This window comes from Sulfuritalea sp. (assembly GCF_031426875.1).
Classification (GTDB): domain Bacteria; phylum Pseudomonadota; class Gammaproteobacteria; order Burkholderiales; family Rhodocyclaceae; genus Sulfuritalea.
This window is the reverse complement of the sequence record NZ_JASJPC010000028.1, coordinates 167,429-209,877: the sequence shown is the minus strand read 5'-3', so window position 1 is coordinate 209,877 and position 42,449 is coordinate 167,429. Positions and strand designations below refer to the sequence as shown.

The 42,449-nt window shown below is 64.5% G+C and carries 37 protein-coding genes (1 of these 37 cut by a window edge); 20 read left to right on the top strand and 17 right to left on the bottom strand.

The features are described 5' to 3' along the window. Positions 1-56: 56 nt before the first annotated feature. From RMO95_RS13835 to RMO95_RS13815, 5 genes are read right to left on the bottom strand one after another with little or no spacing between them, the layout of a single operon-like run. Positions 57-806: a UDP-2,3-diacylglucosamine diphosphatase gene (locus RMO95_RS13835; RefSeq protein WP_310451218.1), complete on the bottom strand. Its 750-nt coding sequence runs from the start codon at positions 804-806 to the stop codon at positions 57-59. 17 nt (positions 807-823) lie between these two features. Continuing rightward, a complete protein-coding gene (locus RMO95_RS13830) occupies positions 824-1,312 on the bottom strand; it encodes a peptidylprolyl isomerase (protein ID WP_310451217.1) in 489 nt (162 codons plus the stop codon). A gap of 19 nt (positions 1,313-1,331) precedes the next feature. Beyond that, a complete protein-coding gene (locus RMO95_RS13825; RefSeq protein WP_310451216.1) occupies positions 1,332-1,895 on the bottom strand; it encodes a peptidylprolyl isomerase in 564 nt (187 codons plus the stop codon). A 53-nt stretch (positions 1,896-1,948) separates the two neighbouring features. After that, the gene (locus tag RMO95_RS13820; protein WP_310451215.1) at positions 1,949-3,193 is read right to left on the bottom strand and encodes a murein L,D-transpeptidase family protein; all 1,245 of its coding nucleotides are present in this window, start codon (positions 3,191-3,193) and stop codon (positions 1,949-1,951) included. After that, entirely contained in the window at positions 3,193-4,248 is a 1,056-nt protein-coding gene (locus RMO95_RS13815) for a tetratricopeptide repeat protein (RefSeq protein WP_310451214.1), read from the bottom strand. The genes RMO95_RS13820 and RMO95_RS13815 overlap by 1 nt, the downstream gene beginning before the upstream one ends. 254 nt (positions 4,249-4,502) lie before the next feature. Here RMO95_RS13815 and cysS point away from each other — a divergent pair, with 254 nt between their 5' ends. The 7 genes from cysS to RMO95_RS13780 all read left to right on the top strand — a co-directional run bounded on the left by cysS (position 4,503) and on the right by RMO95_RS13780 (position 15,950). Continuing rightward, entirely contained in the window at positions 4,503-5,885 is a 1,383-nt protein-coding gene (gene cysS, locus RMO95_RS13810; protein ID WP_310451213.1) for a cysteine--tRNA ligase, read from the top strand. Between the two features lie 295 nt (positions 5,886-6,180). Beyond that, a complete protein-coding gene (locus tag RMO95_RS13805; RefSeq protein WP_310451212.1) occupies positions 6,181-7,662 on the top strand; it encodes a sensor histidine kinase in 1,482 nt (493 codons plus the stop codon). A gap of 60 nt (positions 7,663-7,722) precedes the next feature. Next, entirely contained in the window at positions 7,723-10,725 is a 3,003-nt protein-coding gene (locus tag RMO95_RS13800) for an EAL domain-containing protein (protein ID WP_310451224.1), read from the top strand. Positions 10,726-10,877: 152 nt separating this feature from the next. After that, entirely contained in the window at positions 10,878-11,141 is a 264-nt protein-coding gene (locus RMO95_RS13795; protein ID WP_310451211.1) for a hypothetical protein, read from the top strand. Then, positions 11,138-12,883: a circadian clock protein KaiC gene (gene kaiC / locus RMO95_RS13790; protein ID WP_310451210.1), complete on the top strand. Its 1,746-nt coding sequence runs from the start codon at positions 11,138-11,140 to the stop codon at positions 12,881-12,883. The genes RMO95_RS13795 and kaiC overlap by 4 nt, the downstream gene beginning before the upstream one ends. After that, complete coding sequence (locus tag RMO95_RS13785; RefSeq protein ID WP_310451209.1) at positions 12,880-13,170, top strand: circadian clock KaiB family protein; 291 nt, start codon at positions 12,880-12,882, stop codon at positions 13,168-13,170. The genes kaiC and RMO95_RS13785 overlap by 4 nt, the downstream gene beginning before the upstream one ends. Then, the gene (locus RMO95_RS13780; RefSeq protein WP_310451208.1) at positions 13,167-15,950 is read left to right on the top strand and encodes an EAL domain-containing protein; all 2,784 of its coding nucleotides are present in this window, start codon (positions 13,167-13,169) and stop codon (positions 15,948-15,950) included. The genes RMO95_RS13785 and RMO95_RS13780 overlap by 4 nt, the downstream gene beginning before the upstream one ends. Before the next feature lie 51 nt (positions 15,951-16,001). Here RMO95_RS13780 and dnaJ read toward each other — a convergent pair whose 3' ends face one another. The 7 genes from dnaJ to hrcA form a co-directional block, all read right to left on the bottom strand. Beyond that, a complete protein-coding gene (gene dnaJ / locus RMO95_RS13775; protein WP_310451207.1) occupies positions 16,002-17,120 on the bottom strand; it encodes a molecular chaperone DnaJ in 1,119 nt (372 codons plus the stop codon). A gap of 109 nt (positions 17,121-17,229) precedes the next feature. Continuing rightward, positions 17,230-19,173 (bottom strand): molecular chaperone DnaK, encoded by a 1,944-nt coding sequence (gene dnaK / locus RMO95_RS13770; RefSeq protein ID WP_310451206.1) that lies wholly within the window; start codon positions 19,171-19,173, stop codon positions 17,230-17,232. Between the two features lie 82 nt (positions 19,174-19,255). After that, positions 19,256-19,843: a nucleotide exchange factor GrpE gene (gene grpE / locus RMO95_RS13765; protein ID WP_310451205.1), complete on the bottom strand. Its 588-nt coding sequence runs from the start codon at positions 19,841-19,843 to the stop codon at positions 19,256-19,258. A 94-nt stretch (positions 19,844-19,937) separates the two neighbouring features. After that, positions 19,938-21,560, bottom strand: a complete 1,623-nt coding sequence (locus tag RMO95_RS13760; RefSeq protein ID WP_310451204.1) for a methyl-accepting chemotaxis protein — start codon at positions 21,558-21,560, stop codon at positions 19,938-19,940. A gap of 198 nt (positions 21,561-21,758) precedes the next feature. After that, positions 21,759-22,205 (bottom strand): thioredoxin TrxC, encoded by a 447-nt coding sequence (gene trxC / locus RMO95_RS13755; RefSeq protein WP_310451203.1) that lies wholly within the window; start codon positions 22,203-22,205, stop codon positions 21,759-21,761. Between the two features lie 124 nt (positions 22,206-22,329). After that, complete coding sequence (hemH, locus tag RMO95_RS13750; RefSeq protein WP_310451202.1) at positions 22,330-23,415, bottom strand: ferrochelatase; 1,086 nt, start codon at positions 23,413-23,415, stop codon at positions 22,330-22,332. Next, a complete protein-coding gene (hrcA, locus tag RMO95_RS13745) occupies positions 23,415-24,434 on the bottom strand; it encodes a heat-inducible transcriptional repressor HrcA (RefSeq protein ID WP_310451201.1) in 1,020 nt (339 codons plus the stop codon). The genes hemH and hrcA overlap by 1 nt, the downstream gene beginning before the upstream one ends. A gap of 96 nt (positions 24,435-24,530) precedes the next feature. Here hrcA and RMO95_RS13740 point away from each other — a divergent pair, with 96 nt between their 5' ends. Further along, a complete protein-coding gene (locus RMO95_RS13740) occupies positions 24,531-25,409 on the top strand; it encodes an NAD kinase (RefSeq protein WP_310451200.1) in 879 nt (292 codons plus the stop codon). A 197-nt stretch (positions 25,410-25,606) separates the two neighbouring features. Beyond that, positions 25,607-27,259 (top strand): DNA repair protein RecN, encoded by a 1,653-nt coding sequence (gene recN / locus RMO95_RS13735; protein WP_310451199.1) that lies wholly within the window; start codon positions 25,607-25,609, stop codon positions 27,257-27,259. On the opposite strand, the gene RMO95_RS13730 is transcribed toward recN, so the two are convergent. Together RMO95_RS13730 and fur are read right to left on the bottom strand one after the other, a co-directional pair. After that, a complete protein-coding gene (locus RMO95_RS13730) occupies positions 27,256-27,828 on the bottom strand; it encodes a TMEM165/GDT1 family protein (RefSeq protein ID WP_310451198.1) in 573 nt (190 codons plus the stop codon). The genes recN and RMO95_RS13730 overlap by 4 nt on opposite strands. 6 nt (positions 27,829-27,834) lie before the next feature. Then, the gene (fur, locus tag RMO95_RS13725) at positions 27,835-28,281 is read right to left on the bottom strand and encodes a ferric iron uptake transcriptional regulator (protein ID WP_310451197.1); all 447 of its coding nucleotides are present in this window, start codon (positions 28,279-28,281) and stop codon (positions 27,835-27,837) included. Between the two features lie 216 nt (positions 28,282-28,497). Here fur and RMO95_RS13720 point away from each other — a divergent pair, with 216 nt between their 5' ends. The 7 genes from RMO95_RS13720 (at position 28,498) to RMO95_RS13690 (ending at position 35,887) form a co-directional block, all read left to right on the top strand. Then, positions 28,498-28,920, top strand: a complete 423-nt coding sequence (locus tag RMO95_RS13720) for an outer membrane protein assembly factor BamE (RefSeq protein ID WP_310451196.1) — start codon at positions 28,498-28,500, stop codon at positions 28,918-28,920. Positions 28,921-28,923: 3 nt separating this feature from the next. Beyond that, entirely contained in the window at positions 28,924-29,730 is an 807-nt protein-coding gene (gene dapB / locus RMO95_RS13715) for a 4-hydroxy-tetrahydrodipicolinate reductase (RefSeq protein ID WP_310451195.1), read from the top strand. Between the two features lie 150 nt (positions 29,731-29,880). Beyond that, entirely contained in the window at positions 29,881-31,023 is a 1,143-nt protein-coding gene (gene carA / locus RMO95_RS13710; protein ID WP_310451194.1) for a glutamine-hydrolyzing carbamoyl-phosphate synthase small subunit, read from the top strand. Positions 31,024-31,026: 3 nt separating this feature from the next. Further along, a complete protein-coding gene (gene leuE, locus RMO95_RS13705) occupies positions 31,027-31,674 on the top strand; it encodes a leucine efflux protein LeuE (protein ID WP_310451193.1) in 648 nt (215 codons plus the stop codon). A gap of 20 nt (positions 31,675-31,694) precedes the next feature. Further along, complete coding sequence (carB, locus tag RMO95_RS13700) at positions 31,695-34,940, top strand: carbamoyl-phosphate synthase large subunit (RefSeq protein WP_310451192.1); 3,246 nt, start codon at positions 31,695-31,697, stop codon at positions 34,938-34,940. Further along, positions 34,937-35,416: a transcription elongation factor GreA gene (greA, locus tag RMO95_RS13695; RefSeq protein ID WP_310451191.1), complete on the top strand. Its 480-nt coding sequence runs from the start codon at positions 34,937-34,939 to the stop codon at positions 35,414-35,416. The genes carB and greA overlap by 4 nt, the downstream gene beginning before the upstream one ends. A gap of 6 nt (positions 35,417-35,422) precedes the next feature. Next, complete coding sequence (locus RMO95_RS13690; protein ID WP_310451190.1) at positions 35,423-35,887, top strand: DUF4149 domain-containing protein; 465 nt, start codon at positions 35,423-35,425, stop codon at positions 35,885-35,887. Here the strand turns inward: RMO95_RS13690 and RMO95_RS13685 are convergent. Next, positions 35,884-36,279, bottom strand: a complete 396-nt coding sequence (locus RMO95_RS13685; protein WP_310451189.1) for a YhbY family RNA-binding protein — start codon at positions 36,277-36,279, stop codon at positions 35,884-35,886. The genes RMO95_RS13690 and RMO95_RS13685 overlap by 4 nt on opposite strands. Before the next feature lie 14 nt (positions 36,280-36,293). Here RMO95_RS13685 and RMO95_RS13680 point away from each other — a divergent pair, with 14 nt between their 5' ends. The 4 genes from RMO95_RS13680 to glmM all read left to right on the top strand — a co-directional run bounded on the left by RMO95_RS13680 (position 36,294) and on the right by glmM (position 41,153). After that, positions 36,294-36,938: an RlmE family RNA methyltransferase gene (locus RMO95_RS13680; RefSeq protein WP_310451188.1), complete on the top strand. Its 645-nt coding sequence runs from the start codon at positions 36,294-36,296 to the stop codon at positions 36,936-36,938. A gap of 89 nt (positions 36,939-37,027) precedes the next feature. After that, entirely contained in the window at positions 37,028-38,908 is a 1,881-nt protein-coding gene (ftsH, locus tag RMO95_RS13675; protein ID WP_310451187.1) for an ATP-dependent zinc metalloprotease FtsH, read from the top strand. A 61-nt stretch (positions 38,909-38,969) separates the two neighbouring features. After that, positions 38,970-39,800 carry a dihydropteroate synthase gene (gene folP, locus RMO95_RS13670; RefSeq protein WP_310451186.1) on the top strand — a complete coding sequence of 277 codons (831 nt, stop codon included), beginning with the start codon at positions 38,970-38,972 and terminating at the stop codon, positions 39,798-39,800. Beyond that, the gene (glmM, locus tag RMO95_RS13665) at positions 39,801-41,153 is read left to right on the top strand and encodes a phosphoglucosamine mutase (protein ID WP_310451185.1); all 1,353 of its coding nucleotides are present in this window, start codon (positions 39,801-39,803) and stop codon (positions 41,151-41,153) included. It abuts the gene before it with no gap. A 4-nt stretch (positions 41,154-41,157) separates the two neighbouring features. Here glmM and RMO95_RS13660 read toward each other — a convergent pair whose 3' ends face one another. Both RMO95_RS13660 and RMO95_RS13655 read right to left on the bottom strand, forming a co-directional pair. Further along, positions 41,158-41,610 carry a SixA phosphatase family protein gene (locus RMO95_RS13660; protein ID WP_310451184.1) on the bottom strand — a complete coding sequence of 151 codons (453 nt, stop codon included), beginning with the start codon at positions 41,608-41,610 and terminating at the stop codon, positions 41,158-41,160. An 86-nt stretch (positions 41,611-41,696) separates the two neighbouring features. Continuing rightward, positions 41,697-42,449, bottom strand: the 3' portion of a protein-coding gene (locus RMO95_RS13655) for a GGDEF domain-containing protein (protein ID WP_310451183.1). Its footprint extends 1,128 nt past the window's final position; only the last 753 of its 1,881 coding nucleotides appear in the window; its start codon lies beyond the right edge, outside the window; the stop codon is at positions 41,697-41,699.

Here is a 42,449-nt window from a genome sequence, read left to right as displayed (position 1 = left end):
TATCGCGAGCAAGCTCGCTCCTACAGGGGATGCGCCTTTTCCTTGTTGACTGACTACTAGGCCGAGAGGTCGATGCGGCGGATCTCGCCGCCGGGGCCGATTTCCAGCGCGTCGCCGCGCCCCGTGCCCCAGTCGGACAAGACCCAGCGTTCGGCGCTTCCCGACGCCAACTGAATTTGTTCGTGGCCGGGTCGATGCGTGTGGCCGTGGACCAGGCGCATGCACGCACTGGCGGTCAGCGCCTGCCGGATCGCGTCGGGATTGGCGTCCATGATGGCTGCGGTCTTGCCCTGCATGGCCTCCGCGCTGCGCCGGCGCAGGCTTTCGACTTCGGCACGCCGCTCGGCCAGCGGGCGGGCGAGGAAACGCTGCTGCCATTCCTCGCCGCGCACCATGCGGCGGAACTCCTGGTAGGGCAGATCGTCGGTGCACACGGTGTCGCCGTGCATCAGCAGTGTCGCCGTGCCGCCGGCGCCGACTCTTGCGGTGTCGTCGAGCAGGAACATGCGGGCGGCGGCGGAAAAGCGGGGGCCGATCAGGAAATCGCGATTGCCGGCAATGAAATACAGGCTGGTGCCCATGTCGGCGGTGCTGCGCAGCAGGTTGCAGACATCGGCGTTGAAGGGATCGGCCAGGTCGTCGTCGCCGATCCAGTACTCGAACAGGTCACCGAGTATGTAAAGCGAATCGACGTTGGAGGCGGCCGTGTCGGCCAGGAAGGCAGCGAAGCGCTGCACCAAGTCTGGCCGTTCCGCGCGCAGGTGCAGATCGGAGACGAAGCGGACGGTTCCGGCGATGGCTTGCATGGAGCCGCCGGGATGGCTTAGACGACTTCCGCGCGCTCGATGACGACGTCTTCCTTCGGGACGTTCTGGTGGAAGCCCTTGTTGCCCGTCTTCACCGACGTGATCTGGTCCACCACGTCCTGGCCTTCGACGACGTGACCGAAGACGCAATAGCCCCAGCCATCCTGGCATTTGTCGTTGTCGAGGAAATCGTTGTCGCCGACATTGATGAAGAACTGCGCGGTGGCCGAGTGCGGGTCCGAGGTGCGCGCCATGGCGACCGTGTAGCGCTCGTTCTTGAGGCCGTTCTTGGCTTCGTTCTCGATCGGCTCGCGGACGGGCTTCTGGTCCATGCTCGGTTCGAAACCGCCGCCCTGGATCATGAAGCCGTCGATCACGCGATGGAAAATCGTGTTGTCGTAATGGCCGGCTTCGACATAGGCGATGAAGTTGGCGGCGCTCTTGGGCGCCTTCTCGGCATCGAGTTCGAGGGTGATGACGCCGTGGTTGGTGGTGAGCTTGATCATGGGATTTGTCCTTGGTGAATTATTTCTTTGCCGGCAGCAGCCTGGCGGATTCGATCAGCACCGGCGTGGTCGGCACGTTCTGGTGCGGGCCGGCATTCGCCGTCGGTACCGTGGCAACCTTTTGCACGATGTCGAAGCCTTGCACGACCTTGCCGAACACGGCGTAGCCCCAGCCGTCGCGGCCGGGATAGTCGAGAAAGCTGTTGTCCTTGAGGTTGATGAAGAACTGCGCGCTGGCGGAATGCGGATCGGAGGTGCGCGCCATGGCCAGCGTCCCGGTTTCGTTCTTCAGGCCGTTCTTGGCCTCGTTCTGGATCTGGGCGCGGGTTTCCTTCTGTTTCATGTCCGGCGTGAAGCCGCCGCCCTGGATCATGAAACCCGGAATGACGCGGTGGAACACGGTGCCGTTGAAAAAACCGTCCTTGGCGTACTGCAGGAAGTTCTCCACCGTCTTGGGTGCCTTGTCCTGGTATAGCTCGATGGTCAGGGTGCCTTGCGAGGTCTTCAGTTCGACCTGGGGATTGGCGGCGTGGGCGGCAATGCCGAACAGAAATGCGAAAGCGAACAGAAACAGGCGGTGCATGATATCTCCGGGGAACGGGTGGGGGGAAAGGCGATTCGGTCAGGCGGCGGGTGCTAGGCGGCGCCTTCGAAGACGATCTTCCAGCGGCCGCTTTCCTTGATCCAGTACTGACGTTTCTTCATCTGGCCGGAAAGGTTGCTGGAGCGGTAGTCCTGTTCGAAGGTTACAACAACGTGCTCTTCCTTGCCGGGATTGCGGAACATGCTGATATTGCCGGTGCCGACCTTGATCCAGCTCTTGCCGGCATTGACCTTGCGCTTCTGTTCGATCCAGTCCTTGTAGCCGTGGCCGTCGGCTTTGAACTTGTGCGAATAGTGCCGCGCGTACTGGTCGACATTGCGGCTTTCCCAGTCCGATCGCCATTCTTCGACATTCTTCAGCAGCGAACTGCGTTCGCTCTGCCAGTCGTCGAGCGACAGCCATTCGATGCTGTTGCTGATGATCACCGGCGTCAGGCCGATCTGCAGGCTTTTCGACAGCGAGTCGAGATCCTGGTTGGCCAGCACCACGCAGCCGTCGGACGCCCTGGGCGGCCGTGAAAAGGTGTCGGAGGGCGTGCCGTGGAGCCAGATGCCGTGGCCGTTGCGTCCCTGGCGCTTGTCCCACTCGTTGGGATAGTTGATGGGGAAGGCGCCGCTGCCGTAAAAGTCGGTGAGTTTCTTTCGCGGCAGGCTGGAGGTGACGTGATAGACGCCGATCGGCGTCTTCTTGTCGCCCTCGCGCGCCTTGTCGGCGCCGAGCTTGCCCTGCGTGATGTAGTAGTCGGCAACGAAGCGCGGCGTGCCCTGGTCGTTCTGGTACAGGTAGAGCCTGGATTTCTGGGTGTCCACCACCACGGCATGCTTCTGTTCCGGATGCATCTGCAGCAGATAGCGCGGCACATAGTCGGCCGGCGGTTTGGTACGGTAGCCCTTGAGGCGGACAATGGCTTCGTCGCGCAAATCGGCGATTTTTTCCCCGGACGCCGATCCGCCGCCTTCGCCAAAGCTCATCAGGGGGCGCGAGCGCGCCAGCAGCAGGTCGCCCATGACCAGATGCGCCAGGCGGAAGTTCGGATAGGCCTTGATCAGCATTTCCGTTTGCTGCATGGCGAGGTCGAGCTGGTTGCCTTCGATGGCATCGAATACTTTTGCCAGCAACGGTTCCGGGCCGGAATCCGAGTACCGCACTTCGGCGCCCGTAGCGCGGGCGCCTTTCTTCAGATGTCCCGGGGTTTTGCCGGCAGCTTCCGCCAGGCCTGCAGCAATCAGCAATCCGCAGGCTGCGACGGCCGCCAGGGAACGCGACAGGTGGCGCATCAACTACCGACCCGCTCCTGCACGATCTGCCACTTGCCATCGCGCTTGCCCAGGAGCAGCACTTTGTTGCTGGAGGTCTTGAGCGTGGCCGACTTGTAGTGCTGGCGGAACTTTGCCGTGGCGGTGTCGCCATCGACGCTCACGCGCAGGTTCTCGACGCTGACCTGGATCGCGCCGGGCTTGGCAATGCGCTTTTGCCGCTCCGACTCCCATGCCGCACGCGATTCGCCAGCCGGGGTCTTGAAGTCGCGGGCATAGGTCGCCAGGTAGGCCTTGGTGTCCTTGCGCGACCAGGCGGCAGCCCAGAGGTCGATGGCCCGCGCGATGTCGGCGTTGGCATCGGCAGCGGGCTTCTCTGCGGCGGGCTTGGCCGGCGCGGCGGCCGGTGCTGCGGCTGGAGGCGTCGCGACAGGGGCGGCAGCGACGGGGGCGGCGGCGACCGGAGCCGGCGGCTTGGGCGCTTCAACCAGCTTGACGGGCTCCGCCGGGCGCGCGTCGCCGATCGGCTTGGTCGTCTTGCCGGGACGGCCGGCGGTGCCCATCAGGTCGCGGATCAGGGCCAGCTTTTTCTGTGCGCTGGGGTTCGACGAATCGATCTGCAAGGCCTTGTCATAGGCCTGGCTGGCCAGCCGGGCGTAGATGTCGCCGAGGTTCTCGTGGGCGGTGGCGTAGGACGGATGGGTGCGGATGGCCATCTCCAGCGCCTGCTTGGCCTTGTCGTATTGCTTCTGCTGGGCGTAGATGACCGCGAGATTGTTGTAGGGCTCGGGCAGTTCGGGATAGTCCTCGGTCAGCTTGGTGAACACCACGATCGCTTCGTTGGGCTTGTTCATTTCGGCCAGCACGATGCCCTTGAGGAAACGGCCCTGCGCATCCTTGGGCTTGCCCGCGAGGTATTTGTCCACCTGTTCCAGCGCCTGGGCGTGCTGCCCCTGCTTGATCTGCTTGCTGATGTCCTGCAGGGCGTCGGCATGGACCGCCGGCGCAACGGCGAGGAGAACGACAGAAGCGGCGGAAGCCATGAGGCGTGCGGCATTGAGGCGGAATTGGGTCATGGTATATACTTCTCGTTGGCGGTTGCCAGAAAATGAATTTAGTTACGGCCGTTGCGCTTGGTGCTGCTGAAACAGGCGTCAACCTGCGCTGGAACTGCGTTTTCGCCGGGATAGACCATGCGGGATTCAGCTTCGGATTCTAACAAGAAGCCCGCCTTCCCCACAACCTGACCGCGTTTGATCAATGAGCTGATAATGCCGGCCTTTCGTGGCCTTTTTCCCGCTTACCCCGCCGTCCGGACAGATTTTTCCTCATGCTGAAGATATACAACACCCTGGCCCGCGAAAAGCAGGTCTTCGTCCCGATTCAGCCCGGCCAGGTCAATATGTACGTCTGCGGCATGACGGTATATGACTTTTGCCACCTGGGCCATGCCCGCGTAATGGTGGTGTTCGACCTGGTCGCGCGCTGGCTGCGGGCCAGCGGCTACGCCCTGAACTACGTGCGCAACATCACCGACATCGACGACAAGATCATCCGTCGCGCGCAGGAAAACGGCGAGACCATACGCCAGCTGACCGACCGCTTCATCGCCGCGATGAACCAGGATGCGACGGCACTGGGCGTGCTGCGGCCCGACGCCGAGCCGCGCGCCACCGACTATGTGGCGCAGATGCTGGACATGATCGGCACGCTGGAAACCAATGGCTATGCCTATGTTGCCGAGAGCCATGACGTCTGCTACTCGGTGCGCAAGTTCGACGGCTACGGCAAGCTGTCCGGCAAGTCGCTGGAGGATCTGCGCGCCGGTGAACGCGTCGATGTCATGGCCGGCAAGCACGACCCGCTCGACTTCGTGCTGTGGAAACATGCCAGGGATGACGAGCCCGCCGAGGTCAAGTGGCCCTCGCCCTGGGGCCCGGGACGTCCCGGCTGGCATATCGAGTGCTCGGCGATGGGTTCGGAATTGCTCGGCCGGCACTTCGACATCCACGGCGGCGGCCAGGACCTGCAGTTCCCCCATCACGAAAACGAGATCGCCCAGTCGGAAGGCGCCATGGACGCCAATGAGCAGTGCCAGTTCGTGAATTACTGGATGCACAACGGCTTCGTCCGCGTCGATGACGAAAAGATGTCGAAGTCGCTGGGCAACTTCTTCACCATCCGCGAGGTCCTCAAAAAGTTCGATCCTGAAGTGGTGCGCTTCTTCATCCTGCGCGCCCACTACCGCAGTCCGCTGAATTATTCCGACGTCCATCTCGACGACGCGCGACACGCGCTGACGCGGCTTTATACCGCGCTCAAGGGCGTCGCCGGCGAGGTCGAGGTCGACTGGAGCGAGCCGCATGCCCAGCGTTTCAAGGCGGCGCTGGACGACGATTTCGGCACACCGGAGGCCATGGCCGTGCTGTTCGACCTGGCCACCTTGGTGAATCGCGGCGACGCCGCACTGGCCGGCCAGCTCAAGGCCCTGGGTGGCGTGCTGGGGTTGTTGCAGCGCGATGCGCAAGGCTTCCTGCAGGCCGCGCCCGAAGGCGGCCTGAGCAACGCGGAAATCGAGGCAAGAGTTGACGCTCGCGGTACGGCGAAGAAGGCCAGGAATTTTGCCGAGTCCGACCGCATCCGCGACGAACTCAAGGCTGCCGGCATCGTCCTCGAAGATGGACCGCAGGGGACCACCTGGCGCAGGGCCTGAGCGGGTTCCGGCATAGTCGCGTCGTGGGAAAGGTTTTGCGCGAGCGGTTTGCGGCCGGGCGGCCCGCAACGGCCGGTGCCGGCACGACGGCGGCCATGTGACATAACACACGTCCGATGGCATAAAACAAGCGCATACTTTCCGATTTCGGCAGGAGTTGGCTGGAGGCGTGTATGTCTGCAATCAATTCGGATCATGCGGTTGTCGACCACGGGCCGAATGCGGAGTGCATAGGGTGCCCGGTGCGATCGGATCGAGGTTGGCGCCTGCGGCGCCTTGACCTGCAGGTCGGCGAATGAAGGTCCGCGCCCGGGAAAGGATCGCAACAGCGATTTTGCTGACCGTGATCGGCATCATCGCGCTGGCAATCTGGTGGACCTATGCTGCAGTCGAGGACGCCGGCCGCCAGCGGCGCGAGGCTTCGGAAATCGCGCGCACGCTCAGCGGCCTGAGGCTGGCGACTCTCGAATACGCGCTCAACCACCGGGAACAGGAACGCGCGAAGTGGTATGAAGTTTCGCAGCGCGCCGATCGGGTGATTGCAACTGCCCGCTTTTCCGATGCGACGGACCGCGAAATCTTGGCCGGTGTGGGTGCCAGAAGGATCCAGGTGCGGCAAATCTTCGGCGAACTGATTTCGCTCACCGCCGCTGTCCCCGCAGCAGCGGACTTCCGGTTGAACCGAAGTTCCGAGGCTCAGCTCCTCAGCAGGATTTTCGCTCTCCAGCAGGAGAATTTTACCGCCGCCTTTCGCCTGATCGACCTCGCAACCCGGCGCGCCAACGACGCACAGCGCAGGCTGTTGGTCGTCATTCTCTCGGGGCTGGGCCTGATCGCGCTGATCCAGATCGGCGGCTCGTGGTCGATCCAGCGCCATGTGCTCGAACCGGTCGCCAGGCTGCAGCATGCGGCCCAGCAGGTCGCGGCCGGGAACTGGAGTTTCGAGTTCGGGAAAGGCGGCACGGACGAGATAGGCCAATTGACGCGCGACCTCGGCAGCATGAAGCAATCGCTGCAAAATTCGCTGATGCAGGTCGAGCGCAGCAACCAGGAGTTGGCCGCCTTGAACCGGGAACTGGAAGCCTTCGGTTATTCGGTATCGCACGACCTGCGCGGCCCGCTGCGCGCCATGGACGGATTTTCGCTGGTGCTGCTTGAGGATTATGACGACAAGCTGGACGACGAGGGCAAGGATGCGCTGCGACGCATTCGGGCTGCAAGCCAGCACATGGGGCTGCTGATCGACGATTTGCTGCGCCTGTCGCAGGTGGCGCGGGCCGAGCTGAAACTGCAGCCGGTCGATCTCAGCGGGATCGCGCGGGGCATCACCGCATCCGTGCAGGGCGATCGCTCCGGGCGGAGCGTGGAATGGGCGATCGAGGACGGCATGACGATCACGGCCGATCCAGGCCTGATGCAGATCGCCATGCAAAACCTGATTGCGAACGCCTGGAAGTTTACGGCCAGGACCGAAAATGCGACGATCTGTGTCGGCACGCTGGAGCGCGACGGCAGAAGCCTGTATTTCGTCGCCGACAATGGCGTCGGATTCGACATGGCACACGCGCAGCGGCTTTTCGGTGCCTTCCAGCGACTGCACCGCGCCGCCGATTTTCCGGGGACCGGAATCGGCCTCGCAATCACCCAACGCATCATCCGTCGGCACGACGGAGGAATCTGGGCGGAAGCCAGGGAGGGCAAAGGGGCGACTTTCTTTTTTACCTTGGGAGACATGGGCCATGACCATGGTCGGCATGCAGACCTGCCCGCTGCTTGAGTGCCGTTCGGACCATGCGCCGCTGCCGGGACGGGCGGACCAATGAGGACGTCCTTGAGAGTGTTGCTGGTCGAAGATTCGGACGACGACGCCACGCTGGTGATCCGGACGCTGAGACGCGGCGGTTTCGATGTGCAGCACGAGCGCGTCGACAGTGCCGCGGCGGTGACGGCTGCGCTGACGCGACAGCAGTGGGATGCGGTGATTTCGGATTTCAGCATGCCGGGCTTCACCGGACTGGACGCTCTCGGGATTTTCCGTGCCGCCGACCTCGACATTCCATTCATCCTGATTTCCGGCACCATCGGCGAGGAAACAGCGGTGGACGCGATGAATGCCGGCGCCAGCGACTACGTGATGAAGAAAAGCCTGGAGCGGCTCGCGCCGGCTCTGGAACGCGAGCTGAAAGAGACGCAAATGCGCGCAGCCCATCGCCGCGCCCAGGAAGCGCTGGCCGACAGCGAAACGCGATTCCGGCAAATGGCGGAGAATATCCGCGACGTGTTTTTCCTCGTCAGTGCGGACCGCAGGCAGATGTTGTACATCAGCCCGGCCTACCAGGAAATCTGGGGTCGCAGCTGTGCAAGCCTTTACGCCGATCCCGAATCGTGGACCGCGGCGATTCATCCGGACGACAGCCGCGCGGTCTATGACAATTACAAGAAACATCAGGCTGCGCCAACCGGCAGTTTCGAGGATCACTACCGGATCGTGCGTCCGGACGGCTCGATTCGCTGGATCCAGGCGCGGATCTTCCCGGTGCGCGACGAGGCCGGAGCAATCGTACGTTTCGCCGGTGTCGCCAAGGATGTCACCGAACGCGCCAAGGCCATGCAGGAATTGCGCGAAAGCGAGCGTCGCTTCAGCGACCTGCTGCGCAATGTGCAGCTGGTTTCCCAGATGCTCGACCGCGAATCGCGCATCACCTTCTGCAACGCCTACTTGCTGCGCCTGACCGGTTGGCAGCACGAGGAAGTCATCGGCAAAAGCTGGCCGGAGATTTTTCTGCCCCGCGAAATAGTCGAGGAGTGGACTACCGCCTATGCCGCGCTGCTCGCCGACCTGCCCGAATCCTGGCATCGCGAAGACGAGATCCTGACGCGCGCGGGCGAGCGCCGGCTGATTCGCTGGAACAATTCCGTGCTGCGTTCGGGGGCCGGCGACGTGATCGGCACGGCAAGCATCGGCGAGGACATCACCGAGCAAAGGCGGGCGGAAATCAAGATCAAGCGCCTGAACCGGGTGTACGCCGTGCTGAGCGGCATCAACACGCTGATCGTGCGCGTTGGCGAGCGCGACGAGCTGTTCCGCGATGCGTGCCGGATCGCGGTCGAACAGGGCGGATTCCGCATGGCCTGGATCGGCCTTGTCGATCGGGATGCCATGGAGCTGGTGCCGGTCGCCGCGGCGGGCACGACACAGAATCCCGCGGCCTTGGTTAATCAACGTTTCTCCTTGCGGGAAGAATCCCCGGCGGGAAATGCCCTGAGCGCGAGGGCGCTTCGCGAGCAGAGGGCCGTTTTTACCAACGACGTGCCGAACGATCCCGCAGTCGCGTTCAAGGATGAGCATGCGCGGCGCGGATCGCGTTCGATGGCGATTCTTCCGCTGCTGGTTTCCGGCGAGGCGGTGGGCCTGCTCGCACTTTATGCCGCGGAGGCCGGCTACTTCGATGACGAGGAATTGAAACTGCTGACGGAACTTGCCGGCGATATCGGTTTTGCGATTGATCACATCGCCAAGCAGGAGCAGATCGACTATCTCGCCTACTACGATCCGCTCACCGGGCTGGCGAACCGCCGCCTGTTCCTCGAGCGGATGGCGCAATACATGCGCAGTGCCGTCAGCGGCGGGCACAAGTTGGCCGTGTTCCTGCTCGACCTGGAGCGTTTCAAGAATATCAACGACAGCCTCGGCCAGGTGGCCGGCGACGCGCTGTTGAAACTGGTGGCGGAGTGGCTGGTGCGCGATCTCGGCGATCCGGGCATGCTGGCGCGCCTGGGTGCCGATCATTTCGCCGCCGTGTTGCCGGAAGTTCGGCAGGAAGGCGACCTGGTCCAGCTCCTGGAAAACAAGATGGGCGCTTTTCTGGACCATCCGTTCCGTCTGCATGACTCGGTGTTGCGGATACCCTTCAAGATCGGTGCCGCAATATTTCCCGATGACGGCGCCGACGCCGACACCCTGTTCAGGAATGCCGAGGCCGCGCTCAAGGCGGCCAAGGCCGGCGGCGAGCGCTACCTGTTCTATACGCAGAAGATGACCGACGCCGTGGCCGGCAAGCTGACGCTGGAAAACCAGTTGCGCCAGGCTCTGCACAATCGCGAATTCGTGCTGCATTACCAGCCCAAGGTGAACCTCGCCAGCGGCAGGATGACCAGCGCCGAGGCGCTGATCCGCTGGAACGATCCGCGCACCGGCCTGGTGCCGCCGGGCCATTTCATTCCGATGCTGGAGGAAACCGGACTGATCCACGAGGTCGGACGCTGGGTGCTGCGCCAGGCCATCGCCGACTACCTGCGCTGGCGCGCCGCAGGCCTGCCGGCCGTGCGCATCGCGGTAAACGTGTCGCCGCTGCAACTGCGCCAGCGCGGCTTCGTCGCCGAGATCGAACAGGCCATCGGTATCGATCGGCACGCGGCGGCCGGGCTGGAACTGGAGATCACCGAAAGCGTGATCATGGAGGACGTCAAGCACAACATTGCCAGCCTGCAGGCGATCCGCGACCTGGGTGTCAGCATCGCCATCGACGACTTCGGCACCGGCTTCTCCTCGCTCAGCTACCTCGCCCGGCTGCCGGTGGATACGCTGAAAATCGACCGCTCCTTCGTCATCGAGATGACGGCCGGACCGCAAGGCCTGGCACTGGTATCGACCATCATCAACCTGGCCCAATCGCTCAAACTCAAGGTGGTGGCCGAAGGTGTCGAAACCGTGGAGCAGCAACGCCTGCTGCGCCTGCTGAACTGCGACGAAATGCAGGGCTATTTGTTCAGCAAGCCGCTGCCGGCGGATGTCTTCGAGGCTCGATACCTGGCTGCGTCGTCCGACCCGGCCGCCTGAGGCGGAGCCGCCGGGTCGCCAGCGCCAACTCTTGCGGTAACGGATACAAGCGCAGTCGAGTACGCCCGCGTGCGTCGCGGCTTGTGTGTGCTGGCGTACAGACCATGACAGTGGTATGGGCGATCCTGTCAGTTCACCGCAGGAGGCGAATCATGCCCACAATCAATCCAGACGCCGAGATTCTGGATCGCGAGACCGGATGCAGTCCGCATTGGTCGCGGTCGGATTCCGGGTGTGAGCCCAAGTCATTCGTCTATCCCTTGCAAACCATCCCTGACAGACGACAGGGCTCGCCGCGCCCGGCCGGGAATCGGTCGCCGATGGCCGAGCAAACTGCCGGCAAGGTGGACGAGATTCTTTGCGTGACGCCACGGCAGTGGCTGAGTCAGTGGTGCTGCCTGGACGCACAATCATGACGTCCGCCCGGGCGTCCGCCGCCAAATTGGCCGTCAAGGCGTCGACCGGCATCGCCGGTTTCGATGAAATTACCGGCGGCGGCCTGCCGCGCGGTCGCACCACGCTGCTGGTGGGCGGACCCGGTTCGGGCAAGACGATTTTCGGGCTGCAGGTTCTGGTGCACGGTGCGCAGGAGTGCAGGGAGCCGGGTATCTTCGTCGCGTTCGAGGAGTCTTCGCCGCGCGTCGTGGCCAATGCCGAGAGCTTCGGCTGGAACCTCGCGGCCCTGCAGAAGAAGAAGCTGTATTTCATGGACGCCCAGCCGCTGGCCGACCTGGTCCAGTCGGGGGATTTCGATCTCTGCGGTTTGCTCGCGGCACTGGACGCCAAGTCCAAGGAATTGGGCGCGCGGCGCATCGTGTTCGATGCCCTCGATGTCGTCCTGGCCCTGTTGCCCGATCCGGCGCTGAAACGACGCGAGATCTATCGTCTGCATGAGTGGCTGTTGGCACGCGAACTGACCGGCATCATCACCCTCAAGGCGGGCGGCGACGAGACGATTTCAATCAGCCCGCAGCCCTTCGGCTTCATGCAATTCATGGTGGATTGCGCGGTGATGCTGAACCACAGCGTGGTGCTGGGCGTGTCGCAACGCAGTCTGCGGGTGCAGAAGTATCGCGGCTCGGGCTTCGACGAGAACGAATCGGCCTTCCTGATCGGCAACAGCGGCTTCGAGGTTGCTGTTGCGCATACGCTGAGCCGGGTGGATGCCAAGGTCAGCAACGAGCGCGTTTCCAGCGGCGTGGAGCGGCTCGACACGATGCTGGGCGGCGGCTACTACCGCGGCGCCAGCGTGCTGATCACAGGATTTTCCGGCACCGCCAAGACCACCTTGAGCGGTGCGTTTGCCGAGGCGGCTTGCCGGCGCGGCGAACGCACCATGTTTGTCTGTTTCGACACCAACAGCACCGAGGTGATCCGCAACCTGCGCTCGGTCGGCATCCGGCTCGATCGTTACGTCAAGAACGGCAGCTTGCGCATGATCTCGTCCCGCGCCATCACCGGCAGCGCCGAGACCTACCTGGTGCGCATCAAGGCGCTGGCGATGGAGCACGGAGCACGTTGCGTGGTGATCGATCCGGTATCGGCGTGGTCGAAATCCGGTAATGACCTGAGCACGCAGAGCGTGGCGGACCGCCTGATCGACTGGTCCAAGGGCGAAGGCACCACCCTGGTCTGCACCAGCCTGCTCGACGAGATGTCGGGCCAGGGGGAAGGCGGCTCGCAGTTGCAGATATCCGCCCTGGTGGATACCTGGATCCACCTCAATTACCTGATCCAGGCCGGCGAGCGCAACCGCGGCCTGTCCATCGTCAAGTCCCGCGGCACGGCGCATTCGAACCAGGTGCGGGAGCTGATCCTGAGCGATGCCGGCGTGACCCTGACCGATACCTACACGGCCGGCGGCGAGGTGTTGATGGGCACCTTGCGCTGGGAAAAGGAACGCGCCGAGCGCGTCGCCACCGAGGCCACCGATGCCGCCGCAAAACTCAAGCGCCTCAGGCTCGACGCCGAGGAAGCCGAGCTTGAAGTGCGGGTGAAGTCGCTGCAGACGGAACTGGTGGCCAAGCAGGTCGAGAAGGCCTTGCTGGTTCGCACCACGCAGAGCCACGAAGGGGAGCTGTCGCGCGGTCGTACCCAGATGCAGGAGCTGCGCGGGGCGGATGCGACGACCGCGGTGAGGAAAGCGACTCCGCCATGAGCCAGCGCGGAATTTTCAGGTTCAGGCTCTATGTCGCCGGCGAAGCGCCGAACTCGACGCTGGCCATCGCCAACCTTGCCGCCTTCTGCCGGGCCTACCTGCCGGACAGGTACGAGATCGAAATCGTCGACGTGTTCCGGGAACCGAAGCGCGCGCTGGCGGACAGCATCTTCATGACCCCGACCCTGGTGCTGCGCACGCCGCCGCCAGCGCGAAAGATTGTCGGCACCCTGAGTCAGACGCAGACCGTGCTGCTGGCCCTGGGTCTGGTGAGCGACGTCGGATGAAAGCCGTCAGATCACCGCCTGCGGGGGCGGCGAACGATGAAATTGCCGCGCTGATCGCCACCTTGCATGCGACGGGGCAGCGCCTGGAGGAACTGACGGCCGGCGAGGTGGATGGGGTGACGGACAGCGAAGGCCGCACCTTCCTGCTGCGGCATGTGCAGGAGAAATTGCGACACAGCGAAGCCGCCAAGCAGGCCGCCATCCTCAATGCCCTGCCCGCGCATATCGCCTTGCTCGATGCCCATGGCATCATCATCTCGGTGAATGACGCGTGGCGGCAGTTCGCTGCGACGAATGCGCTGCAGGGACCGCAATTCGGGATCGGTGTCGATTACCTGGCGCTTTGCGACAGCGCAAGTGGCGACGGTGCGACCGAGGCGCGGCAGGCCGCCGTCGGCATCCGCTCCGTGCTGGCTCCGGGCGGTGGCGCAAAGAGCTATTCACTCGAATATCCCTGCCATTCGCCGACGCAGCAGCGCTGGTTCCTGATGACGGCAACTCCCTTTGCCGACGATCCCCCGGTCGGAGTGGTGGTGATGCACCTCGACGTCACGGAGCGAAAGCGCGGCGAAGAGGCGCTGCGACGTTTCGTTTCGGCGCTGGACACCATCGCTGACGGGATATTCCTGACCGATCGCACGACGATGAGCTATATCCATGTCAACCAGGCCGCCTGCCAACAGACCAACCAGACGCGCGACGAGTTGCTTGCCATGGGCCCGATGCGCTTGCTGGGCAAGTCGCGCGCCGAAGTCGAAGGCGATTTCGACGCCATCATCGATAGCGGGGTGGACGCAGAGCCGTTTGAATTGCTCTGGCGCCGCGCCGATGGTGCTTCGCTCTGGGTCGAATTGCGCCGCCATGCGCAGTGGTCGGGCGGCCGCTGGACGATCGTGACCATGGTGCGCGACATCACGGCACGCAAGCAGGCGGAAAACCGCATCCGCCGGCTGAATCGCGTATATGCGGTGCTGAGCGGCATCAACGCCTTGATCGTGCGCGTCGCCGATCGCGACGCGCTGTTCCGTGAGGCGTGCCGGATCGCAGTCGAGGATGGCGGATTCCTCATGGCATGGATTGGCCTGGTCGACCAGGCTGCCATGGAATTGGTGCCGCTCGCCGCAGCCGGTACCACCATGGATGCCGCCACACTGGTCAATCAGCGCTTCTCGCTGGCCGAGGAAACGCCGCGCGGGAATACCCTGAGCGCAATGGCGATTCGGGATCGGGTGCCGGTATTTACCAACGATGTACCGAACGATCCCCGTGTCGTATTCAAGGCGGAGCATGCGCAGCGGGGGTCCCGCTCAATGGCGATCCTGCCCTTGCTGGTTTCCGGCGAGACGGTCGGCGTGCTCGCCTTGTATGCCGAGGAAGCCGGCTTCTTCGACGAGGAGGAGTTGAAACTGCTGACCGAACTGGCCGGCGACATCGGGTTTGCCATCGACCACCTGGCAAAGGGCGCAAGACTCAACTATCTTGCCTACTACGATCCGCTGACCGGGTTGGCCAACCGCAGCCTGTTTCTCGAACGGGTGGCGCAGCACCTGCGCAACGCAGTGGCCGGCGGGCATAAGCTGGCGATGTTTCTGATCGACCTGGAACGCTTCAAGAACATCAACGACAGCCTCGGCCGGCCGGCTGGCGACGCATTGTTGCGCCTGGTGGCGGAGTGGCTGACGAGCCATGTGGAAGACGCCAGCCTGCTGGCGCGCGTCGGCGCGGACCATTTTGCGGTGGTGCTGCCGGAAGTGAAGATGGATTGCGACGTGGCGCGCCAGCTCGAAACGACCATCGAAGCGCTGGTGGAGCACCCATTCCGCCTCAATGACGCCGTGTTCCGTGTCGCCGCCAAGGTCGGCGTCGCCTTGTATCCCGAAGATGGCACGGATGCCGATACCTTGTTCCGCAACGCCGAGGCCGCGCTCAAACGCGCCAAGGCCAGCGGTGAGCGCTACCTGTTTTACACCCAGACCATGACCGCGACGGCGGCTGCCAGCCTCAGCCTGGAGAACCAGTTGCGCCAGGCGCTGCACAATCACGAATTCGTGCTGCATTACCAGCCCAAGGTGAACCTCGTCAGCGGCAAACTGGTCGGCGCCGAGGCGCTGATCCGCTGGAACGATCCGCGTACCGGACTGGTGCCGCCGATCCGCTTCATCCCTGTCCTGGAAGAAATCGGACTGATCCATGACGTCGGTCGCTGGGCGCTGCACCAGGCCATCGCCGATTATCTACGCTGGCGTGCGGCGGGCTTCGCGGCCGTGCGCATCGCGGTGAACGTGTCGCCGCTGCAACTGCGCCAGCGTGGCTTCATCGCCGAGGTCGAGGAGGCCATCGGCGTCGATGCGCAGGCGGCGGCCGGGCTGGAACTGGAAATCACGGAAAGCGTGATCATGGAGGACATCCGGCACAACATCGCCAGCCTGCAGGCGATTCGCGCCATGGGCGTCAGCATCGCGATCGACGATTTCGGCACCGGCTTTTCCTCGCTCAGCTACCTCTCCAGACTGCCGATCGATACGCTGAAAATCGACCGTTCCTTCGTCATCGACATGACGGCGGGGCCGCAAGGTCTGGCGCTGGTGTCCACCATCATCGACCTGGCCCATGCGCTGAAGCTCAAGGTGGTGGCCGAAGGCGTTGACACCGCAGAGCAGCAGCGTCTGCTGCTCTTGCTCAACTGCGACGAGATGCAGGGCTATTTGTTCAGCAAGCCGCTGCCGGTCGATGTCTTCGAGGCCAGATACCTGGCGGCATCATCCGCCACGGCTGCCTGACACCCTGTCGCCGGGTCGCCAGCGCCAACTCCTGGCGGCGCGCGGCGGGTTTCAACTGCCGAAGAAATCCCTGACGCGATCGAGCCAGCTCTGCGCACGCGGGCTGTGGCGCTGGGCGTTGCCCTTGCTGATCTCCTCGAACTCCTGCAGCAGCTCCTTCTGCCGGTCGGTGAGGCTGACCGGGGTTTCCAGCACGACGTGACAGAGCAGGTCGCCGTGGGCCGCCGAGCGCACGCCCTTGATGCCCTTGCCGCGCAGGCGGAAGACCTTGCCGGTCTGCGTTTCGGCGGGCACCTTGAGCTTGGCGACGCCGTCCAGCGTCGGGATCTCGATTTCGCCGCCGAGCGCCGCGGTGGCGAAGCTGAGCGGCATTTCGCAATGCAGGTCATCGTGGTCGCGCTGGAATACAGCGTGGGCCTTGAGGTGGATCTGGACGTAGAGATCGCCCGGCGGGCCGCCATTGACGCCCGGCTCGCCTTCGCCGCTGAGCCGGATCCGGTCGCCTTCGTCGATCCCCGAGGGAATCTTGACCGACAGCGTCTTGTGCTGCTTGACGCGGCCCGAGCCATGGCAGGTGCCGCAAGGGTCGGGAATGTAACGGCCGGTGCCGTGGCACTTCGGGCAGGTCTGCTGGATCGAGAAGAAACCCTGCTGCATGCGCACCTGGCCGTGGCCGCCGCAGGTCGGACAGGTCTTGGGTTCGCTGCCCTTCTTGGCGCCGCTGCCGCTGCAGGTTTCGCATTCGGCCATGGTCGGGATGCGGATGCGGGTTTCGGTGCCGCGCGCCGCATCTTCCAGGGTGACTTCGAGGTTGTAGCGCAGGTCGGCGCCGCGGTAGACGTTGGAGCGACCGCCGCGCTGGCCGCCGCCGCCGAAGATGTCGCCGAAAATGTCGGAGAAGGCATCGGCGAAACCGCCCGCGCCGCCTCCCATGCCGGCTTGCGGATCGACGCCGGCATGGCCGTACTGGTCGTAGGCGGCGCGCTTCTGCCCATCGGAAAGAATCTCGTAGGCTTCCTTGGCCTCCTTGAAATGATCCTCCGACTTGGGGTTGTCCGGATTGCGGTCCGGATGGTGCTTCATGGCCAGCCTGCGGTAGGCCTTCTTGATGTCCTCGTCGGAGGCGTCGCGGTTGATGCCGAGGATTTCGTAGTAGTCGCGTTTAGCCATTTCGATTCGCTATCTCTCTATGTAGCACAAAGGCCGAGCCAAGCGGTGAGCTGCCTCCGCCTGGACCCGGCCACCTGAAGCGGCACGCTTGCTGCAAATGCGCGTCGCTTCAAGCCTTCTTGTCATTCACCTCGGTGAATTCGGCGTCGACTACATCGCCGTCGTCCTTCTTGGCTTCGCCGCCACCCGCGGCGCCACCCGCACCGGCCGCACCCGCGGCACCGGCCGCCGCCTGCGAGTCGGCGTAGACCTTCTCGCCGAGTTTCTGCGAGGCCTTGGCCAGCGCCTCGGTCTTGGCTTCGATGGCGGCCTTGTCGCCGTCCTTCAGCACGGCTTCGGCATCCTTGATCGCGGTTTCGATAGCGGACTTCTCGTCGGCGTCGAGCTTGTCGCCGTGCTCGGCAAGCGACTTCTTGATCGAATGCACCATGGCATCGCACTGGTTGCGCGCGTCGACCAGTTCGCGGGCCTTGTGGTCGTCCTCGGCGTGGGCCGCGGCGTCCTGCACCATGGCCTGGATCTCGGCTTCCGACAGTCCCGAGTTGGCCTTGATGGTGATCTTGTTTTCCTTGCCGGTGCCCTTGTCCTTGGCCGAAACGTGCAGAATGCCGTTGGCATCGATATCGAAGGTGACCTCGATCTGCGGCATGCCGCGCGGCGAGGGCGGAATGTCGGACAGGTTGAACTGGCCCAGGCTCTTGTTGCCGCTGGACATCTCGCGCTCGCCCTGGAGGACGTGGATGGTCACCGCGCTCTGGTTGTCGTCGGCGGTGGAGAAGGTCTGCGCCGCCTTGGTCGGGATCGTGGTGTTCTTCTGGATCAGCTTGGTCATGACGCCGCCCAGGGTTTCGATGCCCAGGCTCAGCGGAGTCACGTCGAGCAGCAGCACGTCCTTGACTTCGCCTTGCAGCACGCCGCCCTGGATCGAGGCGCCGACGGCCACGGCTTCGTCGGGATTGACGTCGCGGCGCGGTTCCTTGCCGAAGAATTCCTTGACCTTGTCCTGCACCTTGGGCATCCGCGTCATGCCGCCGACCAGGATCACGTCGGTGAGGTCGGAGGTCTTGACGCCGGCATCCTTGATGGCGATGCGGCAGGGCGCGATGGTGCGTTCGATCAAATCTTCGACCAGCGCTTCGTACTTGGCGCGGGTCAGCTTCATCGCCAGGTGCTTCGGCCCGGTGGCGTCGGCCGTGATGTAGGGCAGGTTGAATTCGGTCTGCTGCGCCGAGGACAGCTCGATCTTGGCCTTTTCCGCGGCTTCCTTGAGGCGCTGCAGGGCCAGCACGTCGTTCTTCAGGTCGACGCCCTGTTCCTTCTTGAATTCGGTGACCACGTAGTCGATCAGGCGCTGGTCGAAGTCCTCGCCGCCGAGGAAGGTGTCGCCGTTGGTCGACAGCACTTCGAACTGGTGCTCGCCGTCGAGTTCGGCGATCTCGATGATCGAGATGTCGAAAGTGCCGCCGCCGAGGTCATACACCGCAATCTTGCGGTCGCCTTCCTGCTTGTCCATGCCGAAGGCCAGCGCGGCGGCGGTCGGCTCGTTGATGATGCGCTTGACATCGAGGCCGGCGATGCGGCCGGCGTCCTTGGTGGCCTGGCGCTGGCTGTCGTTGAAGTAGGCGGGCACGGTGATCACGGCCTCGGTGACTTCCTCGCCGAGGTAGTCTTCGGCGGTCTTCTTCATCTTGCGCAGCACTTCGGCGGAGACTTGCGGCGGCGCCATCTTGTTGCCGCGCGCCTCGACCCAGGCGTCGCCGTTGTCGGCCTTGACGATCCTGAAAGGCATCAGGTCGATGTCCTTCTGCACTTCCTTTTCCTCGAAGCGGCGGCCGATCAGGCGCTTGACGGCATACAGGGTGTTCTTGGCATTGGTCACGGCCTGGCGCTTGGCCGCGGCGCCGCAGAGGATCTCATTGTCTTCCGCGTAGGCGACGATGGAGGGCGTGGTGCGCGCGCCTTCCGCGTTTTCGATGACCTTGGGCTTGCCGCCTTCCATGATGGCGACGCAGCTGTTGGTGGTGCCGAGGTCGATGCCGATGATCTTGCCCATGATTTTTCCTTTAAGAATGTTGCTCGCCGGGGATGTTCCGCAGCGAATCTCTATGCCTGATATGGGGGTATTGCGGGTGGCTTCAAGCCGCCGGTGCTGCTTTTGCTTTCGAAACCACCACCAGCGCCGGGCGGATCACGCGTCCGTGCAGGGCATAGCCCTTCTGCAGGACGTTGAGCACGGTGTTGGCTTCGGTGGCGGCGTCCGGGGCCTCGATCTGGCTGATGGCCTGATGCTGGTGCGGATCGAACTTCTGGCCGAGCGGATTGATTTCGGCCAGGCCGGATTTCTCGAAGGCCGCGATCAACTGGCGCAGCGTAAGTTCGACGCCTTCCTTGAGATGCTCGGCACTCTGGTTGTCGCTGGCCAGCGCGGCTTCGAGGCTGTCCTTGACCGCCAGCATTTCGCCGGAGAACTTCTCGACCGCGAACTTGCCGGCCTTGCCGATATCGTCCTGGGCGCGGCGGCGCACGTTCTCGGTCTCGGCCTTGGCGCGCAGCCAGGCGTCGTGGTGTTCGGCGGCCTTGAGTTCGGCGGCCTTCAGCAGGTCTTCGAGGCTGGGCATCACCGTGGTGTCGGGTGTCGGCTCGATAGTCGGCTCTGGCGATACGGTGCCGGTATCGGGCAAGGCCTGGGTGTCGGGGTTGGGGGTGCTTGAATTTTCCTGCATGGGTCGGGCTCCTGAAGAAACCCGTCGCATATGAGGGTGAATCCGGCGGCTTCAAGCCCCCGGTGCAAGAATTTAAGAGCCTGTTAACACGGCTCTAAGTGTGGAAGCGGCCGACCGTGCTTTGCAGCTTTTCCGCCAGGGCTTCCATTTCCTGTGCCGCGGCCGCGGTCTGTTCCACGGCGTGGGCGTTGTCGCGCGACATGGCGGCAATCGACTCGATGTTTTGCGCCACTTCACCGCTGACCCGGCGCTGTTCGTCGGTGGCGCTGGCGATGGCGTCCAGCCCGCGGCCGACTTCGGTGACCGACGTGCTCGCGGTGGACAGGACTTCCGCCACGGTTTCCATGGAATTTTGGCTCGAAGCAAGGTGATCCAGGCCGCTTTCGATCGACCGGCGCACCACTTCCGCCTGCTGGGCCAGGGTGTGGGTGACGGTGTCGATTTCGCTGGCGGAAGCGCTCGATTTCTCGGCGAGTTTGCGTACTTCGTCGGCGACGACCGCAAAGCCGCGGCCTTGCTCGCCGGCACGGGCGGCTTCGATCGCGGCATTGAGTGCCAGCAGGTTGGTCTGGTCGGCGATGTCCTTGACCTGGCGCGTCATGTTGGTGATCGATCCGGTGCTCCTGACGAACTCGGTCACGGAATCCGCGATTTCCTTGACCGTGGCTTCGACCTGGCCGACTTCGCCGATCAGGCGCGACAGGCTTTCATTGCCTTCGCCGGAGCGGCGCAGGCTTTCGCGCGACTGCTGATGCACCTTTTCCATGCCTTGGGCGATCGAGCCGATGCTGCCCAGCATCTGTTCGACAGCCATCGCCGCAGCGGAAGACTTCGCGTCCTGCTGCGTCGAACTCGCTGCAACCCGGCCCGCGCTGGCGGACAAGGTATGGGCTGCGGACGAGACCTGGCCGGCGGATTCACTGACATGGCGCACCAGTGCACTGAATTTTTCCATCATGCGGTTGAAGGCTTCGGCGGCGTCGCCGATCTCATCCTTGCTACGGATCTCCAGGCGGCGCGTGAGGTCGCCCTCCCCGCTGGAAATGTCGCGCAGGCCGGCCACCATCTTGTCCAGCGGGGCGGTGATGAAGTTGCGGATGAACAGGTAGATGAATGCGAGCAGGGGAATGCCGACGACCATGGCGGCAATCAGCGACTTGATGCGCTGGGTCGCCACCGCTTCATTGACCTGGTCCAGGGAAATCTTCATGCTGATGGCGCCGAGTACGGACTTTTCGGGCACCTGGTGGCAAGCGATGCAGTCCTTGCCCAGATAGTTCTTCGACGCCAGTGCCGGTCTCACCACACGCAGGTATTCACCCTTCTCGTCGGACTGGACGGCGCTGAATTCCTGGCCGCTGCTCAGAACTTGCCTTTCGATGTCGTCGCTGGCGCCGGCATCCTTCGCGTTGCCCGGGCCGAACATCTTGCTGACATTTTCGCCGCGGATGACCTTGAGGTCGCGAATGATCGACAACTGCTTGATCTGGTCGAGGAAGACTTCACGCTGGCCGATAGTGCCGGTGAGCATCATGCCGGTCAGTCCCGCCATCGTCGCCTCGTGCATCGACAGGGAAAAATCGCGCGCCTGGCCGATCGCGGTCTCCCGGTTGACGTAGCTTTCCCAGAAAATCAACGTCGACCCGGCGATCGTCAGCATCACGCAGATGGCCGCCGTGAGCCGCACCCAGATTTTCAGATCAGAAATACGCGTCATCGCCGTTCCCTTCGAAGGGCCGTCATTCTAGCCGATGACGACGGACCCGCCATGTCAGGGTATTGCCTACGATATATGCGATCTCCTGAGCGCTGCCGACGCCACCGTCTTCGGCAAGAAACAGCCCGCTGGCCCTCATTGCGCCCTGATCGAAGAATGGCAACTGCCCGCGGATCAACGACAAGTCTGCCGCGAAATCTACCTCTGGCTGCGTACCCAGCGCACCAGGCTGGCGGTATCCATGGCGCCGGCCTGGCGCGCGACTTCGCGGCCGTTGCGGAACAGCGCCAGGGTCGGGATCGAGCGGATGCCGAAGCGTGCCGCGAGTTGCTGTTCGTCCTCGGTATTGACCTTGGCCAGGCGGAATTCCGGTTCGAGCTGTTGCGCGGCCTGGGCGAAGGCCGGCGCCATGGTCCGGCAGGGGCCGCACCAGGGCGCCCAGAAATCGACCAGGACCGGGATGTCGGAGCGTCCGATGTGGCTGTCGAAATTCGCCGCACCGAGCTCGATCGGCTTGCCGCTGAACAGGCGCGCCTTGCATTTGCCGCAGGTGGCGCCGTCGGCCAGGCGTTCGGCCGGCAGGCGGTTGGCGGCGTGGCAATGCGGGCAGACGACGATAATCCGTAGCGGCGAGGTCAGCGTCATTTGCTGGCCCGTCCGCTACGCAGGGGATTCATCAGGGGCTCGGACATGATGCACTCCAAATATCAGATGTTACTGATATAAGGCTGCCGATCCCGACTTCAAGTGCCGCGCCGTGGCGCCAGCGTCAACTCTTGGCGCCCAGAGCCTTGGCGCGCCCCGCGGCGGCGGCATCGGCCTGGGCGGCCAGCGGCCAGCCGCCGAGATGGGCCGACACCAGTTGCCCCAGCGCGGCGATCCAGTCGGGCCGCTCATTGACGCAGGGAATGTAGTGGAACTCCTTGCCGCCGGACGACAGAAACGCGGCCTTGCATTCCATGGCTATTTCCTCGAGTGTTTCCAGGCAGTCGGCGACGAAGCCCGGGCAGATCACGTCGACCCGTGCCGTGCCTGCGCGGCCGAGTTTTTCCAGCGTCGGCTGGGTATAGGGCTGCAGCCACTCGGCCTTGCCGAAGCGCGACTGGAAGGTGATCAGGAATTCTTCCTGTGCCAGTCCGAGGGTCTCGGCCAGCAGGCGTCCGGTTTTCTGGCATTGGCAATAATAGGGGTCGCCCAGATCGAGCGAATGGCGCGGCAGGCCGTGGAAGCTCATCACCAGCTTGTCCGGCCGGCCGCCGGCGGCCCAGTGTTCGTTCACGGTCGCCGCCACCGCAGCGATGTAGCCGGGGTGGTCGTGGAACTGCTTGATGAAGCGGAATTCGAGCGGATTGCGGCTGCGCTTGATCCAGTCGGCGACATCGTCCATCACGCTGGCGCTGGCGCTGGCCGCGTATTGCGGATACAGCGGCAGCACCAGCACGCGCTCGACACCATCGCGCTTGAACTGGTCGAGGACCCCGGCGATCGAAGGCTGGCCATAGCGCATGGCCCAGCCCACGACGAGCTCCGGATTGCCGGCTTGGCCTAGCCAGCCCTTGAGCAACTTGGCCTGGCGCTCGGTGTGCACCTTCAGCGGCGAGCCGTCGGGCATCCAGATTCGCGCGTACTTGGCCGCCGATTTCGCCGGGCGCAGGTTGAGGACGATGCCGTTGAGTATCAGCCACCAGACGGCGCGCGGAATTTCGACCACGCGCGGATCCCAGAGAAACTGCTTGAGATAGGGGCGCAATGCCGCTGCCGTGGGTGCTTCCGGGGTGCCGAGATTCACCAGCAGGACGGCGGTACGACGCTGCGCCCCGTGGCTCGGCGCGGGTTCGGCAGCGTAGTGGGGCATCAGGGTATCGAGAGTGCCGACGAAAGCAGCTTGGCGGTGATGTCGACGATCGGAATCACGCGTTCGTAGGCCATCCGCGTCGGGCCGATGACACCGATGGTGCCGACGATTTCGCCATCGACCTCGTAGGGCGCGGCGACCACGCTGCATTCGTCGAGCGGCGCGATGCCGGATTCGCCGCCGATGAACACCTGCACGCCTTCGGCACGGCTGGAGAGTTCCAGCAACTGGGCCAGACCGGTGCGCTGTTCGAACAGATCGAACAGGCGGCGCAGGCGGGTCATGTTCGACGACAGATCCTCGACGCCGAGCAGGTTCTTCTCGCCGCTGATCACGTATTGCGTCGAGGTGTCGGCGATGGCCTGGTTGCCGGCATTGAGCGCGGCGGTCATCAGTTCGGACATGTCGGCGCGCAACTGGCGCAGTTCTTCGACCACGCGCGCGCGCACCTGGTCGAAGTCGAGTCCGAGGCAGTTCTGGTTCAGATAGTTGGCCGCCTCGATGAGTTCGGTCGGGCTGTAGTTGCGCTGGGTGAACAGGATGCGGTTCTGCACGTCGCCGTCGGCGGTGACGATGATCAGCAGCACGCGCTTGTCCGATAGGCTGAGAAACTCGATCTGGCGGATGCGCGGCTGCTGCCGCCGCGGCGCCACCACGACGCCGGCGAAAGCGGTGAGCTGCGACAGCAATTGCGAGGCGTGGCTGATCACCAGTTGCGGCTGGTCGGGCTGGATGGCGTCCTGCATTTCCGAGAGCTCGCTGCTCTTCAAGGGCCGCACCGTCAGCAGGGAATCGACGAAGAGCCGGTAGCCCAATGGCGTCGGCACGCGTCCGGCCGAGGTGTGGGGGCTGGCGATGAAGCCCATTTCCTCCAGGTCCGACATGACGTTGCGGATCGTCGCCGGCGACAGTTCGAGGCCGGAGTATTTCGACAGCGTGCGCGAACCGACCGGCTGACCTTCCGCGATATAGCGTTCGATCAGGGTCTTCAGCAGGGTTTGCGCACGGTAGTCGAGCATGGCATTGATTCTAGCAGCCCGGCAGACGGTCTCCGCATGGACTTCGGCAGGCGGCCGTCAGCAAAAAGCCGGCGGCGTTGTGGTTTAATCGGCGGCATGAACAGCGCATTTCCGACCATCGCCCTGATCGGCAAATACCAGAGCCGGGAGATTGCCGAGTCCCTGCTGTCGCTGGCCGCGTTCCTGCGCCAGCGCGGCGTCGAGGTGTTGCTGGAAGAGGCCACCGCGGCGGCCGTCGGCGCCAACGGTTATTCGGTCGCCGACTACGAGACGATAGGCGTCCGCGCCAGGCTGGCGTTGATTCTGGGCGGCGACGGCACCATGCTCAATGCCGCGCGCAGCCTGGCCCGGTTCGACGTGCCGCTGGTCGGCATCAACCAGGGACGGCTCGGCTTCATGACCGACATCGCCCTGGGCGCGATGATCGAGAGCATCACCGCCTTGCTCGAAGGCAAGTTTTCCCGCGAACAGCGGTTCCTGCTCAATGCCGAGGTGCTGCGCGACGGCGCAGCGGCCTACCAGACGCTGGCGCTGAACGATGTGGTGGTCAACAAGGGCGATATCGGCCGCATGATCGAACTCGAAGTGAAGGTCGACGGCGAGTTGATCCACGTCCTGCGCGCCGACGGCCTGATCGTGTCGACGCCGACCGGTTCCACGGCCTATGCGCTGTCCGCCAACGGCCCGATCCTGCATCCGGCGGTGCCCGGCATCGCCATCGTGCCGCTATGCCCGCACGCGCTGTCGAACCGGCCGATCACGGTCAACGACAGTTGCACGATCGATATCGCTTTGCTGCCGCCGCACGATGCGCGGGTCCATTTCGACGGCCAGACGCGCTTCGACGCCCGTGCCGGCGACGTCGTGCGCATCCGTCGTTCGCACCACAACATCACCCTGCTGCATCCGCCGGGCTACAGCTATTTCGCGATGCTGCGCGAGAAGCTGCATTGGAGCTCGACCCCCCGTCGCTGAAAGCTTATGAATAAATCTACTGCGCGAACCGGATCGGGGATTGGGCGGCTCATTTTGCAACCCCGGCTATCCTCATGTACAACTGCGTACATTCCGGTAGCTGCGCTCCGGCCGCACCCCGCTGCGGCCCAGCGGCTACGCCCCGAAGGAAGTCCCCTTGGGGGACGATTTCTTCATAAGCTTTTCTTCTTCTGAATATGCTGCTGCATCTGACCATCCGCGATTTCGTCATTGTCGACCGTCTCGAACTCGAATTCGGCGGCGGCTTCGGCGCCCTGACCGGCGAGACCGGCGCCGGCAAGTCGATCCTGGTCGATGCGCTGTCCCTGGCGCTGGGCGAGCGCGCCGATGCGACGGTGGTCAGGAGTGGGGCCGAGCGCGCCGAGATTTCCGCCGAATTCGATGTCGCGCCCGGCGGCGGTCTGCAAGCCTGGCTGCAGGCCAACGACTACGACAGCGATGCCTGCCTGCTGCGCCGCGTAATCGACAGCGCCGGCCGCTCCCGCGCCTATATCAATGGCGCCGCGGCGACGCTCGGGCAGTTGCGCGAAGTGGCCGATTTCCTGGCCGACATCCACGGCCAGAATGCCCATCATTCGCTGCTGCGCAGCGACGCCCAGCGCGACCTGCTCGATACCCATGCCGGGGCGCAGGCGCTGGCGCGCGACGTCGCCGCTGCATACGGCGCCTGGCGCGAGGCGCGCGAGGCGCGCCTCGCGGCGGAAAAGGATGTCGAAGCCACGCTGCGCGAGCGCGAACTGCTCGAATGGCAGGTGAAGGAACTCGCGGCGCTGGCCTTCGATGCCGACGCATGGCAGGAAACCGAACAGGAACAGCGCCGCCTGGGCAATGCCAATGCCCTGCTGGAAGGCGCCAGCGCCGCGCTGGCAGCGCTGGAAGAAGGCGAGGCGGCCAGTCTGCCGCTGCTGCAGCACGCCGGTGCCCGTCTGACGGAACTGACCGGCTACGACGTTGCCCTGGGCGAGGCGGCGCAACTTTTCGAGAGTGCGCTGATCCAGCTCGAAGAGTCGGCGCTGGCGCTACGGCGCTATCAGGACCGGCTGGAGCTCGATCCGGCGCGGCTGGATGAACTCGACAACCGCATCGACGCCGTGACCCAGATGGCGAGGAAGCACAGGGTGGCGCCGGAGGAATTGCCCGAGCTGCTGCAGCGGCTGCAGGCGCGTCTGGCGGAACTCACGCTGCGCGCCGACCCGGCGGCGCTGGCCGAGCGGGAAGCCAAGGCGGAAGCGGCGTTCCGCCAGGTGGCGAAGCAGCTTTCGGCCCTGCGCACCAAGACCGCCAAGGCTTTGTCCAAGGCCGTCACGGCCGGCATGCAGGAACTCGCGATGGCCGGCGGGCGCTTCGAAATTGCCCTGGAAGCCTTGCCCGATGGCGCCGCCAGCGGCCTGGAGAGCGTCGAATTCCTGGTCTCGGCCAATGCCGGCCAGCCCTTGCGCGCGCTGGCCAAGGTGGCATCAGGCGGCGAATTGTCGCGTATCGGCCTGGCCTTGCAGGTCATCGCCAGTCAAGCCAATCCTGCCGGTACGCTGATTTTCGACGAAGTCGATGTCGGCATCGGCGGTCGCGTGGCCGAGATCGTCGGCCGCATGCTGCGCGAGCTGGGCAAGAGCCGTCAGGTGCTGTGCGTGACGCATCTGCCGCAAGTGGCGGCGCAAGCCGACTGGCAATGGTCGATCGCCAAGGAAACCAAGGGCGGTGCGACGACATCCTCGGTCAGTGTGCTCGACCGCGACGCCCGTGTCGGCGAGATCGCCCGCATGCTCGGCGGCGAGAAGATCACCGACACCACGCGCCGCCACGCGGCGGAGATGCTGGGTATCGGTTAGCCCGGAACAGCCGGCGCGCCGAGCATGGTGTAGACGCCGGTGGCGATGAACACGCCGGCGGCGATCCAGCGGATCAGGTGCAGCGGCAGGCGCTTGGCCAGCTTCTCGCCGATGATGACGGCCGGCACGTTGGCCAGCATCATGCCCAGCGTGGTGCCCATCACCACGGCGAACAGCGCCCCCTGAAACTGAGCCCCCAGCGCCACGGTGGCGAACTGCGTCTTGTCACCCATTTCGGCGATGAAGAATGCGATCGTGGTGGTGACGAAGGCGCCGGCCGGGTGGATCTTGGGGTCTTCGTCGAGCGAATCCGGATGCAGCGCCCACAGGCCGAAGGCAATGAACACGGCGCCGGTGATCCACGGCAGCCATTGCGGCGCGATCAACTGTGCCAGCCAGACGCCGACCGAGCCGGCCAGGGCGTGGTTGAGCACCGTGGCGACGAAGATGCCGGCGATGATGGCCCAGGGTTTCCTCAGTCGGGCGGCGAGCACGAAGGACAGCAACTGGGTTTTGTCGCCGATTTCGGCGATCGCGACCAGGGTGGTCGCGGTCAGGAAGGCTTCCACGAGGACTTACGTGGAATGCTTGCGGTGCGGACAATCCGGTTTGTTGCACTCGACGTAAAGGTATAGCGCGTGTTCGCGCACCGTGAAGCCGCGCTCTTCGGCAATCTGGTGCTGGCGTTTTTCGATCTCGGCGTCGAAGAATTCTTCGACGCGTCCGCATTGCAGGCAGACCAGGTGGTCGTGGTGTTGCCCTTCATTGAGTTCGAAAATCGCCTTGCCGGATTCGAAATGGTGCCTTTGCAGCAATCCGGCCTGCTCGAACTGGGTAAGCACCCGATACACCGTGGCCAGTCCGATGTCCAGGCCGTCGGCCAGCAGGTGTCGATAGACGTCTTCTGCGGTGACGTGGCGCGGCGAACCCTCGTCCTGCAGTTTGTGGAACAGGTCGAGTATCTTCAGGCGCGGATACGTTGCCTTGAGACCGATGCTCTTGAGATCGTCGGGATGGGTCATAAAGCCTTAGCGTGGCGTCGGGGCCGCTCGGGTAGGTGCAGTGGGGGCGGGCAGCTATGATATAGTTTTCGCGCCCCGATTGGGATAGAAGTCTATTTCAGTAGGAATCGTGCGAGGTACGATTCCTACTGAAATAGACTTCAACAATCGGGAAATGACGCGGCGTGCCAGAATAGGGCGGCCATCAACGACCTGTGGTTTTCCCGGAATTCCCCGATGAAGCGATGCCTGTTGCTACTGCCTTTCCTGGCAGCCTGTTCCAATACCCCGCAGATCACCAACTATCTCACGCCCTATCGTATCGATGTGCGCCAGGGCAACTTCGTGACGCAGGAAATGGTGGCGCAGCTGAAGCCCGGGCTGACCCGTGACCAGGTGCGTTTCATTCTCGGTTCGCCCCTGGTCGCCGACATGTTCCATGCCGATCGCTGGGACTACGTGTATCGCTTCCGTCCGGGGCGCGGCGAGGTGCAGCAGCGGACGATGACCGTGTTTTTCCAGGACAACAAACTGACGCGCGTGGCGGGCGACGTGGTCGCCGAGGAAGCGAGCACGGGCCAGGCGCCGCGCCCGACGACCCAGGTCGTCGAAATTCCGGCACCGGCCAGCGCCGCGGCTGACGCTCAAGAGAAGAAATAGGGCATGGAAAAGATTCGATACGCCATCGCCGGCAGTTCCGGGCGCATGGGCCGCACCCTGATCGAGGCCGTGCAGCAGGATCCGGGCGCCAGCCTGGCCGCCGCGCTGGAGCACGGCAGCAGTCCATTCATCGGCAAGGACGCCGGCGAACTGGTTGGCGCGCCCTGCGGCGTCAAGATCACGGCCGACCTCGATGCCGCGCTGGCGGTCGCCGACTGCCTGATCGACTTCACGCGGCCGGAGGGCACCTTGCAGCATCTGGAGGCCTGCCGTCGCCACAAGGTCAGTCTGGTCATCGGCACCACCGGCTTTTCGGCGCAGGGCAAGCGCGCCATCGAAGAGGCGGCGCAGGAAATTCCCGTGGTGTTCGCGCCGAACATGGCGGTGGGCGTCAATGCCGTATTCCGTCTGCTCGACGTTGCGGCGCGGATTCTCGATGAAGGTTACGACGTCGAAGTGATCGAGGCTCATCACCGCCACAAGGTCGATGCGCCTTCGGGCACCGCGTTGCGCATGGGCGAAGTGGTGGCGGCGGCGCTCGGTCGCGATTTGTCCGATTGCGCCGTGTATGGCCGCGAAGGGCATACCGGCGAGCGGCCGGCGACGCAGATCGGCTTCTCGACCATCCGCGGCGGCGATATCGTCGGCGACCATACGGTCCTGTTTGCCGGCACCGGCGAGCGCATCGAGATCACCCACAAGTCCGCCAGCCGCATGCCTTATGCGCAGGGCGCCCTGCGGGCGGGTCGCTTCATGCACGGGCGCGAGCGCGGCCTGTTCGACATGCAGGATGTGCTGGGTTTGAAGTAAGTCGGGAGCTGCGGTAACCGGCTGCGTCGCATCGCGCGCATTTGCGATGGGCAACGCGACAAGCTATAATCCACAGGTTTGCCGGACGCTATGTGAATCGAGCGGTGTCCGGCTCCGATTGCCGCATTGTCTTGTTCCGGGAGCCCCATCGTGCCTCACTTTCCGCCCGCCCTTCTTGCCCTGGCCGACGGAACGGTGTTTAGAGGCAAAGGCATAGGCGCCAGCGGTAGCAGCGTCGGTGAAGTGGTTTTCAACACCGCATTGACCGGCTACCAGGAAATCCTCACGGATCCGTCCTACGCCCGCCAGATCGTCACCCTCACCTATCCGCACATCGGCAGCTACGGCGTCAATCGCCAGGACTGCGAAGCGGCGTCCGTTCATGCCGCCGGCCTGGTGATCCGAGACCTGCCCTTGCTGGCCTCGAATTTCCGCAGCGAACAGACCCTCGATGCCTGGCTGCGCGCCGAGAACGTGCTCGGCCTGGCCGACATCGACACCCGCAAACTGACCCGCATCCTGCGCGAAAACGGCGCCCAGGCCGGCTGCCTCGTCGCTGCCCACGCAGACGGCGAGCATCTCGATGCCGATGCGGCGGTGGCCCAGGCGCGCGCCTTCCCCGGCCTGGCCGGCATGGACCTGGCGCAAGTGGTCAGCGCCCAGCAGCCGTATCCGTGGCGCGAAGGCGAGTGGGCGCTCGGCAGCGGCTTTGCGCAACCCGGGAACTTCCCTTACAAGGTCGTCGCCTACGATTTCGGCGTCAAGCGCAATATCCTGCGCATGCTGGCCTCGCGTGGCTGCGAACTCACCGTGGTGCCGGCCAGGACGCCGGCGGCGGAGGTGCTGGCGCTCAATCCCGACGGCATTTTTCTGTCCAACGGCCCCGGCGATCCGGAGCCTTGCGATTACGCGGTGGCGGCGATCCGTGAATTTCTCGAAAAGCGCCTGCCGGTCTTCGGCATCTGCCTCGGCCATCAACTGATGGGACTGGCGGCCGGCGGCAAGACCCTGAAAATGAAATTCGGACACCACGGCGCCAATCATCCGGTCAAGGATCTCGAATCCGGGCAGGTATTGATCACCAGCCAGAACCACGGCTTCGCGGTCGACCCCGCCAGCCTGCCGCAGAACGTGAAGGTGACCCACGTCTCGCTGTTCGACGGCAGCCTGCAGGGCATGGCCTGGACCGATCGGCCGGCCTTCTGCTTCCAGGGGCACCCCGAAGCCAGTCCGGGACCGCACGACGTGGCCTATCTGTTCGACCGCTTCATCCGCTCGATGGCCGCGAAATAGTCCATGGTCTACGGCATCACCGATCTCACGACCTATGTGCTGGGCACGATATTCATCGTGCTCCTGCCCGGCCCCAATTCCCTGTATGTGCTGGCGGTGGCTTCCCAGCGCGGCATTCGGGCCGGCTATCGCGGCGCCTGCGGCATCTTCGCCGGCGACGCGATCCTGATGGTGCTGTCGGCGACCGGCGTGGCCTCCGTGCTGCAGGCCAGTCCCGCCCTGTTCATGGTGCTGAAATACATCGGTGCGGCCTATCTGGCATGGCTGGGCCTCGGCCTGCTGCGTGCCGCGTGGACGATGTGGCAGCAACGCGGGCAGGCCGCCGAGACGCAGCCCAGGGTCGATGCGACAAGGCCTTTCCATGCCGCGCTGGTGATCAGCCTGATGAACCCCAAGGCGATCATGTTCTTCGTCTCCTTCTTCATCCAGTTCGTCGATCCGGGCTATGCTTGGCCGGCACTGTCCTTCCTGATTCTCGGCGTGATCTGCCAGATCATCAGCGGCCTGTACCTGTCGGCCCTGATTCTGGGCGGTGCCCATCTGGCGCGGCAGTTCCGCAGCCGACGCCGGCTGGCCGCCGGCGCCACCGGCGGGGTCGGCGCAATGTTCATCGGATTCGGCGCGAGGCTTGCCGATTCGACCCTGAAATGACGGACCAAAATTAAGCAATCATGCCCAAGCGTAGCGACATACACAGCATTCTGATCATCGGCGCCGGCCCGATCGTTATCGGCCAGGCCTGCGAGTTCGATTATTCCGGCGCCCAGGCTTGCAAGGCGCTGCGCGAAGAGGGCTACCGGGTGATCCTGGTCAACTCCAATCCGGCGACGATCATGACCGACCCGGGTACGGCCGACGTGACCTATATCGAGCCGATCACCTGGCGCGTGCTGGAAAACATCATCGCCAAGGAGCGGCCCGACGCCGTGCTGCCGACCATGGGTGGGCAGACTGCATTGAACTGTGCGCTCGACCTGGCCAAGCATGGCGTGCTGGAGAAGTACGGCGTCGAAATGATCGGCGCCTCGCGCGAGGCGATCGACATGGCCGAGGACCGCGAGAAATTCAAGCAGGCGATGACCCGCATCGGGCTCGGCTCGGCACGCTCGGGTATTGCCCATAGCATGGAAGAGGCGCAGCAGGTGCAGGGCGCCATCGGCTTTCCGGCAATCATCCGGCCGTCCTTCACCATGGGCGGCTCCGGCGGCGGCATTGCCTACAACCAGGAGGAATTCGTCGAGATCTGCAAACGCGGCCTGGAAGCCTCGCCGACCAAGGAACTGCTGATCGAGGAGTCGCTGCTGGGCTGGAAAGAGTACGAGATGGAGGTGGTGCGCGACCACAAGGACAACTGCATCATCATCTGTTCGATCGAAAATCTCGACCCGATGGGCGTGCATACCGGCGACTCGATCACCGTCGCCCCGGCGCAGACGCTCTCCGACCGCGAATACCAGATCATGCGCAACGCCAGCATCGCCGTGCTGCGCGAGATCGGCGTCGATACCGGCGGCTCCAACGTGCAGTTCGCCATCAACCCGAAGAACGGCGCGATGGTGGTGATCGAGATGAATCCGCGCGTGTCGCGCTCCTCGGCGCTGGCTTCGAAGGCCACCGGTTTCCCGATCGCCAAGGTCGCGGCCAAGCTGGCGGTAGGCTTCACGCTCGACGAACTGAAGAACGACATCACCGGCGGCGCCACGCCGGCCTCCTTCGAGCCTTCGATCGACTACGTGGTGACCAAGGTGCCGCGCTTCGCCTTCGAGAAGTTCCCGCAGGCCAATGACCGCCTGACGACGCAGATGAAGTCGGTCGGCGAGGTCATGGCGATCGGCCGCAGCTTCCAGGAGTCGATGCAGAAAGCCCTGCGCGGCCTGGAAGTCAGCGTCTACGGCTTCGACGAAATCGCGGCAGACCGCGAGGAAATCAACCGCGAACTGGCCAGCCCCGGCCCGCAGCGCATCTGGTACGTGGCGCAGGCTTTCCGCGAAGGCTACACACTGCAGCAGGTGTTCGACCTGACCAAAATCGATCCCTGGTTCCTGGTGCAGATCGAGGACATCGTCACCACCGAAGGCTGGATGTGTTCGCAGAACCTGGACGATCTCGACGCCCTCACCCTGCGCGGTCTCAAGCGCAAGGGCTTCTCGGATCGTCGCATCGGCACCCTGGTCAACGCCAGCCACGATCCGGCGGCCGGCGCCAGCGGCGAAACGGCGGTGCGCGAACGGCGCCATGCGCTCGGCATCCGTCCGGTATACAAGCGCGTCGATACCTGCGCTGGCGAGTTCTCGACGGCGACGGCCTACATGTATTCGACCTACGAGGAAGAGTGCGAGGCGCGGCCGAGCGACCGGAAGAAGATCATGGTGCTCGGCGGCGGCCCCAACCGCATCGGCCAGGGCATCGAATTCGACTATTGCTGCGTGCATGCGGCACTGGCGATGCGCGAGGACGGCTATGAGACCATCATGGTCAACTGCAATCCGGAAACCGTGTCCACCGACTACGACACCTCGGATCGCCTCTACTTCGAGCCGGTGACGCTGGAGGACATCCTCGAAATCGTCCATGTCGAGCAGCCCACCGGGGTCATCGTGCAGTTCGGCGGCCAGACGCCGCTGAAGCGGGCGCGCGAACTCGAAGCCAACGGCGTGCCGATCATCGGCACCAGCCCCGACATGATCGACGCCGCCGAGGACCGCGAGCGCTTCCAGCTGCTGCTGCACGACCTGGGCTTGAAGCAGCCGCCGAATCGCACCGCGCGCACCGAGCCGGACGCGATTCGCCTCGCGGCCGAGATCGGCTATCCGCTGGTGGTGCGCCCCTCCTATGTGCTGGGCGGCCGCGCCATGGAAATCGTCCATGAGCAGAAGGATCTCGAACGCTACATGCGCGACGCGATCAAGGTCTCCTTCGATTCGCCGGTGCTGCTCGACCGCTTCCTCAACGACGCCACCGAGGTCGATGTCGATGCCCTGTGCGACGGCACGCAGGTGCTGATCGGCGGCATCATGGAGCACATCGAGCAGGCGGGCGTGCATTCGGGCGATTCCGCCTGTTCGCTGCCGCCGTTTTCCCTGTCTCTCGAAATCCAGGACGAGTTGCGCCGCCAGACCGAGATGATGGCCAAGGGCCTCAATGTCGTCGGCCTGATGAACGTGCAGTTCGCGATTCAGGGACGCGGCGACGAGGCCGTGGTGTACGTGCTCGAAGTCAATCCGCGCGCCTCGCGCACGGTGCCCTTCGTCTCCAAGGCCACCAGCCTGCCGTTGGCCAAGATCGCCGCGCGCTGCATGGCCGGTCGCAGCCTGGCCGACCAGGGCGTGACGCGCGAAGTCATCCCGCCCTATTTTTCGGTGAAGGAAGCGGTATTCCCGTTCATCAAGTTCCCCGGCGTCGATACCATCCTCGGCCCCGAGATGAAATCCACCGGCGAGGTGATGGGTGTCGGCCGCACTTTCGGCGAGGCCTTCGTCAAGTCGCAGCTTGCCGCCGGCACGCGTCTGCCGAGGTCCGGCAAGGTGTTCATCAGCGTCAAGCCGGCCGACCGGCCGAAGGCCGTCGATGTCGCGCGCGAGCTGCACGAACTTGGCTTCGCGCTGGTTGCGACGCGCGGTACGGGAGGCGCGATCGAGGCGGCCGGCATCCCGGTCGGCATCGTGAACAAGGTCACCGAAGGGCGGCCGCACATCGTCGATATGATCAAGAACGGCGAAATCGTGCTGATCGTGAACACCGTCGAGGAAAAGCGCACGGCGATTGCCGATTCGCGTTCGATCCGCACTTCCGCCCTGGGCGCCAAGGTGACGTTGTTTACTACCGTCGAGGGCGGCCGTGCCGCCTGCGCCGGCATGCGCCACGACGGTCTCGAAACCTATTCGCTGCAATCCCTGCACGCCGAGTTGAACGTATGAGCGCAAAATTCCCGATTACCCTGCGCGGCGCCGAACTGCTGCGCAAGGAACTGCAGCGCCTGAAGACCGTCGATCGTCCTGCGGTCATCGCGGCGATCGCCGAGGCGCGCTCGCATGGCGACCTCTCGGAGAACGCCGAATATGACGCCGCCAAGGAGCGCCAGGGTTTCATCGAAGGCCGCATCAAGGAAGTCGAGGGCAAGCTGGGCAATGCGCAGATCATCGATCCGGCTTCGCTCGATGCCGATGGCCGCGTCGTCTTCGGTTCCACGGTCGAACTGGAAGACATGGACAGCGGCGGCAAGGTGACTTATCAGATCGTCGGCGATGACGAAGCCGATATCAAGGCCGGCATGCTGTCGCTGAACTCGCCGGTGGCGCGCGCGCTGATCGGCAAGTTCGCCGGCGACGTGGCCGAGGTGCAGACGCCGGGCGGCCGGCGCGAGTACGAGATTCTCGACGTCAAGTATCTTTGATCCGACATGAGGCAACTGGCCTCTGCGCTCTACAGCATCGCGGTTGCCGTCTGGGTCGGCGGCCTGCTGGCGATCGGTTTCATCGCCGCCCCGGTGCTGTTCGCCCAGTTGGCGGATCGCGCCATGGCCGGCAACCTGGCCGGCGCGATGTTTACCGTCACGGCCTGGGTCGGCCTGGCCTGCGGCAGCTACCTGATCCTGTTCGTGATGTTTGCCAAGGGCTGGCGATCGGTGCAGTCGGGCGTGTTCTGGATCGTGCTGCTGATGCTGGCGCTGACTGCGGCCGGGCATTTCGGCGTGCAGCCGATACTGGAGCAGCTCAAGGCCGATGCGCTGCCGCGCCGGGTCATGGAAAGCGCCTTGCGCGAGCGCTTCACCACCTGGCATGGCGTGTCGAGCGCGCTTTACCTGGCGCAATCCCTGCTCGGGATCGCGCTGGCGATACTGCAGGAACGGGGTCGGGGACGTTAGCCTTGGCGCGGCTTGCGGTTGCGCGCTTCGCTGCGTGCGGCCGCTTGTTTCTTGGTCGCGGGCGCCGTCTTGCGCCGTGGCGTCAGCGCCAACTCTGCGGCGAGATCCTTGGGGTTCTCGCGCCAGAGCACCAGCAGATTGCCGATGTGCTGCACCTCGGCGCAACCGAGCGCGGTGCAGATTTCAGTGAACAAGGCCTCGCGATTTTCGCGCTCGATGCCGTAAAGTCGCAGCTTGATCAGTTCGTGAGCCTTGAGACAGCGGTCGATCTCGGCCAGCACGGAAGGCGTCAAGCCTTTCTGGCTGATCGAAACGACAGGATTCAGATGATGCGCCGAGGCTCTCAGGCTGCGGCGCTGGGCGGGGCTCAGTTGGGTGGAATTTTCAGTCATGGGCGAATTGTAACGTGAGCGGCAAGATCGAGAGCAAGGTCAAGAAGAACAAGACCACCAAGGCGTGGATCACCGAGCACGTCAATGACGCCTATGTGCAGCGGGCCCGGGTCGAGGGCTGGCGATCCCGCGCCGCGTTCAAGCTGACCGAGATCGACGACAAGGACAAGCTGCTCAAACCCGGCATGACCGTGGTCGACCTCGGCTCGGCGCCCGGCAGTTGGTCGCAGGTGGCCGCGAAGCGCATCGCCCCCGGCGGGCGGCTGATTGCGCTGGACCTGCTGCCGATGGAGCCGGTGCATGGCGTCGAGTTCATCCAGGGCGATTTCCACGAGGACGCGGTGTTGCAGGCGCTGACCGATGCCCTCGATGGCCGCCAGGTCGACCTTGTATTGTCGGACATGGCCCCCAATATGTCGGGTATCGGCATGGTCGATCAGGCGCGCGTGATGGTTTTGGCCGAATTGACGCTCGAATTCTGTGTGCTGCACCTGAAACCCGGTGGCGACATGCTGACCAAGGTGTTTCAGGGCGATGGCTTCATGGAATTGCGCCATGCCCTGCAACAACAGTTTCAGACTTTGCAAATGAGAAAGCCGGCCGCTTCACGCAACCGCAGCGCCGAGATATACCTGCTGGCGCGGAACAAGAAGGCCTGACGCGCGGTCTATGCGGTTTGCAGGGTAGGGCGATCGGCACTAGAATGACCTGATATGTACTCCCGCTTGAGGGAAAGAGAGGCTACTCCTTGAATAATATGTTCAAAAACATGGCGATCTGGCTGGTGATCGGCATAGTCCTGATGACGGTGTTCAATCAGTTCAACACGCGTCAGGCTGTGCTCGGCTCGCTGGAATACTCCCAGTTCCTCGAAGAGGTGAAACAGGGTCGTATCGCCAAGGTGGTGATCCAGGGGCGCACGCTCGAAGCCACCACCAACGATGGCAAGCGCATCACCACCTACGCGCCGCCGGACCTGTGGATGGTCTCCGATCTGCTCAAGAACAACGTCAAGGTCGTCGCCAAGCCCGAAGAGGAACAGTCTTTCCTGACCAGCATTTTCGTCTCCTGGTTCCCGATGCTGCTGCTGATCGGCGTCTGGGTCTTCTTCATGCGCCAGATGCAGGGCGGCGGCAAGGGCGGGGCCTTCTCCTTCGGCAAGAGCCGCGCGCGCATGATGGATGAATCGTCGAACACGATCACCTTTGCCGACGTGGCCGGCTGCGACGAAGCCAAGGAGGAAGTCTATGAAATGGTCGACTTCCTGCGCGACCCGACCAAGTTCCAGAAGCTCGGCGGCCGCATTCCGCGCGGCGTGCTGCTGGTCGGCTCGCCCGGTACCGGCAAGACCTTGCTCGCCAAGGCGATCGCCGGCGAGGCCAAGGTGCCCTTCTTCTCGATTTCCGGTTCCGACTTCGTCGAGATGTTCGTCGGCGTCGGCGCCGCGCGCGTGCGCGACATGTTCGACCAGGCCAAGAAAGCCGCGCCCTGCATCATTTTCATCGACGAGCTCGATGCCGTCGGCCGCCAGCGCGGCGCCGGCCTCGGTGGCGGCAATGACGAGCGCGAGCAGACCCTGAACCAGATGCTGGTCGAGATGGACGGCTTCGAGGGTTCCGCCGGCGTCATCGTGGTCGCCGCGACCAACCGTCCCGACGTGCTCGACCCGGCCCTGCTGCGCCCCGGCCGCTTCGACCGCCAGGTGGTGGTACCGCTGCCCGACATCCGCGGCCGCGAGCAGATTCTCAAGGTGCATATGCGCAAGGTACCGGTGGCGCCGGACATCGATGCCTCGATCCTGGCCCGCGGCTGCCCGGGTTTCTCCGGTGCCGACCTGGCCAACCTGGTCAATGAAGCCGCGCTGTTCGCCGCGCGCAGCAACAAGCGCCTGGTGGACATGGAAGACTTCGAGCGCGCCAAGGACAAGATCATGATGGGCGCCGAGCGCCGCTCCATGGTCATGCCCGAGGAAGAGCGCCGCAACACCGCCTACCACGAGTCCGGCCACGCCGTGGTGGCCAAGCTGCTGCCCAAGACCGACCCGGTGCACAAGGTCACCATCATTCCGCGCGGCCGCGCCCTGGGCCTGACCATGCAGTTGCCCGATCAGGAGCGCTACAGCCAGGACCGCGAGCGCCTGCTCAGCACCATCACCGTGCTGTTCGGCGGGCGTATTGCCGAGGAACTCTTCATGCAGCAGATGACCACCGGCGCTTCCAACGACTTCCAGCGCGCCACCGATCTGGCGCGGCGCATGGTGACGCAGTGGGGCATGTCCGACAGCATGGGGCCGATGGTGTATGGCGAAGAGGAAGGCGAGATCTTCCTCGGCCGTTCCGTCACCACGCACAAGAACGTTTCCGAATCGACCATGCAGAAGGTCGACAACGAAATCCGCCGCATCCTCGACGAGCAGTACGCGCGTGCGCGCAAGCTGCTGGAAAACAACCGCGACAAGGTCGAGGCGATGACCGCGGCGCTGCTGGAGCTGGAGACCATCGACGCCGACCAGATCAACGACATCATGGCCGGCCTGCCGCCGCGTCCGCCCAAGCCTTCCAGCGCGCCGCCGGCGCCGCGCGGCGACAGCGCGCCCGGTCCCGAGCCGACCGCGCCGGCACCGGCCTGACCGCCACCACAGCCTGGATGGGCCGCCGAAGCAGAACCGATTCGGCGGCCCGCGTTTTTTCATGACACAGAACTTTCACTGCGGCCGTTTCGTGCTCAATGCGGAGCGCCCGCTGATCATGGGCATCGTCAATCTGACCGACGATTCCTTTTCCGGCGACGGACTGCACGGTGATACCGAGGCGGCCATTGCGCTGGGTTTGCGCCTGATCGAAGAGGGCGCCCAGATTCTCGATCTCGGCGCCGAATCGACGCGACCGGGGGCGCCTCCGGTCGCGGCACAGCAGGAGGTCGACCGCCTGCTGCCGGTGATCGAAGGCTTGCACGGCTGCGGTGTCGCGCTGTCGGTCGATACCTTCAAACCCGAGGTGATGCGCGCTGCGCTGGCGGCCGGCGCCGACATGATCAACGACATCAATGCGCTGCGGGCACCGGGGGCGCTGCAGATCGTCGCCGCCGGCAGCGCCGCCGTCTGCCTGATGCACATGCAGGGGTCCCCAGGCACCATGCAGGACGATCCGCACTACAGCGACATCGTCGGCGAGGTCGCCAGCTTTCTTGGCGAGCGAGTGGCCGCCGCCGAAGCGGCGGGCATTTCCCTGAACCGGATCGCGGTCGATCCGGGCTTCGGTTTCGGCAAGACCTTGGCGCACAATATCGCGCTGTTGCGCCACCTGGATGAACTGCTGGTACCCGGGCTGCCGTTGCTGGTCGGCATGTCGCGCAAGTCGATGCTGGGCCTGCTGACCGGGCGCGCCGCGCCGCAACGGGTCTATGCCGGAATCGCGGCGCATGTGCTGGCGGTGCTGAGCGGCGCCCGCATCGTGCGCGTGCATGACGTCGCCGCGACGCGCGATGCGCTGGCCGTATTGCAAGCTGTGGAGGATTATTGAATGGGACGCAAGTATTTCGGCACTGACGGTGTTCGCGGCCGCGTCGGCCAGGCGCCGATCACGCCGGACCTGATCATGCGCCTGGGCTTCGCCGCCGGCGCGGCGCTGGTGGCGCGCGACGGACTGGGCGCCGAGCGGCCCGCGGTGCTGATCGGCAAGGACACGCGGATTTCAGGCTACATGCTGGAAGCCGCCCTGGAAGCCGGATTTTCGGCGGCGGGTGTGGACGTGATGCTGTGCGGGCCGATGCCGACCCCGGCCGTGGCTTATCTCACGCGCGCGCTGCGGCTGCAGGCGGGCGTGGTGATTTCCGCCTCGCACAATCCCTATGACGACAACGGCATCAAGTTCTTTTCGGCGCAGGGCACCAAGCTGCCGGATGCGGTCGAGCGCGACATCGAAGCGCGGCTCGAACAGCCGATGGTCTGCATGGAATCGGCCAAACTCGGCAAGGCGCGCCGCGTCGATGACGCCGGCGGGCGCTATATCGAATTCTGCAAGAGCACCTTTCCCAACGACCTCGACCTGCGCGGCCTCAAGATCGTGGTCGACAGCGCCCATGGCGCGGCCTATCACGTCGCACCCAGCGTGTTCCATGAACTCGGCGCCGAGATAGTTGGCGTTGGCGACACGCCGAACGGCTTGAACATCAACCTGAATGTCGGCGCCACGGCCCCCGCGGCCTTGCGCGCTGCCGTGCTCGAGCATCGCGCCGACTGCGGCATCGCGCTCGACGGCGACGGCGACCGGCTGGTCATGGTCGATGCCGCGGGCGCCCTCTACGACGGCGACCAACTGCTCTACGTGATAGCCCGCCATCGTGCGCGCAGCCTGCCGGTCCCCGGTGTGGCCGGCACGCAGATGAGCAACCTCGGCTTCGAACATGCGCTGAGCCGGCTCGGCATTGCCCTCGGCCGCGCCAAGGTGGGCGACCGCTACGTGCTGGAACTGATGCAGGAAAAGGGCTGGCTGCTGGGCGGCGAGAACTCGGGCCACATCATCTGCCTCGATCGCCACACCACGGGCGACGGCATCATCGCGGCGCTGCAGGTGCTGGCCGCGCTGCGCGCGGGCGGCGAGACTCTGGCCGCGGCCTGCGCCGATCTGCGCTTGTATCCGCAGAAGCTGATCAACGTGCGCATGCCGGCCGGTTTTGACTGGGCCGCCAACGCCGGCATCCATTCCGCGGTGAAGGCGGCGGAGGCCACGCTCGATGGCAGCGGGCGGGTGCTGCTGCGTCCGTCGGGCACCGAGCCGCTGCTGCGGGTCATGGTGGAAGGGCGCGAAGATGCCGTCGTGTCAGGCCAGGCCGAGGCGATCGCCGGCGTCGTACGGCAGGTCTTCGGCGAGTAAGCGATCAGGGGCTGTACACCGCGCGCAGTACGGTCTGGGTTTCATCGCGGCGCACGCGGTTGCTGAACCACCAGATCCCCGCCTTCTTGATGGTCCATTCGGCCTCGCTGCCGGCCAGCAGCAATGCCGCCAGACGGCCCAGCGCCGGCTGGTGGCTGACCAGGATGATCGCCCCCGGGTGATCCGGCCAGTCCGCGGCGCCCAGCAGATCGGCCGTGCTGGCGCCGACACCGAGTTGTGTCTTGACCTTGACCGGCAGGCCCAGCGTCCGGGCGGTCTGCAAGGTGCGTTTGGTCGGGCTCGACAACACCATGACCTTGGGCAGGCGCTGCCGTCGCAGCCATTCTGCCGCCAGGCCGGCATGTTCGAGTCCCCGTGAGCTGAGTTCGCGGTCGGTGTCGGCGAGCGGCGCCGCGGCATCCTTCGCCTCGCCATGACGCCACAGTATCAGGTCCAAATTGTCTCCCGCACAAGCGGGTCCGGGAGGCCAGGCCCGGTGCGTGACGGGAGCATGACGGCGCGGACAGGATGGAGGCGCGGCGGCTACATCGCCCAGCAGGGCAGCCGCGCGGCGGAAGTTGGTGCTGGCGCTACGGCAACGACCTCGAGCGGGGCGGTTGCCGCGCCGACATTGCCATGGTACTGGCGGCGCTCGATGAACAGCACGCTGCCGGGGATGCGCTTGGCTTCCTTTTTTGCGTCGCTGAGCGCGGCGGAGACATCGTAGTGGGCGGCGAAAGCTCCGGGTTGCACCATGACGCAGCCAATCGACAGGGCCGGCGTCGGGTGGAACACGGCATGCCCTCGGCGGTCCTCGCCAAAATAGCCGCCGGCGCGCAGGTGCTCGGCCGTCACATGCTGTGCCAGCGCCGCGTCGAACTCGCCGATCACGCGGCGCAGGCGTGCTTCCCAGTCATTGCTTTGCATCAGCACGATGAAATCGTCGCCGCCGACATGACCGACGAAATCCTTGTGATCGGCCACGGCTTCCGAAAGCAATGTGCCGACTTGCTGGATCATCCGGTCGCCGCGACGGTAGCCATAGGCATCGTTGTAGGGCTTGAAGTGGTCGAGATCGCAGTAGGCCGCAACAAAACCGTGTTTCGCTTCGATCAGGCGATCCATCTGTTCATTGATCGGCACGTTGCCCGGCAGTTGGGTCAGGGGATTGGCATAGCGCGCGGCGCGTATCTGCATGTCGGTGATGATCGCCATCAGTTCGCGCAGGAAGCCGATGCCGCGATAGCGACCCTGGCGGGTGATGATGAAGCTGTCGCAGACCTCGGTTCCGCGCAG

Excerpts from the sequence above, each read along its gene's own strand:
- RMO95_RS13795 (WP_310451211.1), top strand. The coding sequence starts at position 10,878 with ATGCCCACAATCAATCCAGACGCCGAGATTCTGGATCGCGAGACCGGA.
- RMO95_RS13760 (WP_310451204.1), bottom strand. The coding sequence starts at position 21,560 with ATGACGCGTATTTCTGATCTGAAAATCTGGGTGCGGCTCACGGCGGCC.
- RMO95_RS13825 (WP_310451216.1), bottom strand. The coding sequence starts at position 1,895 with ATGCACCGCCTGTTTCTGTTCGCTTTCGCATTTCTGTTCGGCATTGCC.
- RMO95_RS13785 (WP_310451209.1), top strand. The coding sequence starts at position 12,880 with ATGAGCCAGCGCGGAATTTTCAGGTTCAGGCTCTATGTCGCCGGCGAA.
- RMO95_RS13815 (WP_310451214.1), bottom strand. The coding sequence starts at position 4,248 with ATGACCCAATTCCGCCTCAATGCCGCACGCCTCATGGCTTCCGCCGCT.
- RMO95_RS13740 (WP_310451200.1), top strand. The coding sequence starts at position 24,531 with ATGAACAGCGCATTTCCGACCATCGCCCTGATCGGCAAATACCAGAGC.
- RMO95_RS13805 (WP_310451212.1), top strand. The coding sequence starts at position 6,181 with ATGAAGGTCCGCGCCCGGGAAAGGATCGCAACAGCGATTTTGCTGACC.
- glmM (WP_310451185.1), top strand. The coding sequence starts at position 39,801 with ATGGGACGCAAGTATTTCGGCACTGACGGTGTTCGCGGCCGCGTCGGC.
- fur (WP_310451197.1), bottom strand. The coding sequence starts at position 28,281 with ATGACCCATCCCGACGATCTCAAGAGCATCGGTCTCAAGGCAACGTAT.
- RMO95_RS13830 (WP_310451217.1), bottom strand. The coding sequence starts at position 1,312 with ATGATCAAGCTCACCACCAACCACGGCGTCATCACCCTCGAACTCGAT.
- hrcA (WP_310451201.1), bottom strand. The coding sequence starts at position 24,434 with ATGCTCGACTACCGTGCGCAAACCCTGCTGAAGACCCTGATCGAACGC.
- folP (WP_310451186.1), top strand. The coding sequence starts at position 38,970 with ATGACACAGAACTTTCACTGCGGCCGTTTCGTGCTCAATGCGGAGCGC.
- dnaK (WP_310451206.1), bottom strand. The coding sequence starts at position 19,173 with ATGGGCAAGATCATCGGCATCGACCTCGGCACCACCAACAGCTGCGTC.
- trxC (WP_310451203.1), bottom strand. The coding sequence starts at position 22,205 with ATGACGCTGACCTCGCCGCTACGGATTATCGTCGTCTGCCCGCATTGC.
- grpE (WP_310451205.1), bottom strand. The coding sequence starts at position 19,843 with ATGCAGGAAAATTCAAGCACCCCCAACCCCGACACCCAGGCCTTGCCC.
- dapB (WP_310451195.1), top strand. The coding sequence starts at position 28,924 with ATGGAAAAGATTCGATACGCCATCGCCGGCAGTTCCGGGCGCATGGGC.
- RMO95_RS13720 (WP_310451196.1), top strand. The coding sequence starts at position 28,498 with ATGAAGCGATGCCTGTTGCTACTGCCTTTCCTGGCAGCCTGTTCCAAT.
- greA (WP_310451191.1), top strand. The coding sequence starts at position 34,937 with ATGAGCGCAAAATTCCCGATTACCCTGCGCGGCGCCGAACTGCTGCGC.
- carB (WP_310451192.1), top strand. The coding sequence starts at position 31,695 with ATGCCCAAGCGTAGCGACATACACAGCATTCTGATCATCGGCGCCGGC.
- recN (WP_310451199.1), top strand. The coding sequence starts at position 25,607 with ATGCTGCTGCATCTGACCATCCGCGATTTCGTCATTGTCGACCGTCTC.
- leuE (WP_310451193.1), top strand. The coding sequence starts at position 31,027 with ATGGTCTACGGCATCACCGATCTCACGACCTATGTGCTGGGCACGATA.
- RMO95_RS13835 (WP_310451218.1), bottom strand. The coding sequence starts at position 806 with ATGCAAGCCATCGCCGGAACCGTCCGCTTCGTCTCCGATCTGCACCTG.
- RMO95_RS13820 (WP_310451215.1), bottom strand. The coding sequence starts at position 3,193 with ATGCGCCACCTGTCGCGTTCCCTGGCGGCCGTCGCAGCCTGCGGATTG.
- RMO95_RS13690 (WP_310451190.1), top strand. The coding sequence starts at position 35,423 with ATGAGGCAACTGGCCTCTGCGCTCTACAGCATCGCGGTTGCCGTCTGG.
- dnaJ (WP_310451207.1), bottom strand. The coding sequence starts at position 17,120 with ATGGCTAAACGCGACTACTACGAAATCCTCGGCATCAACCGCGACGCC.
- hemH (WP_310451202.1), bottom strand. The coding sequence starts at position 23,415 with ATGCCCCACTACGCTGCCGAACCCGCGCCGAGCCACGGGGCGCAGCGT.
- RMO95_RS13685 (WP_310451189.1), bottom strand. The coding sequence starts at position 36,279 with ATGACTGAAAATTCCACCCAACTGAGCCCCGCCCAGCGCCGCAGCCTG.
- cysS (WP_310451213.1), top strand. The coding sequence starts at position 4,503 with ATGCTGAAGATATACAACACCCTGGCCCGCGAAAAGCAGGTCTTCGTC.
- RMO95_RS13780 (WP_310451208.1), top strand. The coding sequence starts at position 13,167 with ATGAAAGCCGTCAGATCACCGCCTGCGGGGGCGGCGAACGATGAAATT.
- kaiC (WP_310451210.1), top strand. The coding sequence starts at position 11,138 with ATGACGTCCGCCCGGGCGTCCGCCGCCAAATTGGCCGTCAAGGCGTCG.